Consider the following 57,671-nt stretch of genomic DNA (forward strand, 5'->3'; position numbering starts at 1 on the left):
ATAACAGCCACTATCGATATTACAGCATGATTAAAGACAATCCGTGAATCAAGATGGATCCTGCTTTTATCTATACAGTTACAAAGACAGTCTATTCATATGCTTTTCGTTTTTACCTGGTTCACCCAAGGGGTACTTCTATTCTTTCCCCTTTTTCAAATGTCATTAGCGATGTATAACCAATTCGTTTTGCGAAAGCGACTGCTTGGTCATAATCTGCTCCTACATCATTTGGCTGATGAGCATCTGAGGAAAGGACAATTGGAATGTTTTTATCAAAACACATTTGCAATAGCCTTTCATCTGGGTACAGCTCTCCGACAGGCTTTCTAAGACCTGCGGTACTGATTTCAACAGCTGTTTTACTATTGGATAATGCAGTTGTTGCCCGATCATATTCGTTAAGTAAAAACTCTTCATCAGTTGGTACATATTTGAATATTTTCACAAGGTCCAAATGGCCGACTATATCAAATAAATTGGATTCAGCTAATGTGACTACTTGATCAAAATATTTTTTGTAAACATCATGTAAGTCTCTTTTTTCCCACTCTTGTATGTATTCTTTTAAATCAATACCAAAATCATCAACCCAATGGATGGATCCTATGACATAATCAAAATCATACTGGCTGATAAATGCTTCCATTTCCTTATGTTTACCAGGCGTGTAATCCATTTCAATCGACATTTTTACATCAATATCTTGATCCCATGCTTGGTGAAAGAGTGCTACATAATCAGCCATGTCATAAAACCTTCTTTCATCAACCCATGGATTACTCAATATGTTTTTTGTTTGATAGAAATGGTAAGCATGCTCTGAGATTCCAAAATGCTGAATCCCTTTTTTCTTTGCTTCATTAGTAAATAATTTCAAATAGTCTAAAGTAAGTGTACCTCTTTCAAGATGGTTATGATAATCAGTTAACATGTTTGTGTCCCTCCCAATTTTTGCTCCATTATACCCTTATAGAGAGCCGGACACAATGATTAATTAAAAGATTAAGAAAAATTTAATCTAAGTTATTTTATTAAATTGCTTATTGTTGAACCCTTAAAAAACGCATTAGTGAATTTCCAATTGCCCCTGACTCACCTCACACCTTTCACTCAAGCGATGTCTTAACTCTCAAAGTGATTGACATTGTTGGACTTAACACCTGGTATACCAAAAAATCTTATTGATAGACGGCCAGCTCCTGTCCAGGAAAAATTAATGTTGAAGTTAAATCATTCCAATCTTTTAATACAGCAACCTCTATCTTTTGTTCCTGTGAAATATTCCACAATGTATCTCCTTTTTCCACAATAATTGTTTTTACAGCCTTAGATACTTCTTTATTTGGTTCTTGTTCCTCAATAGTAGATAGATTTGAGTTGTCTTCTTCTTTGATTCTACTGCTTGAAGCAACGCCAGGGGACTCTATTTGCTCTGCAGCTACTAGTAAAAAAGGATTAATGGATTCACTTTTTTCGATATTCCATTTCCCTTGGTGAACTTCAAAGTGTAGATGAGTCCCGCGAGAAACCCCTGTGTTTCCTATGATCCCTAATTTTTCTCCTTTTGACACTTTCTTTCCTTTTTCAGCTAAACGCTTATTTAGATGCGCATAAACAGTCTCAAAGCCATCTGGATGCTTGACAAATACAACGTGACCATATGTCTTTGAATAATAAGATTTTGTAACAACACCTTCATTTACAGACAAAATGGCAGAGCCTGCTTCTGCTGCTATATCAATTCCTTTATGGTGTCCCTCACGGCTTCCATATGTATCTGTAATCGTTCCTTTTACTGGGACTTCCCAATTAGCAGGATATCCATTCTCCTGCCCTTTTGCCATGACTCCGCTAAATATGAAAGTCATACAAAAGATCAACAGGACCACAACCGCAAAATTTTTTATATGATTAATCATTGTTTTCCCCCTATTAATTAATTCATTTTTAAATAAACCTGAAGAAACAGACGGGATTATCCTATGTATGCTTGTCTACAAAAATACCAATTGTATTATTGTGCTAATATATCCATTTTATACATTGGTAAATAAAAAAAGAAAAACCCATAGGTAAGGGTTTCTCCAATTATTCCACTGGATTTGGTGAAAATGGAACTGGGACAGGTTTGGTTAAATCCATTTCACCTATTTGATTCGGCTGAATGTTTTCAAATTTCACTGCTTCAAAGCCAAATTCTTTTGCGGTTAATACAATTCCTTCAAGCATTAAAATATATGGTTCTGTATTTTCTAAAGTAGTTTGATCAGAAAAAGTTACGATGACTTCTTGACCATTTTCTTGAACACTTTGAATTGTTTCACTATCGACAATTGCTGGCTTTAACTTGTCATTGGTTTTCTTTTCCTTCATCGCAAGAATTGCTTCTTTCACATTTTCAAAAGTTTCGGTTGTTGGAGCAAGAAACTTGCTTTTATCAGGACTTTCTTGAAATACATAATATGCTTTTTTCATGCTCGGTTTGATTGGCAATTCGTTCTTTTGGCCACTTGCGCCTGAATCAATGCCTTCTTTGTCATTTAAATATAACGCAGCCTTTTCATAACCCTGCCATCTGAATGTTTCAGTAATAACGTTTTCTAATTCAGCTGTTTCTTTAGGGGAAAACTGTGATAAATTCTTGTTAAATTCTAGTCTTATTGTTCCACCTTGTTCTGATAGTTCTAAATTTACTAATTCATTTGGGGCAAATCCGAGTTTCTCCTCATCTATCTCTTGAAGAATTTCCTCTATTTGCTCTACAGGATCTTCTCCTTTTTCGCTTTTAAAGCTTACAGGTATATAAGTCTTGCCTTCTTTATCTGCAAAGGCGATTGTAACAAAGCTTTTTTCTTCTTCTGGCTGGACAACATATGAATCTTTTTCTTCTTGATTTGCAGGACCCTTGTTTCTGTTTACGGTTGGTTCTTCATTTACTTGATTTATTTCTTCTTTCCCTTTAGGAGCTTCTTTTGAACTGCCGCCATACATCACAGTATTTTCCATAGAGGAATCCTCTGTACCGCTTTGCGTAGGAAAGACTTTGTCAAATAAATAGGGTGAAATAAGAAATAGTATAAGAGCAGCAGCTATCATTGCAAAAGTCGGTGCAACCCAAATTTTTCGAGTCCTTTGTCGTGCCTGTTTCAATAACAGCTGTTGATAGATTTCTTTAGAAGTCCTTCTATCCTTTATAGAGGGCAATTGTTGCAATAAATGTTCAATCCGTTCTTCATTCCATTCGGATTTTTTCATCTTTAACTCCCTCCTTTTCTGTTGTAATTTCCTCCATTTTTTTCTTTAGCGATTTAACAGCACGATGCTGGGTTGTCTTCACTTTACTTTCTGTCCAATCCAAAGCTTGGGCAGCTTCAGAAATGGAAAGACCTTGAATATAGCGAAGAATAACCACACTTCTCTGATCAACCGTACAATAATCTAATGCCTGATAAATTAGCCTAATCTGCTCATTTTGAAGCGCTATCTCTTCCGGCAGTTGACCAGAATCCTTTATTTGATTTTTCTCCCAATCAAACTTATCCAGAATTCGCTGCTTCAATGTTTTTTGTTTACGAAAATAATCGATTGCTACATGCCTTGCAATCGATATTAACCATGTCTTCTCACTGCTTCTTCCTTCAAATTGTTGATGGGACTTCAAAACACGTATATATACTTCCTGGGTTAAATCTTCAGCTTGCTCACGATTCTTCACCATATAAAATAAAAATTGAAAAACATCATGGTGATAATGATCATATAGGTGCTGAAAGGTTTCATCCATCGGAAAACCCTCCGTTCACTAAAATTAGTCGACCAAACTTGCAAAAAGTTACATGACAAATATATTACAAAATAGCTTTACTTTAAGAAATTTCAATTTTCAGAGATAAGTTTAAATAGAACCTTGTTTTATTTTATCCTTTTTTAAGATCAAAAAAAAGAAAAGGAAGCTTTATCCTCCCTTTTCTTATCGACAATATTATGAACCTTTGGTCTTATTCTTAAAAACAATTGCACTCCGTTCATATTCTATGTCCTTTGTATCCAATCGGAAATTAACAACACGGGCTGCAGCAAATAAATAATCTGAGAGACGATTGACATACTGAAGGACATGGGGATTAATTTCACCTTGTTTTTGTAAAGAAACTACACACCGTTCAGCTCTTCTCGCTACTGTCCTCGCAATGTGTAATGATGCAGCAGCAGGTGAGCCTCCAGGTAAAATAAATCGTTCTAATTCAGGTGCTTCGGAAGAATAGACATCGATTCGTTGTTCTAGAAATTTGACCATATCCGCTGTGGTTTTATAAGGTTTTGTTCTTTTTTGCGGCAAAACGGATAAATCACTGCCACAATCAAATAGTTCATGTTGAATTTTCTGAAGCTCAGCTTCAACATCTAGAAATTTTTCTCCATTCAAAAAGGTTAGCGATTGACCAATAAATGCATTGAGTTCATCGATTGTTCCGTAGGCTTCAACTCGTAAATCGTCCTTATCCACTCTTCCTCCGATAATACTTGTTTGTCCTTTATCTCCCGTTCTAGTGTATAAATTCATCAAAATCCCCCTTTGTCATTGGCTCTATCTAGAAGAATCCTACATTAACATTTTGAAGAGCCTTACTTTAATGAATCCGGCATGATGCCGCAAATCTGTTCCCTATGAAACAAGATTATTCGTCATTTTCATGCAATTTCTCTTGTTTCCTCGGTAGGAAAAAAGAAAAAGTTGTTCCCTCATTCAATTTACTATGAACTGTGATTGTCCCATGATGGGCTTCAACAATATTTTTAGCGATTCCAAGACCAAGACCTGTACCTGAGCTTCCATTTATTCTGGTCCTCGCCTTATCTGCTTTGTAAAAACGTTCGAAAACAAATGGCAGGTCTTCCTCCCTGATGCCGCATCCAGAATCCTGAACATCTATTTTCAAACCATTTTCCAGCTCATGTACGTTTAATTTTACCACGCCTCCATCATCTGTATGCCGAATTGCGTTATCAACTAAATTTGTTAAGACTTGCTCAATTTTATCAGGATCAAATGAAAAAACTTTATTTTCTATGTTGTTCTTATGTGTTATATCAATCTTTTTTTCCTTAGCTAGTCCTTGGAACTTCCTATTGATTTTTTCAATAAATTCCGGTACCACAACCTTTTCAACATTTAAGGAAATGTGGCCTGCTTCCATTCTGGCGAGATCCAATAAGTCATTCACTAATCTGCCCATACGCAATGATTCCTCATAGATGACTTGAGCAATTTCTTTCTTTTCTTCCTCAGTGCTTGCAATATCATCAACAATAGCTTCACTATAGCCTTGAAGCATTGCTATTGGAGTTCTTAGTTCATGACTTACATTAGCAATAAAATCTTTCCTCAGCTTATCAAGTCTGCGTTCTTCAGTCATATCGCGCAGAACCGCTACAACCCCGCGTACATATGACTGATTGTATAACGGACTCATTAATAAAACCCATGACCGTCCTTGGATTTTCAACTCAACGATTTGTTCTTTTTCTGTTGAAACAACCCGATGAAACAAGTCCTTCGCTTCAGGAGGAAGTTCATTTTCATCCTTCACCTGCATCTTTTGCTCAAAATACCACGCTTGTAAAAAGCGTTCAGCAGGCGGATTGGTAACGAGAATAGTCCCATCGATATTTATTGTAATGACTCCGTCAGCCATACTGCTTAAAATACTTGATAAATGTTCTTTTTCCTGACTTAAAGCGTTTATATTAAATTTCAATTGTTTCCCCATTTGATTAAATGCAATCGCTAATTCACCAATCTCATCTGTTGTTAAAATAGGAACTTTCGTATTAAATTTTCCCCGTGCTAATTCAAAAGCTACTTCTCTCATTTTTCGAAGCGGATAAGTAATCCTTGTAGAGAGGAAAAACGCAAAAATTGTGGTTAAAATGATTGCAATTCCTGCTGCCAATAAGATATATCTTGTTGTATGTTTAGTTGTCTCATTAACCGCAAGCAAAGATTGGGAAATGTAGACCGCACCTTGTTTTTCCTCAGTAATTTGATAAGGGACGCCAACAATTAAATATTCGTCAGTTAAATTGGTTGAAGAAAAGGTAGTTCGCTTGCTTACCTCTTCGTTCTCAGTTAACACTTCAAGTAAATCTTGATCAGATGTGATCGTCTCGATCGAAAGTGGTGGAGTGTTGGGAAATTTCTTTGGAGAAGACCAATACAAGCTTTCATCTTCGACAATAAGAATATTAGTTAATTCGTCAACTAATTCCCATGAGATTGAACGTGCCAGTTCTTTATCCTCATGTCTTTCCATAATGATGGACACTTTACTTGCAAGCTGGGTTAATTCTTTCTCAGCCACATCTACATGGTAATTTTCAATAAATTCGAGCAGTAATACCGTTAGTATAAATAAAACAAATGAAACTAAAAGTAAAATAGTAAACCAAAGTTTACCTACTACACTCTTCCAAAACATCATTCACTTGAGACCTCAAACTTATAACCTACTCCCCAAACTGTAACAATCATTTTTGCTGCTTCAGGCGAAACCTTGTTTAATTTTTCTCTTAGCCTTTTAACATGTGTATCTACAGTACGTAGATCCCCGAAAAACTCGTATTGCCAAACTTCTTTTAACAATTTTTCACGATCATACACTTTATCTGGGGTTTTTGCCAAGAAATACAGAAGCTCATACTCTTTTGGAGTAAGACTGACTTCTTTTCCATCAGCTGTGACTCGATGGGCATCATGATCTATTGTCAAATGCGAAAACCCAATTACGTCTTTTGAAGAAGGTTCTGTTTTTACAAAAGATGATGATGAAGACCTTCTTAATAACGCCTTTACTCGAAGGACAACTTCACGCGGGCTAAAAGGTTTTACAATGTAGTCATCTGTTCCAACCTCAAACCCTTGGACACGGTTGGTTTCCTCTCCCTTTGCTGTAAGCATAATAATCGGAGTAGTCTTCTTCTCCCTTAATTGCTTACATACTTCAATCCCATCTATTCCAGGCATCATTAAATCAAGAAGAATTAAATCATAATCATTTTGCAAAGCAAGCTCGAGAGCTTCATCTCCATTTTCTGCCTCTTCAATAAGAAAATTTTCACGCTCTAAATACATACGGAGCAAACGGCGAATTCTTGATTCATCATCTACTACAAGTATCTTCATTTCTTTATTTTCTTCCATGGCTTAAACCTCCTATACGTAATAGAAAAGCGGAAGCGCCTTGACCAGCCTAGGGCAAGCTTCACAGAAAGATGTTTTTCCTTTCTGCGAAGCTTGGATTGTGACCTCAGGCGGGCTAGGCGCTGCAGCTAGACAACACCAGCTCTCTTAAACGCATTAACACTTTAATCATTTTATACTTTTTTACACTATAAAAGAAAACCTTCACTGCAAACGAGTGAAGGCCTACAAACAAGCAGCTGTTTCATTTCATATTTAGTTATAAAGTTGTTTTTATAAAGGAATGATTCTTTAAATATAGGCAATCAAGGAAATCGCAAATTGCCTATAGTCTAACCTTATATTTCAGGGTACATATGTTATCTCCAATGGCGAAAGACATAACTGGAGTTAGCAGGCAATGTCTCGCATTATTAGGCATAAGAATGTAGACCTGCTATTACAAGGTTTACAAAAATAAAGTTAAACATAATAATCGCAAACCCAATGACTCCAAGCCAAGCTGATTTTTCACCATGCCACCCTTTCGAAAGTCGAAGGTGCAAATAGGCTGCATAGAATAACCATGTGATAAGGGCCCAAACTTCCTTAGGGTCCCACCCCCAAAAGCGGGTCCAGGCGATTTGTGCCCAAATCATTGCAAAAATTAATGCTCCGAGTGTAAAAATAGGAAACCCGATCGCTACTGACCGATAGCCGATTTCATCGACTAGATCTAAATTCACTTTTTTAGTTAACGGCTGCAGGGCAGCTGAAAGTCGTTTTCTCAATAATAATCTCGCTAACCAATATAAGAGAGTGCCAGCTAATGTTGACCATATAACGGTATTGAGCTTTCTGGCCGAAATAATAGCCGGCAGCTCGGCAAACGGCTCAAATTTCCCCTCTGTCACTAGCTCTCCTTCATTCGGGCCAACTAGAGCAGGTAAATGATATTCCATCTTTACTTGATTACCTTGCTTATCCACCCAATTAAAGACTGCCTCATAATCCATTATTCTAAAAATAGATGTCACCATGATAAACGCTATTGTCGTTACAACTACAAACATAACAAATTCAAGCCAAAATGTCTTTTTTGAACTCTTCGTTTGATCGACAGTTCGAATGAGATAGATTAAACCGGCAATAAAGCTAATGGAGAGGATTGCTTGTCCCAATGCAGCAGTTGTTACATGAATATAAAGCCAATTGCTTTGCAGGGCAGGTATTAAAGGAGAAATCTCCGTTGGAAACATACTTCCATAAGCTATTAGAAGCAAGGCAACCGGGAGAGTAAACAGTCCAATAATAGCTGTTTTATAGATTAAATAGATGATGATAAATCCAAAAACAAGCATCATTCCAAAAGCTGCCGCAAATTCAAACAAATTACTGACTGGCGCATGATTTGATGCGATCCAGCGAGTAATAAAGTATCCAAGCTGAGAAAGAAAGCCAATAACAGTTGTAATGAAGCCAAGCTTTCCCCATTTGCTCGGATTAGATGAGTCAGATCGTTTGTCCCGAATGGATCCTCCGAATATAAAAGTTGATATTAAATAAAAGAAAAATGCTACATACAATAAATTACTGCTTAAAGCTGCCACTGTTTTCCCTCCTAACTACCCGATTTGTCCTCTGCCTCTTTTTGGTCAACCGGCTGCATGATCGATGTATCTGCTACAATTTGATTCATTTCATTTTTTAGTCCATACCAGTTTTTATTAGTATGTCCAGCTAACAGAATGTTTCTACCTTTGGATTGCAGCCAAATGCGGCGATGATTCCAATACATCCCTTGGATGACTCCAATCATAAAAATCGCTCCGCCAATTCCGATTACCCACAGGGTCTTATCCTTGCGAACAGTTAATGCTGTAAGGTTTTTCGTTTCTACACCTTCAAATTTCATCTTATATTGATTATCTTCGTTTGCTTCAATCGTTTTTTGAATAGCTACAAAGCTAGTTTCACCTTTCGGCTTATCAGGTGTAATCATATTGAATACAAAAGCCGGATTGTTAGGTAAGTTGGTTTTCGTATCAGGCTTTCCTTGGCTGTTAAAATAAAAATCAGGCATGTAACTGGATATCTCTACTTTATAGCCATTTCCTAAATCATAGCTTTTCTTTGGTTCAAGCAAATCGATTGTCAGTTCTCCAAAGCTCTCCTCTGTCTCTTTGTCTATCAAACTGAATGTCATTTTGTTCAATTCGTTCAATTTATAACTTTGTTGATAAAGAGCATAATCCTCATGCTTTAATGGTTGGTTTACTTTAATTGCCTTGTTTTTCACTTCTGTTAATTGGGGTTCTGAACCATGGACGATTTCCCCAGACCGTTCATATAATACTGCATTAGTCTGGAAGTTTTTCACAACAGTTCCTTCCCCTACACGTGTAATCGCTTCATCAAATACATCATCTGAGTTTTCTTTGTTGTATACATCCATAATAAATTGTTCACTTTTTAAATAATACTGTCCCCCAGTGCCAGGGATAACAGCTGTCTCCCCTTCTCGAACCCACATGATCTCATCAACATACATTCCTGGCACAAATCGAAGCATGGCCCCAAAGAGAAAGATAATAAGTCCAATGTGGTTTACATAAGGTCCCCACCTTGAAAATCTGCCTTTTTCTGCAAGCAGATTCCCATTTTCCTCACGAATGGTATACCTTTTTGTCTTTAGCCTTTCTTTGATAAGATCTATATCTGCTGAAGATTCTCCTATTGTTTCACTAAACAATCTTTGCCTGTGCATAAAAGTTTCATGTCTTGTGACACCCTGATTTTTCAGGGCGCGATAAAGAGGAATAACCCGGTCCAAACTGCAGATAACTAATGAGATTCCTATTGAAGCGATCAAAATCATAAACCACCAGGAACCATATAAGTTATGAAAACCAAGCTGGTAATATAATTGACCGAGAACCCCATACTCATCCTTATAAAATTGCTCAGGTGTTACTGTCTGAGGTATGTACATTTCTTGAGGAAAAATAGTTCCGACTGCTGAGGCAATAAGGGTAACGACGATTAACCATATTCCAACCTTTACTGATGAAAAGAAATTCCAAATTTTATCTATAACCGTTTTATTGTAGGTTTGTGACCGTCTTGCACTGCCATCATAACGCATATCAAGTAGTTTTTTCTGATTCGATTCATTATTTTCTCCAACTGACTTTCCGCATGATTCACATATAATGGTTCCAATTGGATTGATGTGCCCGCAATCACACTTTACTTCCTTCATGCTGAAAACTCCCCATTTAAGGTTTAATTAATTCCATATAATCCCTTATTGTCCGTTCAGTCATCGAGCCAGTAATCACTTTAATAACTTCCCCGTTTTTATTAATTAAGAAGGTTGTCGGGAGGGGTTTCACTCCGTAGGCATTTAAAACCTGCCTGTCCTTGTCCATTACGACTGGAAAATTCAATTGGTACTGTTCCATAAAATTTGAAACAGCAAGATTTGATTCTCCAACATTTACAGCCAATATTTCCACACCTTGATTTTTATAGTGGTCATATTGACGTGCCATATAAGGCATCTCCCGTTTACATGGTTCACACCAGGTTCCCCAAAAATTCAAGAAAACTCCTTTTCCTTTTAAATCTGATAATTGATGTTTTTCCCCATCTAAATCAGTCAGCACAAAATCAGGTGCTTTACTGCCTTCTTTCACCTTTTCTTTATTTGTAAAAAAGTTCGTATATAAGGTGTATCCCAGGGCAGCAATTAAAACCAACAAGATGATGGTGCGAATGAGCAATCTTCTTTTTTTCATACAAACTCCCCTATCAATAAAGCCTTAAGCTCCCTTGACATATAAATTCATCATACCGCTCCTATGCTGTGTCAAACCCGTCTTGAGTCCTTTTGGAAGTTTTACCTGTCATAATATGATCGTCAGATGCAAAGGAGCTTAAATATAATAGCAAATTAAATGCATTCGTTTTCATTATAGCACTATAAAAACAAATGATTTCTTGATATTTTGAAGGTTATGTGAAATTTAGAAAGCGTTTTTTCCATGTTCAGCCAATGCTCTTAATTGCTTTACTTCATGCGGTGATAATTCTCTTGCGTCTCCAGGCTGAAGACCATGAAGATTTAATAAGGCATATTGCTCCCTCTTTAGCTTTATAACGGGATGGCCAATTGCCTCAAACATTCTCCTAACTTGCCGGTTTCTGCCCTCATGAATTGTTAACTCTACGATACAGGTTTGTTTCTTCTTGTCTAATGATTGCAGCTTTACCTTTGCTGGTGCTGTTTTCCCATCGTCTAATTGAATCCCTCTTTCAAGCTTTTTCAATGATTCTCTCGCAGGAATTCCCTTAAGTTTAGCGACATATGTTTTATGTATTTCGTATTTAGGATGCATTAATGAGTTGGCAAACTCCCCATCATTTGTCAGCAATAGGAGACCTGATGTATCATAATCCAGTCTTCCAACAGGATAGATTCGTTGTTTAATTTCCGGAAAAAAGTCTGTGACCACTTTTCTCCCTTTGTCATCTTTAACCGCTGAAATGACACCTCTTGGTTTATATAATAAGAAATAAACAGGCATTTCTCTTTCAACTGGGATCCCATTCACTTCAATTTTGTCATTTTGAGAGACTTTTGTACCAAGTTCTTTTACTATCTTGCCATTTACTCTTACTTTTCCTTCCGTGATAAATTCCTCTGCTTTTCGGCGAGAAGCTACACCTGCATGTGCTATTACTTTTTGCAATCGTTCCATGTCTTTCACCTCTTCATCATCTTACTTCTTTCGACGAGTTCATACAACTTACTTAGAGTTATCATCGTTTTTTATCAATGCTTTATCTAAAGAATGGCTGCTTTTGAAGTATAAAAAACTTTCAAATAAAGGGAATCAATTATCACTGAATATCTCGAGCCTCTTAATTGCAGCAAAGTTAACGAAAATTATAAAAGCGCCTTTTTTCAGGCGCTATGTGCATCATACCATATTTTTTTGTTTCTACCTACAATGCAATTAACTTAAGGGAGGTAATACGATTAAAATTTTACTGAAACAATAAAGTAACAATAACAATGGATGCAATAATACCAACAAGATCGGCAAGAAGACCGACCTTAAGGGCATCCCCCATTTTCTTTATCCCAACCGCCCCAAAGTAAACAGTCAAAACATAAAGAGTTGTATCAGTACTCCCTTGCATAACAGATGCCAATCTCCCTATAAAGGAGTCCGGTCCATAACTTGCAACTAAATCTGTTGTCATTCCAAGAGCCGCAGTTCCCGAAATAGGCCGAATGAAAGCAAGCGGAAAAACCTCGGGAGGAAAACCAATCAATGTTAAAGCTGGTGTTAATAGGCCCATGAAATATTCCAATGCTCCAGAAGCCCGGAAAACAGTGATCGCAACAAGCATTCCAACTAAAAAGGGCAGGATGGAGAAGGATATTTGAATTCCCTCTTTTCCTCCTTCAACAAAGGCTTCATATGTCGAAACTTTTTTGAAGGTTGCATATAACAGGATAAATATAATCATCACAGGAATTAACCATAATGAGATTAGACTGATAATGGCCATGTTCTCACCCTTTATTCTTTCTTCGCCGGTAGAAATAGCGGTCTATGAATATAGCTCCCACTGCTGATAAGATGGTTGCTAACAAAGTCGGGCCAACAATTTCAGTAGGTGATGCAGAATGATAAGTCATTCTTACAGCAATAACTGTTGTGGGTATCAAGGTAATACTTGAAGTATTTATGGCTAAAAAAGTAATCATCGAACGACTTGCTTCTGCTTTATTTCCATTCAACTTTTTCATCTGTTCCATTGCTTTAATTCCAAGCGGTGTAGCTGCGTTTCCTAATCCGAATAAGTTCGCCATCATATTCGATAAAATATATCCCATCGCCGGGTGGTTTGGAGGTATTTCCGGAAAGAGTCTTTGCACAAATGGTCTAAAAAGGGCAGACAATTTTTCAAGCAGTCCCGCTTTTTCTGCAATTTTCATTATCCCAAGCCAAAAGACTAAAACACTTATTAGCCCAAATGAAATCGTTACAGCATCCTGGGCCCCTTTAAAGACAGCCTCATTTACTTGTGCCATCGTTCCATTGAACATCGCAAATACAACCCCAACAACGGTAAGTAACACCCAAATAATATTAACCATTGCTCACAGATCCAGTTGTGGACCAAAGAACCTTCTTAAAGGTATCCCAGAAGCTGGTTTCCGGGCTTCTTGTTTTATCATTATCAAAGTATATAGGGACCTCCATGATTCGTTCATCTTCTAATAGAACAGACATGCTGCCTACAATGCCAGGAACTTCTTCGGGTTTTTTCCACTTTTTTTTCGGCTCAATCAAATCAATTTGAATGTGAAGCTGCTGCTTTTCCTCTTTGGTTAAAGGATAATTTAAATCTCTGTTAATAAAAACTTTATGATCATAAAAAGGGTTATCTATTCCCTGTACCCATCCTTTTTCTTTAATTCTAATTTGATCATAATCGTTAAAAGCTGTTTCAAATAGGTTCATATGATCATTCCAATCATCTGGAGCATCTATTGTTACGGCTATCAAATTAAGGCTTTCTTTATTTGCAGTTGAAACCAACGTTCTTTTGGCACGTTTTGTATATCCTGTTTTCCCACCTGTTGAATATTCATAAAGCCCTGTTAACAGTTTATTTTTATTTCTCCATACCCTGTCCCACTTTTCATTTGGATTAGGGGCTTTATGAATTTTCGTCCCCGCAACCTTTTTATATTCTTTCAAGCTCATTGCATATTTTGTTAATATTGCCATGTCATAAGCTGTGGAATAATGATTTTCATGATCGTCGAGGCCATGGGGATTTGCAAATTCTGTGTTTAACATCCCTATTTGTTCGGCTTTTTGATTCATTAAATAGACAAACCCTTCTAAGCTTCCGCCAACATGCTCGGCAATGGCCACAGCAGCATCATTACCTGACCGGAGCATTAAACCATATACAAGATCCTCAAGAAGAATCTTTTCCCCTTCATGTAAATAAATCGAGGACCCTTCTGCTTGTGTTGCCTTGCTTGAGACTCTCACTTTTTCTTCTAGTTTCCCGGATTCAATCGCCAGGACTGCAGTCATGATTTTCGTGATACTGGCAATCCTGCGTTTTGTATGCTCATCTTTAGCAAATAATACTCTTCCAGTCTCTTGCTCTATTAAAATAGCGCTTTTAGCGCTGACTCCAACAGCTTTCACATGATTAGGCAAATAAGATAATAAAAGTGATGAAATTAATAGCAGAAAAAACCACCTTCTCCATAGCTGCACTAAGCTCACGTCCCTTATATGTTTTGTACAAGTTTATGCGCTTGTACACTCGTTATGAATGAAAAAATTATATATGGGCAAGAAAAGAGTATGCCGCCTGGCCGGCAAAGACGTCAAGTCCTTATGCCTGCCTACACTAGGACGTTCTGTCCGCCTGCGCTGGACATCGATGACAACTTTAATACGTTAACACTTTAATCATCTTTAACTTTCTGAAACGATAAAAAAAACGACCAAATTGGTCGTTTTTTGGGTTATTTAGATTGAATCATTTTCGTACGGTAATCTGTTTCATAAAATTCAAGCTCTTCCCGGATTATTTGGAATTCACTTTCAAGTGTCGCCATTAACTTTTTTAACGACAGAGGGGTACCTGCTCTAAACTTGATCGCATTTTTTCCAGTATAAGCAGATCGGCTGTCTTCATACCAAACATCATGCTTTGGATTAAAGAATTCCTCTACACAAGTATGGTAAATACGATAAAGTGTTTTTTCTGCTGCTGGCTTTCGGAAAGGAGTACTTTGTAAAATCATTTGACAAGCTTCATACCCTTCTTCACAGTACACAGTTAAGCGGCGTAGATTGCTAAGAAGCTCTTTATAATACTTTTCTTCTCCAGTTTCCTCTGTTTGCAGAGAAGATATTGTTATTTCATTTAAGTATTCAGATAAATATATTACTGCTTTGTTTAAAAAATCTCCTACCTGTATTGTTTGAGATCTTACCATATCATTACCCATTTAAATAATAGACACCCTTTCTTTCAACAAAAGCTCTATTTTTCTTTTAAACTTTATGATTTAATAACATCTTTACTTCTTTCAGATTCATTTCAGTTACATAGGCTAAAAATTCGTCATAATCATTTATGTACAAACGCTTGCGAGTTGTAAATTTTCCATTATTCGCTAATATTGTTAATGCAAATAAATCTTTAAAAGTCCCTTTTTCAGAAAAGTCCTCAATAATAGATTTCTGAAAATCAGGTTTTTCTTCGATTAATTTTTCTTCAAAGTAGCGTAAATATAAAACTGAAAATGTCTTTAATACTTGCTTTTCTTCATAAGTTACCTGTGAAAGATTAAAGAACTCCTCAGGTGAATTAGAACGTTCTTTTACCAGTTCAATCCCTTGGTAATGTTTAACAATCACCAAACCACGCTCCTAGAATCCTTGAAAAGGGATAAAGTCGTTTTTCACTTGTCTTTTCTAAGAGGTTGCTGCTAATAACATAAAAGAGGCCTTTAAATAAGGGCAATCGATATCGATTACTTCAGTTTCACCTCACATTTGTTCAAGAAGAAACTCGAACTCCCGAAATGCTATGCTAATAGTTTGTAAAAAAGCTCTTTCTTCCTAAGGAGAAAAGAACTTAATTACTGATATTTTATCATAAATAAGGCATATTTGCTTGAAGTATTTCATTTCCTCGATCGTTTCACCCGAATTTTTCAAAAAAAAGATCTGCATCTTCTTGAAGATTATCGTCGATCTCTTTGTCCAATAGGGGCGGCAGCTCGCATATAGATTTAAGTCCGAAATGTTCAAGAAATTCCTTTGTGGTCCCGTATAATATTGCACGACCTGTTCCTTCTGCACGACCAACCTCTTTTATCAGCACTTTTGAGACAAGAGTTTGGATTGGTCTTTCTGTCTTTACACCGCGAATTTCTTCAATTTCTGTTCTTGTTATCGGCTGCTTATACGCTACAATAGCTAACGTTTCAAGTGCTGCCTGAGATAGTGAGTTATTCACAGGGGTTTCGACTAATTTTTTTAAGTAGTCGGCATGTTCTTTTTTTGTTGTCAGTTGGTATACGTTTGCTACCTCTATTAACTCAATACCCCGCTCACTTCTTTTATACTCTTGCTTTAGATCACGGAGTATTTGCTCGATATGCTCTTCATTGAGTTCTAATACTGATATGAGCTGCTTCATGGATAGACCTTCATCTCCAGCAGCGAAAAGCAGTGATTCAGTGATCGCCATCCATTCAATTATTTTCATGTTCCTGCTCACTCCCTTTGATGAAAAGGTCGCCAAAGTTATTTTCCTGCTCAATCACAATAGCATTAATTTTTAGTAACTCAAGGATAGCAAGAAAAGTTACGACCAAATATTCCTTCTGGCTGCTCGGAAACAACTCATAAAAATTCTTTTTTGTACGAGTGGTTTTTAAGTTATTAACAATTTCTTCCATTCTTTTTTCGATGGGAATTTCTTGTCTTGAAATTCTAGTTTGTATAGGCTTTTGCAGCTTTTTCCTGTTTAGTACCTTCTGAAAAGCCCCGAGCATATCATAAATGGAGACATTAAGTGTTTGATTGTCTGATTGCTTATCAGTCGCATAATGGCTCAAATCACTTGGAGGCTTTGTGTACACAAGTGCCCGTTCTCCCTCTCGATCTCTAAGAGATTCTGCAGCTTCCTTGTACTTGCGGTATTCAATTAGTTTTCTCATTAGTTCGTCACGGGGATCTTCTTCAGGTTCCTCCATAAACTCGTCATCAAATAATTCTTCTTCTTGCTTTGGTAATAACATTTTGCTTTTAATAGACAATAACGTTGCTGCCATGACTAAATATTCTGAAGCAACATCAAGCTCCAATTCTTGCATTGTATGGATATATATTAAATATTGCTCTGTTATTTCAGATACTGGTATATCGTAAATATCAATTTCCAACCGATTTATTAAATGCAGCAATAGATCTAACGGACCTTCAAATGCAGCAATTTTCACATGATATTCCAAGCTAATCCCACCATTATTAAACGAAAACGTTATGTTCTTATATTTTTTATATTATCGTACTTTTTCACTTTTTTAGCTACCCTTTAGTATAGAACATAAAATGTTTATGTCCAATGATTTTTTGATGATCGACATTACAGCATACCTTGTTTAATTAAAAATTTAGGAATCCGGGACAGACGCCCATACACCTATTCAAAATACACATATTATACAATTGTAGAAATACATGAAGGAGGTTTTTAGGAATGGGAGATAAAGGTTACAATTACGGAAGCGGATTTGCGTTAATCGTCGTATTATTTATTTTGTTGATAATCGTTGGAGCTGCTTGGTTATATTAAAATATTTGAAGTGCTCAGGTCTTGAGCACTTCTTTCATTTTTTAAGACCCTATATATATGATACACTGAAGAAAACTGCAGTTTGAGAGGAGAAGATTAGGTGTTTGATCAAGCATACATAGATTACCTCATTCACTTTCATGCAGACCGTGATTATTTTGAATGCCATGAAGTGCTAGAGGAGCATTGGAAAGAGGATCCTCCTGGTAAAAGAAAAGCCTACTGGGTAGGAATGATCCAAATTGCAGTTTCATTATATCATCAAAGACGCAATAATTTCACAGGTGCGGAAAGAATGATGGAGAGTGCCTTACATATATTGCAGGCAAAACGAGAGGAAATCCGTTTATTAGGACTAGATGACCATGAATTGATCCAGATTTTATCTAAACGATTAAAATCAATACAAAAAAACGAACCTTATGAAAGCATTCATTTACCTATAAATAATAGGGAGCTGATGAACGTTTGTGTGGAGAAAGCAAAGGATAAAAATCTAACTTGGGGAGCAGTCAGTGATTTAACAGACTCCTTTTTAGTCCATAAACATAAGCTTAGAGACAGGAAGGATGTTATAGCAGAGCGAAAAAAAATGAGTATTCTAAAGAATAAAAGCAGAGGGAAGTGAATTTCCCCTCTGCTTTTTTCAATTAAAGGACATAAAATTAATATTAACGGGCTTAAATTCGTTGGTCGGTTTCTTGTTACAGCACCGTGCATTCAAAGTGGCAGCTCAAGGTTTTTCCGCTTTTCTTTAGTCCCGCCCAAGCCTAGCCCAATTTTTAATATGAAGGCGTCTTTCACTCACCTTGACCTCATTATAGCGTATCCGCTTTTCAATTTTTCTTGATTTTAAGCTAGATCGCAATGTGTTAAAAAACCCTCTGTATGTTCATTTGCTACAAGTGTTTTATCTTTATATATTCCTTTTAAAGCATTGACCATCTGCTTTCCTACACCTTGATGACGGTGAGAGGGATTTACAGTAATATGTTGGATTGCAACAGTTGTATCATCCACTTTTCGAACTCCGATTGCTCCAATAAAGTCTTCTTCTACTTTCCATAAAAACAATTGCAGGGTGTCATCAGACTCGTAGCTTTTCATTGTTTGCAGCAATTGTTTTAAGTCTTTTTCAGTTGGCATAAATGAAAGAAGCCCCATTGCAATTTTTTCAAAACTTTTTTTATAGCGAATTAACATAGTTACCCCTCATTAGCGAAATAGCCTTCCGAATAGCGAAAGCAAAATAAAATAGTTGAACGAATATGTGGTTAACTGTTAGCAGATGAAAAACCACTCCTCAAAACATTATAAACACAATTTGAGTGATTTTAAACCATTTTCGCCAAATTAGTCAAAGCTTTTGACTAAATTCGCCATTTCAATCGCTGAAATAGCAGCATCCCACCCTTTATTGCCAGCTTTTGTACCAGCTCGTTCGACTGCTTGTTCAATCGTCTCAGTTGTGACGAGTCCAAAAATAACAGGAACTCCAGATGTTAATGAGGCTTGCGAAATCCCTTTAGCTGTTTCATTACAAACATAGTCATAATGTGTTGTAGACCCACGGATGACCGTACCTAATGTAATAACCGCGTCATACTTTTTAGAATCTGCCATTTTCTTTGCAGCAAATGGAATTTCAAAAGCACCGGGAACCCAGCAAACTTCAATGTCAGCTTCATCAACACCGTGCCTAATTAATCCGTCCTCTGCTCCTCCGAGGAGTTTGCTTGTTATGAACTCATTAAATCTTGAAACAACGATTCCTACTTTAAGTCCTGTCCCAACTAAATGTCCTGCATATGTTTTCATTATTAATGCCTCCGTTTTTTCGTATAAATTTGATATGAGTAGGTTTAGAAATGCAGCATGTGTCCTAATTTATTCATTTTTGTTTTTAAATACATTTCATTATCTTTTTTTGCTTCCATTTGAAGCGGGACCCTTTTTTCAATTTCTAAGCCATAGCCTTCAAGTCCTGCTATTTTTCTTGGATTATTCGTTAGTAAATTCATTTTCGAAATGCCTAGATCTCTCAATATTTGAGCTCCAATTCCATAGTCTCTCAGGTCAGGGGCAAATCCTAGCTCTTCATTAGCTTCTACTGTATCTAGTCCTTGTTCTTGCAATTTATAGGCCTTCATTTTATTAAGCAAGCCGATGCCTCGTCCTTCCTGACGCATATAAAGGAGAACCCCGTTACCTGCTTGTTCGATCTGTGAAAGTGCAGCATGCAGCTGGGGTCCACAATCGCACCGCTTAGAACCGAATACATCTCCTGTTAAACATTCAGAGTGAACTCTAACAAGAGTGGCTTCATCCTGTTTGATCTCCCCTTTTACTAAAGCAACATGTTCCTTCCCATCTATTGCATTTGAGTACCCAATGGCACGGAACGTACCAAAATCAGTAGGAAGGTTAATTTCGACTTCTTTTTTCACCAATTTATCTCTTCTATTACGATAATGGATTAAATCTTTAATTGTAATAAGCTTTAGATTATGTTCTTTTGCAAATACAACCAAATCTGGAACTCTAGCCATTTCTCCGTCTTCTTTAATCATTTCGCAAATTACACCAGCAGGCTCTGAACCGCATAGCTTTGCTAAATCTACAGCAGCTTCCGTATGACCTGATCTTCTTAAAACGCCCCCTTCCTTGGCTATCAGCGGGAAGATATGACCAGGACGTTTAAAGTCAGAAGGTTTACTTGTTTCATTTAAAATCGCTCGAATGGTTTCTGAACGCTCAAATGCACTGATCCCTGTAGTTGTTGTTTTATAATCCACACTAACAGTGAAGGCTGTTCCATGCGGGTCGGTGTTTTGGTCAACCATTGGGTTTAATGCCAGCTTTTCAGCGTACTCTTCTGTGATCGGTACACAGACAAGCCCTCTCCCATGCTTAATCATAAAATTGATTACTTCAGGAGTTGCTTTGTCAGCAAGAGCAATTAGATCACCTTCGTTTTCACGATCCTCATCATCGACGGCGATGACTACTTTTCCAGCCTTTAAATCCACCAACGCTTCTTCTATAGAATGAAACATATAAAAAACCTCCTTTTCAAAAGCCATTTTGTTTTAAAAAGTCTTCTGTTAGTGTACTTTCATTTGTATCATTAGTCGCGGTAACAAATTTTTTTATATACTTGCCAATCATGTCACATTCTATATTGACAATATCTCCAATTCCTTTTATACCTAATACCGTTTCTGAATGAGTATGAGGGATAATCGAGATGGTTACTTTATTCTTCTCTAAACCAAAAATAGTTAAACTTATTCCATCAACAGCAATGGAGCCCTTCATAATAAGAGAGCTTGTTAGCTCATCGGAAAGTTCCAAAGTATAATAAACTGCGTTGGCCTTTTGTTCTTTTTTTATAATCTTGGAAATTCCATCAACATGACCTGATACAAAATGACCGCCAAATCTTCCGTTAGCAGACATAGCCCTTTCAAGATTGACTAGGGATGCTTTAGCCAATGATTGAAGAGAAGTGGATTTCATCGTTTCAGGCATAACATCTACAGTAAAGGTGTCTTTTTTGAAAGAGGTGACTGTCAAACATACTCCATTTACTGAAATACTATCCCCAAGCTTTACATCTTCTAGGATATTTTTTGCCTTTATTTCCAATATCATGGCTTCAGATGTTGATTTGATAGAAGTAATGCGACCTATTTCTTCAATAATTCCTGTAAACACTATATCACCTTCATTCTTTTGGAACTGCGATTATTTTGATATCTTCACCTATTTGGGAAACAGATTTTATTGTTAGGTTGGGGACTTCTTTCATCGATTGAAAACCTTGACCGGAGATAATAGTGGGAGCATCTTTCCCTCCGATTAGTTTAGGGGCAAAATAAAAAACGACTTCATTAAATGCTTTTGCAGCTAAAAAACTGCTGTGGACAGTCGAGCCGCCCTCTACAAAAACCGAACTGATTCCTTGTTCTCCTAAAAACTTTAAAATATTAGGGATCCTGATGGTTTCTTCGTCAGATTCAATAACACGAACCCCTTTTTCTCTGATTTTTGCTGATTTTTCCTTACCAGCTGCTTTTGTCGTAAAAATCCACGTCTCTGCAGCTTGATCATTCAAAATTTTGGAATTTTCAGGAGTTTTCAGATAGGAATCAAGAATGATTCTGATTGGCTGCTTTTTAGGGCTTTCAAGCCTGCAGGTTAAGCTGGGATCATCCATTAAAACGGTTTGAACACCTACTAAAATGGCATCATGCTGCTCGCGATAGTGGTGAACGTCTATCCTTGCTTCTTCACCAGTAATCCATTTGCTATCACCTGTTTTTGTAGCGGTCTTTCCATCCAAGCTTGAAGCAGCCTTTAAAGTAACAAAAGGTCTATTTGTTTTAACATAATGAAAAAAAATCTTATTTAACTTTTTTGCCTCTTGTTCTAATACACCTAAAGATACTTCAATTCCACTGTCTTCCATGATCCTGATACCATTTCCTGCCACAAGAGGATTTGGGTCAACTGCAGCTACAACACAGCGCTTAATTCCAGCATTGATCAGGAGCTCAGCACAAGGCGGGGTACGTCCATAATGACTGCAAGGTTCTAATGTTACATAAATTGTTGCGTTTCTTGCTTTTTCACCTGCCATCTTTATGGCATGTACCTCAGCATGGGGTTCCCCTGCTTTTAAGTGGGCGCCCATCCCTACAATTTGGCCATCTTTTACAACAACTGCTCCAACCATCGGATTTGGGCTCGTTTGTCCAGAAGCCTGCTCCGCCAAGTGAACAGCCATTCTCATATACTGATCATCTCTCATTTTCCAACCCCCTCTCTTTCTAAAATTACACTAAAAATGCCCCGGTAAAGAATACCGGGGCATGGAGATTGTGTAAATTTTTACCATAGCAAAATAAGAGTACCTATTTACTATTTTCAGAATGGTTTTTTTCTATGAGATTGATGCTGTTTATACATAAAAAGACGATGAAATAAAGGCAATCGGTGAATCGCCGATGACTCTAGTCTCACATCTGACCTCTCACTTCAAGAAACAAAACCGTTCAAATAATGCATGGAAATGATATTAACGAAAACAGCATTCTGAAAATAAGACTCATTTGCTATTGATCCTTCTCCCATCCAGACTTTCACTGTCGGCCCCGGAATCTCACCAGATCCACCGTTTAAAAAAACGGGTCACGGACTAAGAAACGTTTTACGCTTCATCACCGCCGGTCGGGAGTTTCACCCAGCCCCGAAGGATTCTTATCGATATTTTATTGTCCTTTGATGTCCCAAATTGTCAAAAGTGCTTTATAATTGCGGTTTAGGTCGGCGTATTCTATTAGCAGGTATCCTTTAATTATCTTGAAAAAACTCAGGTTGTTATTAGATTTCCTACCAAAAACCTACCAAGCACTTACCGGAATTTTCACTTTTGATTGAAAAGAATATTACCATTGAAAATAAAAAAAAGCAAGGAATTAAAATCCTCGTTTCCCACCAAACCAAGTATTGTTTATCATCTTATTAGGAAAAGTCAATGCCCAACAATTTATTTCCCTTAATTTTTTCTATTCGTCACTCCTACAGTATTTCTTCTGCTTTTTCTCGGTGATGATCAGATTTATAACTATTGAACCTTTTAACTACTAAAATAAGTAGAGATGAATTAGATTCCATAAAAGTTATTGATGATTTTTGCAAAGTTTTTAAATTGTGAAGTTGAAGATGTCATAGTACATATTAAAGATGCAAACAACGAACTCACTAAAAAATGATCAATGGTTTTTTAATATTCATTTGCTTTTCCAAATATTATCTGTTATTCTGAAGTAGAATTATTTTTGTTCGGTCTGTAAGGAAAGAATAAGTGTTTAAACTTTTCGCCTTTGATATCTACTTGAGCAAGGATAGTAATAAATCGTGGTATACCCACACAGGAGGCAACAAACATGCAACAAGGTACAGTAAAATGGTTTAACGCAGAAAAAGGTTTCGGATTCATCGAAGTTGAAGGTGGAGACGATGTATTCGTACATTTCTCAGCTATCCAAGGCGAAGGCTTTAAATCTTTAGATGAAGGCCAAAAAGTGACTTTTGACACTGAGCAAGGTCAACGTGGACTTCAAGCAGTTAACGTAAACAAAGCATAATTAATGAGGACTCTATACTAGAGTCCTTTTTTATTTGGATAAAAAGAAAAAACGACATAAAAATCCCCACTCAAGAATGAATGGGGGAGGTAACATGAAAAAAGGTATTAAATGGTTAGATAAAGCATACCACACAATTTGTAGAATACCTAATAAATTAAAGACATATCTTTTAACTTATTTCAAACAATTTGAAAAAAGCAAGGTGTCTTTACCTACCTGGAATGAGCCCAAGACGAGAATAGAACGAATTAAGCGGAGTTTTGATGTGAGAAAAGCTGTATGATCCTATTACTCTCTTACGAGCCAGGTCACGGAATTTGGTGTCGAGTCCTGACACATATATTAAAAAACACCTGGCAATATGATTAACCAGGTGTCAAGCACTTTATTCAGCTTCAAATACTTTAACTTCTTTCATTGTATCGCCATTTTTCATTTTTAGAGCAGCATCCAAATTGTTTGTCACTTTGCCAAACACAGTATGAACTCCGTTTAAATGAGGCTGCGGCTCATGAACGATGAAGAATTGGCTGCCGCCTGTGTCTTTTCCAGCATGAGCCATTGACAAGGATCCAGCTTCATGTTTATGAGGATTACCTTCTGTCTCACATTTAATTGTATAACCAGGCCCGCCGGCACCTGTTCCCGTCGGATCGCCTCCTTGAGATACAAATCCAGGAATCACACGATGGAAGGTTACACCGTCATAAAAACCCTCGTTGGCCAATTTTTCAAAATTTTCCACTGTTCCTGGTGCTTCATTTGGATATAATTCAAATTCAATTTTTTCTCCATTTTCCATTAAGAAATAGCCTTTTTTAGACATATGTACATCTCCTCCTAGTTTCAACAGGCTAACAAAACATCTGGGTAAGGATGTCATGCTATAACTCCTTCTAATATTATATAGGAAAGCTTTAAAAAAACAAAAGAATTAGTGCTAGTTCCTAACTAAAGGAAGGGTACAGCAGCGAAATGAGCCGCCTGATTTAATAATCTCTGATATATCAACCTCAATTATCTCATACCCTAAAGACCGAAGCTTTTTGTTAACTTCCTTGTTTTGCGGCAAGCTGATGATCTTTTTATCTCCAATCGACAATGTATTTGTACCCAATGTAAATTGTTCTTCCTCTGAAACTTCAATCAACTTGTATCGGCTCGAAAGTATATCAATGTCATCCTTCGTTAAAGCAGGTGAATAGATTAGAGCTTCCTCTGAAGAAATTGGATTGAACACACAATCCAAATGCAGAATGTTTGATGCTAATGGTAATGAAATGATTTCATAGTCAGGTAGTATATGCTGCAAATGTGAGGTTACACCTTCTTCGGTTCTATCACTTACTCCTACATAAACTGTGTTTTGATCAACGATTACATCCCCTCCCTCTACACTATGTTCTTTTAAATTGAAATAAGGGATTTGCTGCTCGTCCAGCCAATTGATTAGTATTTTCTCTTCTCCTTGCCTCAGCTTCATCCCCATTTGTGATACAAACAGTTTTTCCCCAATTGTAAACCCGATATCCCTTGTAAAAACTTGTTCTGGATATCGTTCTATAGGGGGAAGTAAAATTGTTTCTATATTTCGCATACGAAGCTCGCCTAAAAATCGGTGATGTTGCTTTTGGGCTAATTTAGTATTAATGTTATCTTTTTTATATCTCCGCTGTGTTTCATTAATAATTTCACTGATTCTCATATATTTAGGTTCACATAAGATTACTTTATGTAAAGGGAAATACTCGCTTTGACAATTAACCTTCGTTTCATTATTAATACTCATTTCCATATTCATTCTCCTCTGATCAGTTAGGCTTATTGAAATTTTGCCACAAAAACGTTGTTTCTAAACTTCATTTTAATAGCAAGAAGCTATATAATTGAAACCAATTTTATTCTATTACGTCTAATTTATGATGCAACATTTTTCACACCACATGTTTTTACAACAAAAATTATGGGCACTATTTCAAAAAAGATTTATAATAGGGCTTGTAAACATGGTTAATTCCATGTTCAAGAAGGAGGAAAATCGCTTGAGAAAATTATCATTGCTAATGCTCGTTACATTCCTTTTTGCTTTTCCGCAATTAAGTTTCGCTGATGCGGCAGAAGGGGACGTGATCATTACACTCGGAGAAGATTTATCAGATGAACAAAAACAAGCATTGCTTGATGAGATGAAAGCTCCAGAAAACGCTCAAACCATTACAGTTTCAAATGAAGAAGAACATAAATATTTAGGAAAATACGTACCGAAAGCTCAAATCGGAACAAGAGCTCTCTCCTCTTCGACTATAACGATCGAGAAATCGGGTTCCGGTCTTGAAGTGGAGACAAATAAAATAACCTGGGTAACTGATGAGATGTATTTAAATGCGTTAATGACAGCTGGTGTCAAGGATGCTACTGTATACGTCACGGCGCCGTCTGAAGTTTCTGGCACTGCAGCTCTTACCGGCTTGATTAAAGCGTATGAGCTTTCATCTGATGAAGCCATCCCAGAAGATGTAAAACAAGTTGCAAATGAAGAGTTGGTTAAAACGGCTGAGCTTGGGGAAGAAATCGGCCAAGAAGATGCATCAGCTCTAATGGCAAAAATCAAAGAGGAAGTCGCCAAAAACGGCGTTCCTGAAAATGAAGAGGATCTTCGAACAATGATTGAAAATGCAGCAAATGATCTCGGGATTACTCTTACGGAAGAACAAATGAACAGCCTAATTGAATTATTTAATAAGATGAAAAACATTGACATTGATTGGAATCAGGTTGGCGACCAGTTGGATAAAGCAAGAGACCAGATTTCCAAGTATTTAGATAGTGAGGAAGGTCAAAACTTTTTACAGCAAGTAAAGGAATTCTTCATTGCTCTATGGAATGCGGTCGTTTCGTTCTTCTCTAATAGCGGAAACGAAACTGCTGAAGGACTTTAGGAAATTCATAAACTAAGCTAAAAAAGCTGGCTAATGCCAGCTTTTTTACTTGATTCAAGACAAATGGTTTGTTATTTATTTCATGCGCCTGGTTACTATTATGAATTAAAATTCATAGGCAGGCTTTTCAAGGCTCTTCCGCTTTTATTCAAGAGTTCATCACTTTCGATTTATATGGTAAGTCTAAGCGCACGATATCTTCCAATGTCTCTCTTTTAATGACAAGCCCAGCTTCTCCATTTTCTACAAATACAACTGCAGGTCTTGGAATACGGTTATAGTTGTTTGACATTGAATAGCCATAGGCACCTGTACAGAAAACTGCCAAAAGGTCTCCTGGCTGCGCTTCTGGAAGCGGGACATCCCATATTAACATATCCCCGCTTTCACAGCATTTTCCTGCAATTGACACTTTGTTTTCGTGCTTAACATTCATTTTGTTGGCAAGCGCTGCTTCATATTTCGCTTGATACAAGGAAGGTCTGATATTGTCACTCATCCCACCGTCTATTGCTAAATATTTACGAATATCAGGAATTTCTTTCTGTGAACCTACTGTATATAATGTCGTTCCTGCATCCCCTACTAATGAACGCCCAGGTTCAATCCATATTTCCGGCATATTCATGTTTAAGTCAGTGATCTTGTTTTTTACCGTTTCAATAATTTTTTCGACATATACATGCGGTTCTAGAGGTTCGTCCTCTTCTGTATATCGGATCCCAAATCCTCCACCCAAATTTATGACTTCAGGAACAAAAGAGAATTGACTTTTCCATTCCTTTAGTTTTTCAAAGATTTTATCTGCCGCCAATACAAAACCGGTTGTTTCAAAAATTTGCGATCCAATATGGCAATGAAAACCTAATAGTTCAAAAGAATTTAATTCTAATACCTGGTCAATCGCTTTTTCGACTTGCCCATTATGCAAATCAAATCCAAATTTAGAATCCTCTTGCCCAGTCGTAATGTAATCATGTGTATGCGCCTCAACTCCCGGGGTGACTCTTAAGAGAATTTTAGCCTTAGCCTCTAGCTCACGACAGATAGAGTTTAATAATTCAATTTCATAAAAATTATCAACCACAATACAGCCAATATTATGTTCAAGTGCCATTCTTAATTCTTCCTGGCTTTTATTATTACCATGAAAATGAATTCTTGAAGCTGGAAAACCCGCTGCAAGTGCTGTATATAACTCACCGCCTGAGACAACATCCAATGACAGCCCTTCTTCATGGGCCACTTGAATAATTGCCACTGATGAAAAGGCTTTACTTGCATAAGCAACCTGTGCTTTTACGTTTGCTTTGTCAAAAGCTGATTTAAACCCTCTTGCTCTATTGCGGATTAATTCGACATCATAGACGTATAACGGAGTCCCGTACTTATTTGCTAATTCGAGTGTATCAACACCACCTATTTCAAGATGGCCGTTTTGATTGATTTTGCTAGATCCATGTAAATACAATTAAATCCCTCTTTTCTATCTGCCGCTATACTAGATATGAGAAATCGAGGTTAGATCAGATGTTATTGGTTACCATCTTTTCCCCATATCTAAAATGTTAGAAGCTTGATTTTATGTAAAGGCTCAGGTTCTAAGAGACCTTTTATAATATACCGAAAACTGAAAAAAGGACACAGCTAAAATTCCATTTGCCTTTAGTCCTTCCCTAATTTCCCACTCCAGTGAATACCTTAACTATCAATGTAGACTTTGTTTCAAGATTACCTCAGGTCAAGCGCCTAACTCTATCAGCCAATCCTCCTAAAAACGGTGCCTCCTTAATAACAGGCACTTCCGTTCTTCTTTTCAGAAACAAACTTTATGAAAAAACAGTCTAAGTAAAAAGACAGTTAACAACCTGAAGTTATCAACTGTCTGCTTCTTTAATCCTTCACATGGTTAAAAATACAATATCACAATTTTATCACAGATTCAATTCCCTTATGAGCCAGTTCCTTTTGGCTGTCTTCTTATATTTTGCGGGTGGACAATACTAGGCCGGACATTTGCCCCAGGTACTGATGTTCTTATTAGTACATGCCAAAACGCTTTGGCATTAAAGGGAAGGAATGGCCATAAATATGGTGTATTGAGTGAACGGATACTCGCCAAAAATAGAAGATATAATGTTATCCCAATGACAAACCCTTCAGCTTTAAATATGGTAACGGCTACCATTAACAATAAGCGCATGATTTTATTTGCTAAGCTTAATTCATAACTCGGTGTTGTATAACCACCGATGGCAGCGAGTGAAACATAAAGGATTACTTCAGGTACAAATAAACCAACATCTATTGCGATTTGACCTATCAATACGGCAGCAATCAAGCCCATGGCTGTAGATAAAGCAGTTGGGGTATGGATGGCTGCCATCCTAAGAAACTCAACTCCAAAATCAGCTAAGTAAATTTGTACTGCGATTGGAATATTGGTTTGCTCGTTCGGGCCAATAAAAGCAATTTGTTTTGGTAATAGAGAAGGTTCCAATACAAACAAAAGCCATAACGGTGCTATGAAAGTAGAAGACAAAATTCCAAGAAACCTTACCCACCTTAGAAATGTTCCTACTGCTGGAGCTTGCCGGTATTCTTCAGCGTGTTGCACATGATGAAATAATGTAGTTGGTGTAATGATTACACTTGGTGAGGTATCTACAATTATAATGACATGTCCTTCAAGAAGATGATTTGCAGCTACATCTGCCCTTTCTGTATACCGAACCAAAGGGTAAGGGTTAATTCCCTGTTTGACAAGAAATTCTTCTACTGACTTATCAGACATCGTTAACCCATCAATATCAATAGATTTTAACTCTTTTTTTACTACATCAATAAGATCCGGATCAGCAACATCTTCAATGTATGCTATACAAATATCAGTTTTTGATCTTTCGCCAACCTTCATCATTTTGTAACGAAGCCGTTCATCTCTTATTCGTCTTCTGATAAGGGCTGTATTCACAATAATATTTTCAACAAATCCATCCCGTGCACCACGGACGACCTTCTCTGTATCAGGCTCTTCTGGTGAACGGCCTGGATAGCTGCGGACATCTACGATGAAGGCAAAGTCACAGCCATCTATTATGATCGCTATTAACCCTGATAAAACTTGATCTACAGCTTCATCAATTGTTGAAACCTTTTCTACCTGCTGATTGACGATGCGGTTTTCAACAATCTGTTTGATTTTGGTTTCATCTTTTTCATTGTCATTGATCGTTATTAATTGCTTCAAAACATGAATCACATATTGTGTATCACAAAGACCATTTACAAAGTAAAGATGAATTTCTTTGCCGAAAACATGAAATTTCCGTACTCCTAAATCAAAGCTTGTCCCCAACCCTACATTCTGTTTGAAAAACTTTTCATTTTCAGTGACTTTTGAAAAAATCGGTGTTTTTGACTTTTCTTTACTCAACGTATCCACTCCTTTCCAAGACGAGATTGACTGCTTTCATCGTTATCGGTGCTCCATACAGAACACTGTCCATTCTTGCCATTTTGCCAATATCTCCTATACCAACAATAATTGGAACGTTCAATTCATCTAAACAATAAACAGTGTCACCGCTCATTCTGCCTACTTCAAATTCTTTTATCCCGTTTTTATCTACCCCATACTCAGTAAGCTCACCATAGCGATCAATACTAATATCAACTCTAGTCCATTCGGTTTGATGGGTTTTTGATGCAACTGCAATAATGCCTAAGACGATTATATTTGGATGAGTTGCTACATATTTGAGAGCTTTTTCACCCATGCCTTCCCCTAATAAACCACAATCATCAAACATGACAAAAACTGGATCATATGGAGTTTCCAAAATGAGTTCGACCATTTCTTCACCAGACAGGGTAGTGGGATTCCCTTGAGATCTCGAGATGCACCGGCCTCCAATTTGGGCTGCAACATATTCAATTGTTTTTACAGCATATACATCTCCATCCGTAACAAGAATGACCCGTCTGACTTCTTCCATGTTGATTATCCTTTCGGTTTAAAGACTAATGCCACTAAAAAGGCAAACAAAAGGGCAGCTGAGATTCCAGCGGAAGTTAACTCGAACATCCCAATTCCGATTCCCAAAAATCCGTGCTTATCTGCCTGATGCATTGCACCATGAAGTAAATTATGCCCAAAGCTGGTTATTGGAACGGTAGCACCAGCCCCTGCAAATTTAACAAAGTTGTCATATAAATCGAATCCATCCAAAATAGCGCCTATTACAACAAATGAACTCATAACGTGAGCAGGAGTCAATTTAAAGTAATCAAGCAATATCTGCCCAACTACACAAATAGCTCCTCCGACTGCAAACGCAATTAAGTATTCTATCATTATTGATTCACACTCCCTGCTGCTCTTTCAAACACAACTCCATGGGCAATTGTTGGGATCGTTTCTTTTTGTTGAATCATAGTTGGACTCAGCAACGCACCAGTTGCTACAACAAAAACTTTTTGAATATTTCCTTTTCGAAGCTCATCAAATATATGGCTGTATGTGACGACTGCTGAACATGCACAGCCACTCCCGCCAGCAAATACATTCTGATCTGGCCGATATATTAAAAGACCGCAATCATTATGATTTTCGTGAACATCGATCCCTTCTTCCTTAAGCAAGTCCTTTAAAATTGGACTTCCTACGCCTGATAAATCTCCTGTTAAAATTAGATCGTATTCATCGGCAGATACCTGCAGATCTTCTAAATGTTTTTGGATGGTATCTGCAGCAGCAGGCGCCATGGCAGAACCCATATCAAATGGATCTTTAATGCCAAGATCCATAACTCGCCCAATTGAAGCAGACGTTATTCTTATATCTGTTGGCTCCTTACTTACAATGACGGCTCCCGCCCCAGAAACTGTCGAAGTGGCTGTATCAGGCTTTTGTCCGCCGTATTCAGTAGGATATCTAAACTGTCTTTCTGCTGTTGCATTATGGCTGCTTGTAGCCGCCATAATTCGATTTGCAAATCCGCCGTCTACTAAGGCAGCCCCGACAGCAAGCGTCTCCATTGATGTCGAGCATGCACCAAACATACAAAGAAAGGGAGTCATGATATGTCTCGCCACATAGTTTGCTGTTACATTTTGGTTTAAAAGGTCTCCTGCCAAAAAGAAATCAATATCGTCAATTTTTAGGTTCCCTTTATTAAGACTTTGATCCACTGCTTGCTGCATAAGTCTTCGTTCAGCTAGTTCCCAGTTGTCTTCATTGCAGTGCAGCTCGTCATATGTAACATCAAATCCCGTGCCGAGCGGCCCGTCTTTCTCCTTTGGACCAACTGCTGTTCCGCTTGATTGCACATATATTCCATTATCAAACTTCCATGTTTGCTTTCCAACCAATTTCATTTCAATCACTCCTTCTTATGACGGGAATACACTGTTAAAGAAAAACCTAATCATCCCAACTATATAAGCTGCGACAACCCCAAAAACGATTACACTCCCAGCAAGTTTGAACATATTAGTTGCTACCCCAAGAACTAATCCTTCGCTTCGATGTTCAAGAGCGGCGCTTGTCATTGAGTTAGCAAAACCTGTTACAGGGACAGCAGACCCTGCTCCTGCAAATTGGCCGATTCGATCATATATGCCAAAGCCAGTTAAAAGCGCTGAAATTAAAATCAGTGTTGCTACTGTTGGATTTCCAGCTGTTTTCTCATCAAAATTAAAACAATACATATAAAAGTTTTGAATCCCTTGCCCGATTGTACAAATGATTCCACCAACGACAAATGCCTTTAAACAATTGAGAAAATAGGGGACTTTCGGCTGATAATCCTTTATTTTATTTGAATAATTTTCTTTCAACTTTTCCATTTCTTTTATCACTCCTTATTGTTAGAGATCTACAAAATAGATCCAATGAAACAATGAACCAAAAACCTTCCCAAAAACGAATGCCATTAACAGGATGACGATCTTATCAGCTATCCCTATTCTTTTTGCAAGAATAGGAAATACATTTAAAACTTCTGTTAAGGCTGCAGCTAACATTCCAAAAAAAATTCCATCCAGCAGTCCGATTGGGATTAAGAAAAGTTGTGATAGATTGAGAATCGTATTTCTAAGGCTGGCCCATCCCCCTGACACGGCTCCCAAAATAACACCCAATTCGTATAAATGGATTGCACCTGTTGTTTTGGTAAGTTGAGTGAGCCTTGGGATAATGCCCAATACGGTCAGAAAGGCTACAAACCCTGAACCTACTGCAATTCCTCCTGCAAATCCAATAAATAGGACGAGTATGATGTTAATGATCATCAAGTTTTTTCATGCTTTCCTTGTTTTCATTCATGGCAACATATTGATCCAAATCAAGCTGATAATTAAACATTTCTACTTCCATTGGACTAGGTTCTTCATTAATTCTTTTCTTAAACAAGTGATTAAAGAACAAAATCATCCCCAGACCAAGACCTATTGAGTATGGAATTTGCAGCAGTAAAGGCTTTTCTGAGCTGTGACCAGTAATAATTTTGTAAACCCTTTGATGAACAGCTTGCATGCTAACATCTTCATGGAAGTTCATAATCGCAAGTGCTGCCCCTACAAACAATAGCAACCAAACCAGAATCAGCATAACCGGTGAGAAGTTGTATTTTTTATACATAATTTCGACGATCGTCTGTGATGAACCGACTGTTTGAACATCAATTTCTGGATCGTAATGATGAATCTCTGCAAGCATCTGCATTACATCGATAATGACAATATTTTTATCACTCATGTTGACTCTATGAACGACAAGCTCCTTTATTGGATTAATCAATTCCTGATTCCCTACTACCTGAGCAAGCTTTTCAATCGTAATAATTTCATTTGGAAGGACTTGAAGACGGTGTCTCGGTCTGATATAGATTATTTTTTCCATCACAATCACTTCCTGGTTTCATAATAAAGTGAGACTTCCATCCGTCTTGAAGAGAAGCTTATCTATGGATGGTAAAAAACTTAGGTAAAGCACTTTCAATAGGACTTTTTGCAGAGCAGAAATTTCTCTTGTATATGTTAGTATGACTTCAAGGAATTTTAATCATTCAGCTTGACAATAAGTCTAAAATTTACCAATAAAAAAGACCTATCTAACTTTTGGTTAGATGGGCCTCTTTTATAAACTCCTTTTACCTATTCATTCATTTGTTCTTTAATTTGCAAGAGTATTTTTTTCTCTAAGCGAGAAACCTGGACTTGTGAGATCCCAAGCCTTTCTGCCACTTCAGATTGTGTCTGATCCTTGTAATATCTTAGGTAAACAATTAACTTTTCCCGTTCCTCCAGATCTCGTATGGCTTCTTTTAAAACAATTTTGTCGAACCATTTTGATTCTGAGTGATCGGCAATTTGATCAAGTAATGTAATAGGGTCTCCATCGTTTTCAAAAACTGTTTCATGGATGGATGATGGGGCCCTGACAGCCTCTTGAGCAAGAACTACGTCTTCAGGTGAAATTTCCAAGTAATCTGCAATTTCAGTGACAGTAGGCACCTTACCAAGCCTTTTTGATAACTCGTCTTTTGCACGGCGAATTTTATTTCCAAGTTCTTTAAGTGAACGACTTACTTTAACAGTGCCATCATCTCTGATAAATCTCTGAATTTCACCGATAATCATTGGAACTGCATACGTTGAAAACTTTACATCATAAGATAAATCGAATTTATCAACTGATTTTAAGAGACCGATACATCCGATTTGAAACAAGTCGTCAGGTTCATACCCCCTGTTTAGGAAGCGTTGGACCACTGACCAGACGAGCCTCATATTTCGTTCAACAATCAAATCTCTTGCTTGCTGTTCACCTTGCTGACTTCGCATAATGAGATCTTTCACTTCATGGTCTTTTAACTGCTTTTTTTCGTTCTTGATCTCAACATCCATAGCAGATCTCCCTTAATTACATAAAGCTTTACTTTTAGTTAAGTGCTTAGTTAATTTAACACTAGTTCCTGTTTCATGAGAAGACTCAATAGAGACCTCATCCATGAAATTTTCCATAATTGTAAATCCCATTCCTGAACGCTCTAATTCAGGCTTTGTAGTGTATAAAGGCTGACGGGCCTCATCAATATCTTGGATTCCTGCCCCTTTGTCCTTTATTGTCATATGAACGATCCCATCATCAAGAATGACAGAAATATATACAATGCCATTTGGATCGTTGTCATAACCATGGATAATTGCATTCGTAACTGCTTCTGAGACAACGGTTTTAATTTCGGTTAATTCATCCATTGTCGGATCAAGTTGAGCGATAAAAGCAGCAACTGTGACCCTTGCAAAAGATTCATTCTGGCTTAAAGAAGAAAACTGAAGGTTCATCTCGTTTTTCACGATGCCACCCCCAATGTTTCCAACGCCTTTTTCTCTGTTTTCTCTAAACGGATGATTTTAAATAAACCCGACATATCAAATAACCGCTTAACAGCAGGGGAAATTGAACATACAACCATTTCGCCGCCCATCTGTTTGATCTGTTTATATCTGCCTAAAATGACTCCTAAACCTGAGCTATCCATAAATGATAATTGTTCTAGGTTCAAAACAATATGTTGAATGCGATTTTCCTCTAAAGTCTTTGTGACTTTTTCTCGTAATTCCTCAGCAGCATGGTGATCCAATTCTCCAGACAACCGAATACATAGCACAGATTTCTTCACATTGAGTTCTACCGCTAGACTCATCCATCTTCCTCCTTCAATTGTGGATAGAGAGTCATTTCGATATACACCTGAAGAACTCCTTCATGAATGACAAAACTAGTGTTCCTTCGTCAGAATTAGCCAGCTTTTGTAAAGTCTGCGAATACTCGTTTGAATAAGCTCCACCAGTTTGCTGAAGCAACATCTTTCTCTGTAACAAGCGGACTCTCAACAACAACTTTATTGTCCTTTTTCAATATCAGCTTCCCAATTTCGTCCCCTTGCTTAAGAGGCGCAAGAAGATTTTGCTTCATAACCACCTCTTGTTTGATATTTTTAATATCTTCACCCTTTTTCGTTAAAATTGAAATCGGTTCAGAAGTGACAAGATTAATTTCTTTTTCTCTTCCCTTACTGATTTTCATTTTGCTTACGACTTCATTTCGCTTGAAAAGAGGGTGTGTTTCATATTGACTAAATGCATAATCAAGCATTTTACTGATTTGTGCATTTCGGTCTTTCGGTGTGGAAGCACCGAATACAACGGCAATTACACGCATATTTCCCTTTTTGGCAGTTGCAGTTAAGCAATATTTTGCTTCATTAGTAAACCCAGTTTTAACTCCGTCAACTCCTGGGTAAAACTTTACTAGACGATTCGTATTTACGAGCCAGAATTTCTTATCTGAATCTTCTCTTAGATAATCCTCATATGTTCCTGTGAACTTAGTGATTCCTTCATATTTTAAAAGCTCCTTGGACATGATCGACATATCATGGGCTGTACTGACATGATCTTTTTCAGGTAAACCAGTCGGATTTTGAAACCTCGTATTTTTTAATCCTAGTTCCTTCGCTTTTTCATTCATCCTATTAACAAAGTCTTCTTCAGAACCTGCAATGTGTTCAGCCATCGCCATAGAAGCATCATTTCCTGAAGCAATAGCAATTCCTTTTAACATTTCCTCAACAGTCATTTCCTCTCCAACCTCTAAGAAGATTTGAGAGCCGCCCATTGAAGCAGCATATTCACTTGTTCTTACCTTTTCATCCATTTTAATTTGACCTTTATCAAGCGCTTCCATAATAAGTAGCATTGTCATGATTTTTGTCATACTTGCAGGGGGAAGTTTTTCATTACTGTTTTTCTCATACAAAATCTTTCCTGTATCACGTTCGATTAGAATCGCTGATTTAGCGTTATCTGCAAGCTGCGTTGTTCTCTCCTTAGCGAATACAGATGGTGTAATTGTTATTAACATAATTAATGCTGTTAATCCTGTCAGAATACGTTTCATGTCCATACCCTCCCAAACTTTATACATTCCATTTTTTCCAATGAAAGGTAGAATATACGCAAATGCTTGTAAATATTTGTGAAAAAGGGTTGATTTCTGACCTTTTCACGTTTTCCTATCCATGTGTTTTGTTCCTTTTTGTATTCGTTGTAATCATATTTTTTCAAATTACCATTCGGAACGAAATTTTCTCTATATTAAAAATAATTGGAAAAATTTAATTAATGGAACTTTATGCTAATATAAACATGGAAAGAAATATCGCAGGAAGGTATTTAAATATAGATGGGGACTTTACTCACTCACTAGAGAGGACTGTAATGCTTAAAAATAATTTTGTATTTGAAAATCTTGTCTGCTTAATTTTATTTACATCTATTGTAATAGTCCTCCAAATTCATCACGTTTACTTATTGATCATTTGGAGTTTATTTTCTGCTTTTTGTTTAATGACTTTTTCTATGAACAGAAAATTATTTATAGTTACTACGTTCTTTTTTGGTATTGGATATTATTTATATTTAACAATTGGCACATCAAGCATTATTCAACGAATGGAAATGAAGGCGATTCTCGATAGAATTCTGCTTGTTTTTATTTTAATTCCACTGTTAATTATCCCTTTTATCCGAAGGACTCCTTTTATTCTTTATTGGCATAAACCCGACTGGAATAATACCATATATTTTCCTGGGATATGGTCGGGCTTTCATCAAATTAAAATAAAATATTTCCTGTTCATTGCTATAACGATTAACTTTCTTGGACTGTTGCCGTTTTACACTGAAAATAATCTCTCCACTATTGGAAATATTATTTTAATTGCAGTATTGTTTTCGATTATAAATGCAGTATTGGAAGAGTTGATTTGGAGGGGCTTTTTATTAAGTCAGTTTTCTGAGTTTTTAGGGGACAAATGGGCAGTCACTGTTACAAGTTTAGGGTTCGGCTTCCAGCATTATTCACTTGGGTTTTCTTGGCCCACCTGTTTATTTTTTTCGATAGGTGGTTTTTTTTACGGGGGCTTAACCATTAAATCTAAAAGTATAATACCCGCGATAATATGGCATTTCGTGCTAAATATCCTCATGGTATTGAGTGGGATAATCACTTTTGATTGAAGGAAAACCTACCAATAACATGCACTTTAAAAAAACGCTTGGAAGACTTTAATCAAGCGTTTTGTGATGTTATTAAATATGAATAACCTTTTTTCTGGCTAATAATTTCAATTCATTCATCCGTTATCTTTTTGTAATTGCGCTGTGTACAAGCGGAGGCGCTTTGACAGCTTTTTTACTTAGTTTAATGCTTTCATATAGCTTTTGTTTGACTTCTTCAACGTCACTTTGGTTTGCATAAATCGTTACAAGTGACTCCCCTTTTTTCACTGAATCGCCAATCTTTTTATTCAGAAGTAAGCCTACGGCAAGATCAATGGATGATTCTTTTGTTGCTCGTCCTGCCCCCAGCCACATTGCTGCTGTACCAATAGCATCTGCTACAATTTCAGCTACGTAACCATCTTCCTTTGCATCTAATTCGAATGTATAAGCAGCCTGGGGGAGATTTTCCGGATGATCTACTACGGAGTCGTCCCCTCCCTGGGCTTTTAAAAATGTTTTTAGTTTTTCGACTGCCTGACCATTCTTTATTACATCTACAAGCAGCTGCCTTGCTTCTTCAAGTGAGCTCGCTTTTTCTGCTAAATAGACCATGTAGCTGCCTAATGTTAAGCATAGCTCTTCTAAATCCTTAGGACCTTGCCCGCGGAGTGTATCAATTGCTTCTTTTACCTCTAACGCATTTCCAATGGCGTACCCAAGAGGCTGGCTCATATCCGAAATAACGGCCATTGTTTTCCGATTCACATTGTTCCCTATGTTCACCATTGCCTGAGCAAGCTCTTTCGCATCATCAAGATTTTTCATAAAGGCACCTGCCCCTGTCTTAACATCTAAGACAATGCTATCCGCACCGGCGGCAATTTTTTTACTCATAATCGAGCTGGCAATAAGGGGTATGCTGTTGACGGTAGCTGTTACATCCCTTAGAGCGTAAAGTTTTTTATCAGCAGGGGTTAAATTTCCACTTTGACCTATAACCGCAATCTTGTTTTCATTCACTAATCGAATAAATTCTTCATTTTCTATTTCTACATGAAAGCCTGGAACAGCTTCCAGTTTATCAATCGTTCCACCGGTATGGCCAAGCCCTCTGCCCGACATTTTTGCTATCGGAACACCTACAGATGCAACAAGAGGTCCAAGCACCAAAGTCGTGGTATCTCCTACTCCTCCTGTGCTATGTTTGTCTACCTTAATACCTTGGATCTTACTTAGATCTATAGTATCCCCAGAGTTAACCATAGCCATTGTAAGCTCAGCACGCTCATTTTCGGTCATATCTTGAAAAAAAATTGCCATAGCAAGGGAGCTCATTTGGTAATCCGGAATTGTCTCTTCGGTATATCCTTTAATGACAAATTGAATTTCATCTTTTGTTAATTCTTTTCCGTCACGTTTTTTTTCAATAATATCAACCATTCTCATTGTACTCACCTTCTCAAACAGTTAATGTTAGTCTTGAATCTCACTATTAAGGGGAATAAACCCTGTCTCACTGAGGGAAGTTTCACTTTATTTGCTGAACAATTTCTTTTACAAGGTTTAAAAAGTTTGATTTCACTTTTTCAGTTGTCTCCATTACTTCATCATGAGATAGAGGCTGATCAAGAATGCCAGCTGCCATGTTTGAAATACAAGAAATCCCTAACACTCTCATATTAGAGTGTCTCGCAACAATTACTTCTGGGACAGTAGACATCCCTACTGCATCTGCTCCCATTGTCCTTAAATAGCGTATTTCTGCTGGTGTTTCATATGATGGCCCAGTATTAGCTACATAAACACCTTCTCTCACACGGATGTTCATTTTTTCTGCGGCTTTTTTTGCAAGTGCTCTGAGCTCTTTATCATAGGCTTGAGACATGTCAGGAAAACGGACACCAAGTTCTGAATCATTTGGCCCAATGAGAGGATTTGTCCCTAAATTATTAATATGATCTGTAATAATCATTAAGTCACCTGCATCGAAATTTTCGTTCACGCCGCCCGCAGCATTGGTCACGATCATCGTTTCAACTCCCATTTCCTTCATAACACGGACAGGTGATGTAACCTTTTGCAGGTCATATCCTTCATAAAAATGAAAACGACCTTGCATTGCCACAACGTTTACACCAAATAATGTACCGAAGACAAACTGACCGGCATGGCCCTCAACAGTTGAGACAGGAAAATTAGGGATTTCTTGATAAGAAACTTTGACCGCATCTTCAATTTCGTCTGCTAAAACCCCAAGGCCTGAGCCAAGAATTAACCCAATCTTCGGGCCGCGAGGATATTTCTTTTTTAAATATTGTGCAGCATCTACTATCTCTTGCTTTTTCATGTTTATTCCCCCTGTTTTATCTCTTTTAAAAAGCTTTTACCATACTTAGGCATTTGAACGGAAAAATTATCGGCGATCGTTGCGCCAATATCTGCAAAAGTATCCCTGATTGACAGAGGTTTTCCCTTTGAGATTTTTGGAGTATATGCTAATAATGGGACATATTCTCTTGTGTGATCAGTACCATGGTGAACCGGATCATTCCCATGATCAGCTGTTATCAATAACAAATCGTCTTCTCCCAATTTTTCAAAAACTTCAGGTAACCGCTCATCAAATTCTTCAAGTGCCTTTCCATAACCTTCAGGATCCCGTCTATGTCCAAAATGGGCATCGAAATCTACTAGATTTAAAAAGCTGATTCCAGTAAAATCTTGTTCTAACGTTTGAACAAGCCGATCCATCCCATCCATATTCGATTTAGTTCTTAATGCTTGTGTAATTCCTTCGCCATCATAGATATCTGAAATTTTCCCAATTGCAATGACATCATATTTTGCATCCTCTAATTCATTCATTACAGTCCGATCAAACGGCTTTAGAGCATAATCATGGCGATTTGATGTTCTTGTGTAATGACCTGGCTCACCTAAAAAAGGACGAGCGATGACACGGCCCACCATATATTTCTCATCTAATGTTAATTCTCGCGCAATTTCACAAATTTTATAAAGCTCATCAATTGGAACAATTTCTTCATGTGCAGCGATTTGCAATACTGAATCAGCAGAGGTATACACTATGAGGTCACCCGTTTCAATATGCTGCTTCCCAAGCTCATCCAAAATTTCTGTTCCAGATGCCGGCTTGTTTCCAATAATTTTCCGCCCTGTTTTTTCTTCCAGCTCATTTATTAACTCTGGAGGGAATCCATCTGGAAAAACTTTGAACGGTTTTTCAATAAAGAGCCCCATTATCTCCCAATGCCCTGTCATTGTATCCTTACCGCTCGAAGCTTCCTTCATCTTTGTGTAGAAAGCAAGAGGGCTTGCTTGCTTTTTTATTCCCTTTATTTCACGGATATTGCTTAAACCGAGTTTCTCCAAATTGGGCATATGAAGACCGTTCCGATGTTCAGCGATATGTCCTAGTGTATCAGCACCAACATCATTGAATCTTTCCGCATCTGGTGCTTCCCCAATTCCAACTGAATCCATCACAATTAAAAAAATGCGCTTATATGTATATTTGGACATTTTTCTGCCTCCTTTTCTACCCTACTAACCTTCCCATTTCGAAACCATCCCATAAAAAAGACAAATAAGTCAGAAGTCTGACATCTATAGTATAAACCGTTTTCAATCCTTATGACAACAACGGTACAAGTTGTTTAAAAACTCTGTTTATTTTCTTCTTCCTCTTGATCTTACTCATTAAACCAAAAAAGCTTTTTTTTAGTCAACAACGGTACCAGGTACCTGTGGTACCTGTACCGCCAAAATTGTGAGTACCGACATTTCGACAATTAATAAAGCAATCGTTGTCTGAGCCGATTGCTTCTAGTCTCACTTTTCGTCTCGCTCCTCAGGACCTGCCTTAAATCTTTAAAGTGATAGACTCTGTTACAGGGAGAAACAAAAAATCCACGAAAAACAGTTATTAAAGATCAGCAGTTAGGCACGGGGATGAAATTGTTTGTATACATCCTTTAACCTTGTTTTTGTCACATGGGTATAAATTTGAGTTGTGGAGATATCAGCATGTCCGAGCATTTCCTGGACCGCTCGCAAATCAGCACCATTTTCCAGCAGGTGTGTTGCAAACGAATGTCTCAACGTATGGGGTGTCAGTTCCTTTTGAATACCGGCTTCCAATGCAATTTTTTTAAGATTTTTCCAATAACCCTGTCTTGTCATTCGATTGCCGTGATGATTTAAAAACAAAGCATCAGTTGAATTCTTTACTTTTGCAAGCTTTCCCCTTGCTTGATTTAAGTAAACTTCAATCGCATTTTCAGCTGCTTGTCCGATTGGGACAATTCTTTCTTTATTCCCTTTTCCATAGCAGCGAATAAATCCCATCGAAAGGTGCACATCAGACAGATTCAGGGCGATCATTTCACTTACACGAATACCTGTTGCATATAAAAGTTCAAGCATCGCTTTATCACGGTATCCGTATGGGCTTGTTAAATTCGGTGTATCAAGCAGAATTTCTACTTCCTTCAAGGAGAGTACTTTTGGCAAAGTACGTTCAATTTGTGGAGATTCAATATGAACAGATGGATCTTGATCAACTGCTTTTTCACGCAATAAAAACTGATGAAAAGAGCGAATGGATGCTGTATGCCTTGCAATTGTTTTACTTGATTTTCCTTCATCTTTTAATGCCTTTAAAAATTGAATGATATGAATTCTTGTTATGCCGTTAAGTGAAGATAGTTGTTGATTTATTAAAAATTTTGTATAACTAGTTAAATCTCTTTCATATGAAACAATTGTGTTTCGGGAAAGACCTCTTTCTACTATTAAATAATGAATAAAATCTTGAATTTGATCCTTCAAGCTCCTCTACTCCCCATTAAAATAAAAGAACATCAGGCGCTCAGCCCAGCTCTTATCTTCTTCGTGTATCATATTCGTTACCTTTAATGCAGCTCCTTCAGGCTCATCATAACGATGATAATCCTGATACTCTAAGTTAATCCAAATGATAGCATAATAGAAAAGGATCGTAAATCCGGAAAAGAGGATAAATACCTTAAACATATCAACGAAAGTTTTCATTAATCTAGTCACGTATGTTCACCAAACCTTTTTATGTTTCTTGTTACCAACATATGCCCAAAAGGACAAACATTATACATGAAGAAAACAGAAATATTAAAATACTTTAGAAATTTTTTTGAGGTTTGGTAGTAGGGGTGTAGCAAGTACCAGCGGCAATCCACTAATTAAGGATCAGTCAGGATAATAAAATATAGTTGTTGACTGGCATATTAGCAACTTTTTCATCCGCTTCACAGCAATCAACTATTTCTTTTCCATCCTAGATGCTAGAGATAATAGACTTATCGGTTAATTATTTTTCTTTATATACCTAATTTGTCTTTCTTTCTCCTCAAAAAAACCTTTCCCATTTTTTAGGAAAGGTTTTTTTGTCTTTAATTTTCTGAATCTGTCTCGTCAGGATGACAACGATGACAAATCCCGTGAAAAGTAAGACGGTGGTCTTTAATTTTAAATTTCCAATCTCTTTCAACGATTTGTTCAACATCTTCCAATAAGTCCTCAACGATTTCATCGACTGAACCACATTCAATACACACCAGATGATGGTGAAAGTGTGCAGCGCCTTCTTTCCGTAAGTCATAACGCGAAACTCCGTCACCAAAGTTTATTTTATCGACGATTTTTAATTCTGTTAAAAGTTCAAGTGTTCGATAAACAGTTGCAAGTCCGATTTCCGGAGATTTTTCCTTAACGAGGAGGTAAACATCTTCGGCACTTAAATGATCCTCTTCATGTTCTAATAGGACCCGCACAGTTGATTCACGCTGAGGAGTCAACTTGTAGCTTGAAGAATGTAACTGTTTTTTAATTCGTTCAATTCGGTTTTCCATAAGTGAACCCTCCCTCGCTACATTACACTCATTCATTATATCAAAAGAGAGTTCCATAAAGCCACCCTAAAATAATTATAAATTGAGAACCAAAATGTTTATTATCTAATAATTATTCTAATAACCCTCCAACTATTCCCTTCATTATAATTGGAGAAGCGTATGCTTCAAAACCAGAGGCTACAAGAGTAATTAGGGAAATAAAGATTAAGACGATCGCATACCGAGTAAAAAATTGAAAAGGAGATTGGTGAACATTCCCTTTCTTAATAAACAGCTGCCTGATCATCTTTAGTGAAAATGAAACAGCTACCGCACTCATAATGATAAAGGCGGGGATCAGCAATAAATTTTGCGGCAAAACAGAGACAAAAGACAGTATAAAACCTTGCCAGCCCATTTGGTTCACTAAAAATCCAACAGTAAAGCCTACGACAATTCCTTTAATAAACAGCATAATTAAAATGATTGGCAAACCAATAATGGAGACTCCTAATACCCACATTAGTCCAAGATATTTCAAATTATGGAAAAAGCTTTGCTGAAACATATCAAAAGACTCGGCAACCTTTCCTTCTGCCATTTGTCCAAAAAATCTGTTCAAATAAAAGTAGAGATCTTCCTTTTGGGTAAAGTTCATACTGTTAACGATAATAGCACCAAAAATTACTCCCATTAAAAATAGGACAATTACAAATAAATAGATTGAAGATTGATCTTTAACATGATCCATGATTCTTTTTTTGATTGGATGTGTTTGCATTTTTTGATCCTCCCACTAATCTCTTACTAGATTCTATGAGAAGAAAAAAAGTGTATGACAAGTTTATAAAAGACTCTTGCACAATTCTATTAATCCCTTATAATATGGAGAAAATTGAATAAAGGAGCAAAACTATGAATCCTATTCTGCTAGATTTTCCAGATTCTTTTACGACTAACCGTCTATTCATTCGATCTCCCCGATTCGGTGACGGAAAAGAAGTGAATGAAGCGATTGCCTATTCCATAAATGAGCTTCGGCCTTGGATGCCTTTTGCACAGAGTATACCTGAGCTTGAAGAAACCGAAGCAAATATCCGTCAATCTTGTGCAGATTTTCTGACTAGGAAAGATTTGCGGCTGCATATTTATGATAAAGAAAAAGGACACTTTATTGGAAGTACAGGTCTTCATCGTATGAATTGGAAAGCAAGAAGGTTTGAAATTGGTTATTGGTGTCATTCAAAATATAGTGGAATAGGATATATTACGGAAGCTGTAGAAGGACTTATTAAGTTTGCAGTCAAAGAGCTAAAAGCAAACCGTATCGAGATTTGTGCAGATTCAAAAAACATGAAAAGCCGTCGAATACCAGAAAATCTTGGGTTTACGCTAGAAGCTATCCTGCAAAAAGACGATATCTCTACAGATGGATCCACTCTTCGGGATACATGCCTATACTCAAAAACATTTTAGTCATAGTGCAAGGCCTCACAGAAAAAACCAATGAAGCCTTCCATATTTAATCAATTGAAAAGAATAAATTTCCCGCTATCTCCCGTATTTCATTCTCAAATATAGATTTATAGGTAACAATAAAACAAGTAGAAGGGCCTGAAGATTTTACTAGTGAAATGTCACTATGGTGCTCTTCTATTTTTCTATTGGGGAATAACAGATTGGTTTCAAATAAGATGCCTTTAGAGCCTACAGGGACACATTCATATACACCTGCATAGCCAATTAGCTTAAGAAATAAAGTTAGAGGAGCAATCATCGATTCCTCTCTTAGGACCTCCACACCGACAAGCGGTTTGCCAATAACTGCTATCTTTGAATCAGGGGGTGTCTTCCCAATTTTCAGCTTTCTTTTTTGAACTTTCCCAACTACTGTAATTCCAATATTCGATTGCAGCAAATCAAAATTTGTTTCAGAGCTTCCTGATATTTCTATATTTTCATAATGTAATTCCGCTAAAAGCTTTTCACAGCCCCTAACAAAAAGATCCCACGCCTTTTCACCTGAAAAATTGTGCAGGATAATGGAAATTGGCTCCGCACCTGTTGAAAGGCATTCCATTATCGCAACGCGTAAGGTCATCCTAGCAAGAGTTTCATAATCGGTTTTTACAAGATCTTCCGCCTTCTCCCCAATTCCTCCTGCATTATCTGAGGAAATAATTAACAGCTCCTCTTCGTTTAATGGAATGATTGTAACATCTCTTCGCATGATTTAATTACAAATCTCCCTTCAAACTTGTTGGAATGCCATACCAAATCACATCCACCTTGTCTGCTTTTGAAGCCAGCAGCTGATAGAAGCGGCCGACATCATCTCTCCAGTTGCGATTTTCCTGCTGCAGAGGGACGATCCCTTTGGACACGTCAGTTCCTATAATCACAAGCTTCCGATCAGCTGATTTTTCCTCCCACTTCAACCATTCATCCAGCATAACAGTCATTTCGAAATTATTAGAGTAGTTCCTAATAAATAATTCCATCCCTTCGATAATGGTCGTATTTTTAAATTGGTCTGTGCCCTCAAATTGCTGCTCATTTTCCTGTTCATAAGCACTTATCCACGTATAATTTAGGGTCACACTCCCAATCTGGTAATGATTTATTACCCATTTCCGCTTACCGTTAAAGGCACCTCCTGTAACGAAATGCATCTTTTTCCCCTCCTAAGCTGTTCTTTGTTCCAATATAACCTGACCCCTTCGCCAGGCTTAACAGTCCACTCCCAGAAATCTTTTGCTAAAGGAGCATATTTTGTTAAGACATATTTGATTGGTCCTCCATGTGTAACAATGACAGCATGATGTTTTCTCTGTATATCCAAAGCCTTTCTGACACGTTCGAAGCCCTTATCCACCCTTTTAGAAAATTCATGAAAACTTTCCCCGTTGGGTGGGGATACATGAAAGAAATGATCAAGCCAATTTTGATAAGATCGATCATTTTTCAGCATATCATAGGACTTTTCTTCCCAATCGCCAAAATGAATTTCCCGCCACTCTTTTGATAAAATAGGTTCATGATTAGGAAACAAAAGCTTACTAGATTGCCGGCATCTATGTAAATCACTTGAAAATAGAAGATCAGGGTCAGGATAGTGTCCTGACTGATGCCCTAAACCGGATATCCCCTCTTCTGACAAAGGAATATCGGTCCAGCCGCAGTACAATCCTTTTTTGTTGCTCTCTGTCAGCCCATGACGGAATAATGTAATAACCACACGATCATCCATAAGAAAGCTTCTCCTCCTTCAACGGTTGCGCCTAATACGTCCCCGGTTATCCCGCCATAGTTTCTCTTAGCAAACCGTTTTGCCCAGAATGTATAAAGAACAGCAGAACTTACAAGAAGGAAAACGTATCCAATCATAACAGGATGGATCCATAAACTGAACAGGATGATACATAGAAGAATCAGAAAGTAAGTCAAATATACCTTGTTTTTCGCTAAACCCTTTTGAAAAAAATAAGCAAGGCCTTCTTTTTTAGCTGATCGGGTACTTGCCAACATATATCCCAATGACATTCTTGAAAGAATCGGAATGAGCAAAAAATAAAAGTAATCAAAAGCTGAAAACATGATGATGCTTTCGTAAACAAATAAGAAGCGGGTACCTAATAAAAGCATCACTGCTAATACACCGAAAGCTCCTGTTCTTGGATCCTTCATAATTTCTAAACGCTTTTCTATGCTTTGGTAAGAAAAATAGGCATCATTACAATCCATCCAGCCGTCTAAATGAATGCCTCCTGTAAGAAAAATACCTATTAAGAAAAAAAAGAATGAGATAGCTAAAACAGAAAAATTGCTGAATTCCTGCAAAACATATAATACGGCAGAGCCTATCAATCCAAGTACTAACCCAATGAAAGGGAAGGATTGCACAGCCGTTTGCAGCTGTTTTTTTTCCATTGCCAGCTCTTTTTTTATCGGCAGAATCGTGAAAAACTGAAAGGAGAGCAGCACCCCTTCCAAATATTCGTTTCTCCTTCTATTCATTTTTTTCAGTTTTCCATTCGTTGATTATCGATAGAAGTGCTTCAATATTTACATGTTTTTTCACGTGTTCTGCCAGCATGTCATATTTTTCACTTTTCGTTTTTTCTATAGGTTTGATTGTTTTTGAAGTCAAACCTTTTTGAATTCTAATCCGGTTTAACCATTCACACCGCCATTCATCATTATGGAATAAATGATGAAAATAAGTGCCGATAATCCGGCCATTTTCAACTGCCCAGCCGTCAACTTCTTCATATTGGTCTTCTGAAAGTAAAAATGAGCTTCCGGGCGCATTTGGTTCGTTACTTGTTTTACCAAGATGAATTTCAAATCCAGATAATCTTATAGGAGGGAATCCTGATTTGTTGTTGACGATGGCTTTTCTTCTTATTGTTGTTTTCTCTCTTTCAAAAATAGTATGAACCGGTAATATTCCGAGCCCTTTTTCTAATAGACCCTTATGATCTGTGTCACTTCCACTCTCATCTAACAGTGTTATAGAAAGCATTTGATACCCTCCGCACAACCCGACAATCACCCCACCTGTTTTTGCATAGTTGATGACCTTCTCTGCTAACCCAGACTCTTTAATGCTTTGCAAGTCTCTAATCGTACTGCGCGTCCCTGGTATAATGAGGGCATCGGGATGACCAAAACTTTCTGCTTGATCTATTATTCTAACAGATACATCATCCTCATAAAGAAAAGGTTCAATATCTGTATAATTTGATAAGTAAGACAGTTTTATAACTCCAATGTCAATCGGCTTTGCGTCTTTCCATTGCAATCTTTGCCTTAGTGATAAGGAGTCCTCTCCTTCGATTTGATGCTCCACATATGGAATGACTCCGAGAACCTTTATACCAGTCCGGCACTCCAACCACTCGACTCCATCCTGAAATAACGACAAATCCCCTCTGAATTTGTTAATGATTATTCCCTTTACCCTGCTCTTTTCGGATTCTGATAATAGCTCCAGCGTTCCGATAATACTGGCAAAGACTCCGCCTCTTTCAATATCTGCGATTAAAACAACTGGGACATTCGCAAGCTCGGCTATCTTCATATTGACAAGCTCCCGGTCATTTAAATTGATTTCAACAGGGCTCCCAGCTCCTTCAATCACAATCAGATCACAGGATTCTGCTAATTTTTCGAGTGACAGACCAATCGCAGAAAGACCTTTTTCATAATAGCCTTCCCGGTATTCCCTGCCGTTTAACGATCCATCACTTTTTCCAAATAACACAACTTCTGACTGCATATCACTTCTCGGTTTTAGGAGGATTGGATTCATATATACACTTGCTTCAATGTTTGCCGCTTCCGCCTGCAACCCTTGTGCTCTGCCAATCTCTCTGCCGTCTTTTGTCACATAGGAATTGTTGGACATATTTTGGGACTTAAACGGCGCTGTTCGATAACCAAGCTGAAAAAAGATTCGGCATAATGCTGTTGCAAGCAGACTTTTTCCTACATCTGATGATGTACCCTGGAGCATGATCCCTTTCATATACAACTCCCCTTTTTTACAATTGGTACTCCATATTCAACAGAAAAAGCTGCATCAGATGATTCTACAAGGTGCTGATGCAGCTTTCCTAACAGCTTTGTGTATAAGAATACCCCTCTGTCCGTCGAAACTTTTTCATGAAAAACTTCATTCGTGACAATAATAAGAGTGTGACTTGCCATTTTAAGTTTTTCTATCTCCCTGACAATTTTTAAAAAGAGCTTATTTGAAAATTCATTTGAGAATTCCTGTCTTGATGCGTGAAACATTTCATTACTTAGTAAAATCGTTAGACAGTCCAATAAGATTACATCCTTTTTACTAAACCGTTCTGCCAGCATTCCCACATCTTTAGACTTTTCACATGTTCCCCATGGAAGCTGATGATTGCTTCGATTTGCTTGATGGCGCTTAATTCGTTCATCCATTTCCTGATCTGTCCGAAGACTTGTCGCTATATAATACAGTGATTTGTTGTCCCTTTTGGCAATTTTCATCGCAAGACTTTCCGCAAATTGACTTTTCCCGCTGCGGACACCGCCTGTTACGAATGCTAACATTCACCTCGCCACTCTTTCATCTGCTCCAGCATTCTATCATTTTCTTCCCGAGTTTTTACAGCCATTCTAAGGTGACTTCCTTCCAATCCTTTGAAGTTGCGCGTATGTCTTGTAACAATTCCTTTTGATAATAAAAACTGGTACAACTGATCCGTACGGTGTTGGTGCAGATCTTTTACTAGAAAAAAATTAACATTACTTTTTAATACGCTGTAAGAAAGAGAGTGTAAGCTTGATTGAACCCTTTCGCGTTCTGCTTTTATGAATTGCTGTGTTTTTCTTACATGGTTAGCCTCGTGTAAGCATCGTATACCGAGCTGTTGTGCAAGGCTGTTGACACTCCAATGGGGTTTTCTATCTTCTAATTTATGAATGAGGTCTCGATTTCCTAAAACATAGCCGAGCCGAACACCAGCGATTGCATACATTTTCGTAAGAGATCTTAAAATAATTAAATTCTGGTAATTTGGAAGCTCTGCTGCAAGAGTAGGAGAGTTTTCAGCAAAATCGTAAAAAGCCTCATCAATCATTACCAAAGTTTTTTGATCCTTTGCATAAGAGATGACCTCGAGTATATGATTTTTATCATACATGATGCCAGTCGGATTGTTAGGATTGCAAATAACAACGAGATCTTTTCCTTTCAATGCTTTCAGCAAAACAGGAGGGTCCAATTGCCAACCGTTCTTTTCCTCTAAAATATATTCTTCTACTTCACAGCCATAAGACAATAGAGCTTGCTCATATTCTGAAAATGCAGGACTGACGATAAGGGCTTTCTTACCATGAAAAAGACTTGCAACTAGAAAAATGAGTTCTGCCGCACCGTTACCGCTTAATACTTGATCAATATTCAAGCCTTCTTTGTCTGCTATGACAGACCTTAATTCTGAAGCAAGCGGGTCAGGGTAATCTGTAACAAGCTCAAATAGGGCACCCCATTGATCCTTTAAAAAATCTGGCGGGCCAAGCGGATTAGTGTTCACACTAAAATCGACGATTTTATCCGGTTGTTTTAGCTTTAATGCCTCATATACATATTGAGGATTAGATCCGTGAGATGGTAAATTCAATGAGTAAACCTCCTATCCAGCAAGCAATCAGAAAGACGGCAGCCGTTACTTTCATCAAATCGCATGCACTGCCGATATGTTCTGCTCTTAGGGGCTGAAGGTGATTGCCCATTTTAGCACGATCAGACCGAATGCCTTTATAATAATTTGTCCCTCCAAGCTGAACTCCCAATAAAGCGGCCATAGCTGCTTCACCCCAGCCGCTGTTTGGACTAGGATGTTTTTTAGCATCCCTAACTAAAATTCTTAAACAGCTCCAAAGCGATTGAACTCCTTTGCCTGATAACACCATGATGAATCCTGTCAGCCTTGCGGGAATCCAATTTAAAAGGTCATCAAGTCTTGCTGACGCCCAGCCAAACTGGTTATACCTTTCATTCCGATAGCCGACCATTGAATCCAACGTGTTAACGAGCCGATACAATATAGCAAGCGGAGCTCCCCCGACAAATGCCCAGAAAAGCGGTGCGGTTATCCCGTCATTCGTATTTTCTGCGACCGTTTCAACTGCACCACGTGTAATTTCTTCTTCCTGCAAATGCTCAGTATCTCTGCCGACAATAAAAGACAGGGCCTCTCTTGATGCTTTTAAATCCTTTTTTACTAAAGGATAATAGACTTCCATTGCAGCTTCTTTTAAACTCTTCTGAGCAATGGTCGTAAAAATAACAAGTGCTTCAAACAATATGCCAAGATAAATATGAATGGAATAAAAGAATAGCTGCAGGAGAATTGTTACTGTACATACGATGAATATAAGAAGGACAACAAGGATTACTCCGTTTCTTTTTCTTTTTTCCCCTATATTTAATTTCTTTTCCAGAAATACAATGCTGGTCCCAAACCATTTTACAGGATGGGGCATGTTCTTTGGATCTCCTATAAGCAAATCAAGCAAGAAAGCAATAGTAATGGCGGTTAAATGCACTGTCATTTTGTCTTCATTCTCTTTTCACTCTTCTTTATTGAATTAACTGTACATTCATAGACACCTTTTCCTATCGCTTTCCCAAGAGCAGTCGCACTGCCTGCAAAAGGAAAGCTCGAGCCAGTCTGTGTACAAGCAACAAGAGTGCTGTCTGTCGAAGTACCGGTTGCTATTGTGTTTGAAAGCTCGTCTTTTATATTGTGATCGACCAATGCTTTTACCTTTGCTTCTGTGGCGGTCATGATTGCCTGCACGAATGCTTCATCGGTTAAGCGCCCATTAATGATAAGCCAGATATTGATGGTTCCCATGGTTACATGATTCGATGTCAGCTTTCTGTCTGAAGTTACATCTACAGCATTCCCTGTTCCAGCTGTTACAATAATAAACAGTGAAAGGCCATCCTTTTCTATAAAGGTCCAGGACGCATCATTTAAAATGACAGCGGTCATCATCCCGACAGTAGTTTCTGGATTAAAACCTTTCTCTGCTATATAGGATGTTAGCTCTTCTTGAAAATCATCACAGTTATAGCTTTTTTCCACATGTCTGTTAACAAAGGTCGAATACCATCCAAAACCCGCATTAATGACACCTGAGGATAATGTTTTTAGAGGGATTGGTGAGTGAAAACTAATAAAATCCTTTTGAACAGACAGGCATTCAAGTGAAACCTTCGTTGATTTTTCTGTCAATTTACTTGGTTTTAACACAATTTGCGGGCTTGGCTGAGTAGGATGGAACTGCTTGTCAACCTCGGTTTCGTAAATCGCTTGGATTTTCTTCTCATACACAACCTCTTCGGTTTTCCCAATACCTTCCACCTGACCATCCTTCATTAACATCATCCTATCGCAATATAAGCTTGCTAGATTTACATCATGAAAAACAGACAGAATGGTTAAATCCTCCTCAATAGCCCACCTTTTCAACGTATCTAACAATTGTTTTTGAAAAGCCAGGTCTAAATGGTTTGTTGGTTCATCCAAAATAAGAAGCCTTGGCTGCTGGGCTAATGCTTGGGCAAGAAAGACACGCTGTTGCTCTCCTCCGCTCAGTGTTTGAACTGATTTGTCCTGAAAAGAAAGGATATTTGTTTCAATCATTACCTTCTCAATGATTTCGTAATCTTTCTTCGTCAAAAGCGAAAGAAACCCTTTTTGATAAGGATACCGACCAAGTGCAACCATTTCTTTTACTTGATAATCAAATGAAAGACGATTTAGCTGCGGCAATACGGCAATCATTCTAGCTAATTCCTTTGGGTGATAGTGATGAATTGGCTTTTCTCCGATGATAATGCTGCCACCCTGCAATGGCAAAATACCTGTTAGCATTTTAAGCAAGGTTGATTTTCCGCTCCCATTCGGTCCAAGGATCCCAAAGAACTCTCCCGTTTCAACCGTAAATGACACACCTTTAATTGAAAAAGATGAATTGTATCCTCCTGTAACGTGATTCGCTTTTAACATGCTATCCTCTTCTTTCACGTCGTTGTTTCATTAAAATAAAGGCAAACACAGGTCCGCCGATTAATGCTGTGATGACTCCGATTGGAAGCTCAGTTGGAGAAATGATCGTCCTTGCAACTAAATCTGCGAGCATTAAAAATCCTGCTCCTATCAGCATATTTAATGGAAGCAAGTGGCGGTGATCATTCCCGGAAATGATACGTGTGAGATGCGGGATAACTAGTCCGACAAAGCCGATCGTGCCGGAAACGGCTACAGCAGCTCCCGTCAATATGGAAGCACCTATGAGGATGAAATATTTTTTCTGTTTCACCTTTACTCCCATATATTGAGCCCGTTCTTCTCCAAAAGAAAGAACATTCAATTCTTTACTATTTATCAGCAAAAAGATGCTTCCTGCTATGAAAAAGGGAAGGATCATCCAAATATATTTCCAGCCTCTCATCGAGACACTTCCTAAAAGCCAGTTAATAATCTGCCTAAGCTCATCACCCGTTAAGGCAATGATTAAGGAAATGAAGGAACCTAGAAAAGAACTAAAAATAATCCCTGCCAAGATAATTGTTTCTATTTTAACATTACGATCTACTAAATAAGCAAAACCTAAAACAGCTAAAATGGTTATGTATCCAAATGAAATACTTAAAACAGGCAGCGTATAAGTAGAGAAGAAAGAAAGACCTAAATACAGAACTAAAACCGCTCCAACAGAAGCTCCTGATGAAACTCCTAATGTATAAGGATCTGCGAGCGGATTCCGGAGCAACCCTTGAAATGCTGACCCAGCAAGGGCTAAGGAAGCTCCAACAAGTCCTGCTAGAATGACTCGCGGCAGCCGAATGTCCCAAACAATACTTACCATCATCGGATCTATTTCTGCAAGGTCTTTTGAAAAAGGACTTCCTGCCATAATCTTCAAGATCATGACAGGAGATATTGAAACAGTACCAATACCAATTCCTAATAAGATAGAAAAGAAGAGAAATAACAAAGCTCCAATATATTGCAGAGCCCGATTATTCCTTAAAATAGTCTGGATAGATTGCTTTTGCAAGCTGCTCTACTCCTTCTACCAGTCTCGGACCTGTTCTTGAAACCAAATCAGAATGAATATCATAAATTTGCCCATCGCGGACAGCTGTAACGCTATCCCAGCCTTCTCTTGATTTTATTTGTTCGACTGGATTTTCACTATAGTATCCATAGGTCGTTACAATCACATCTGGATTCAGTTCAATAATGGCTTCTTCTGTTATTTTAACCCATCCTTCTTGATCAGCAGCAGCATTTTTTGCACCTACCAGGGTTAATAGCTCATTCATAAAAGTATTTTTACCTGCTGTATAGATTTCAGGGGCAGGCTGTACTTCTAAAAATACACTTTTTTGCTTATCTTCCGGAATCTCACTCGCTGTTTTTTGTATGTTTTCAAACTTTGTCTTCATTTCAGAAATCATTTCTTCTGCTTTTTCCTCTGTTCCCGATGCTTTTCCAATCATTGTAATCGATTCATAGACTTGATCTAAATTTTGAGCATCATTTACGACAAGAACAGAGATACCTGCGTCCCTTAACTGTTGCAAACCTTCAGCAGAATTATGAGCACCTGAAGCATGTGCTAAAACTAATTCCGGCTTAAGCGAAAGTATTTTTTCAACATTAAAATCCATTCCGCCTATCTTTTCCTTTTTGCTTACTTCTTCAGGATAATTGTCAAAGTCAGATACACCGACAATTTTTTCTCCTAGTCCAAGGGCAAATGCTACTTCTGTATTACTCGGGATCAATGAGACAATTTTCGTCGGTTCTTTCTCAATGACTACTTTTTCATCGACTCCATCTTGAATCGTAACAGGAAACGGATTGCTTCCTTCTTCCTGCGTATTTGTCTGTTCATTGGATTGTGCAGGCTTTTGCTCATTATTTTTCTCTGCTGAGCTGTTGCACCCTGCCATTAATCCTAAAGTTAAAAAGACGGATAACAATGTCAATAAATATTTTTTCATCAATTTCTTTCCCCCTATTTTTCTATTTAACAACATTCAAAGCGTAATTATCTGTAGAGTAAAAAAACACCTCCTATAAAATAATGGAGGTGTCGATCTTCACATACGGTTTCCAAAGTTTTATGTAACAATACTTTATGGGTCAATGTGAACACCTTCCTATCCTCGCAGGTTTGGTGAAGAAGTATACAGGCAGGTCTCCTGGCTCATGGTCATTGCATCCTAACCCTTCCCATACAAAAGAAAATGTACAGTGGGATATTTAGGTTACTACCATTTACAGTGGCGGGACCGCGTTGGATTACACCAACTTCCCTATTAAGCCGAATTACATCGGCACCAGTTACTTAGTCAATATGAAATTTCCTACAAAAATCATTATACACAAGACCAGTTAGCTTGTGTTAATGAAACTTATGAAAATTCGTTAATTTTGCGTTTGAGGATTTTTCTTTGTGACCAATGGTTGATACAGGCTAAAAACCTCATCCCAATTCCAATGCTCATAATACCAGGTTCCCAAATCAATGCTCTTAATCAAAAACCTGAAATTCATTTTCTTTGTTCCCTTTACTATATGCGATCCAGCTGCCATCAAAAGACCATTTAGGAAATCTTAAAAGTTCACCATTGGTTATTCTCTTTTCTTTATCTCCGACCTTAACCCATAAATCATCATTTTTATAAATCCTGTTTTCAATTTAGAATTTGGTTGTGCCGAAGCAAAGGAAACATGTTGCATGCTGAAAATAATGACCAGACATGTTAGAATCTTTTTCATTCTCTGATATGCCGTCTCCTTTTCAATTTCCTCTTTACTATTCTATGCCTTTATTCTTCCCTTTCTTCGAATTATTACTATTTAAAAAACAGCGATCCAACTGCTGTTAGCTTGGTGATTCACCATAAATAGATAAAACAAGTCTGCATACTCCTCGTTCTTATCATTTATTATCCTCAGGATAACGACGTCATTATGTATACGATCCGAATTTTTGATACAAACTAAATCGAAAAAGGGAGGTGTTTAGTTATGAAAACGGCGGGTATATTACTTATGAAATTTGTGGCCTGCATCATTGCATTTACGATTGGACTTGATTTATTTTTTGATGCGACAGTTGTTGATATTGTGACGTTTAGTTTGTTTATTACCATTGTATCCTATATTGTTGGAGACCGGCTTATCCTGTCCCGTTTAGGCAGAAGGGCAGCCATTGTAGCTGATTTTCTACTTGTTTATATAAGTGTATGGATTTTCGGAAGTGTTCTATTAGAAAGCTATATTCAAATTGGTTGGGGCAGCATTCTGTCTGCAATTGTTATCACAGCAGCAGAAGTTTTTGTTCACAGCTATTTACTTCGGCATTTCTTTACAAACCAATCCGAGAGACAAAAGTCCGCTTTTAATCCAAGATTGGCATATGGAACAGAATTTGCAGAAGAACAAGATGTGTTCGATAAGAAAAATCCAGAAAAGGAAAAATAGACAAAAAGGAAAAGAAACTTCAAGATTCTTTTCCTTTTAAATCGATCCAATAACCAATTAATGGACAAGCTCCTAGGCAAGATTCATAAAGAAGTGACAGGATCCTTCGATCATTTCTAAAACTAGACTCTTTATGCAGCCATATCATTCCTCACTCTAGTAATGTCAGAAAAAAGATTTTCTTCCCAATCAGAATCTCCGTGGACTATAAGGCCAGGGCACATGACTTTCTTTAACAATTCTTCCTGATCTACTTCCTCAAAATCAAACAGGATTGGTTGGCACTACGATTGGTTTGTTGTTAGTGGCTAAGTGTTTTCAATCATTTTTTAAGTGAATAAAATGCCAAAAACCCATTTCACTGCTTCTACTAAGAGGCTCTGAGCACTTATACCCGAGTTCCTTCTCGTTCAATTCGTGAAATGGGTTTTTCTTATGAGTTTATAAGCCTAGCGAAACGTACTTAACTTCAAGATACTCTTCCATCCCATGATGTCCGCCTTCACGGCCCAGACCGCTTTCTTTCCAGCCTCCGAATGGAGCTTGGGGTACAGAAGGCATACCGTCGTTTAAGCCAATGATTCCGTATTCTAATTTTTCACTAATTTGAATCGCTTGAGTGATATTTTGTGTAAACGCATAGGCTGCAAGCCCGAATGGCGTATCATTCGCTCTGTTTATCGCCTCTTCAATCGTTTTAAATGTTGCAACAGGAGCTACAGGTCCGAACGTTTCCTCTTGCATACAAAGCATATCATCTGTCGCTTTTCCAATTACGGTTGGTTGGTAATAATAGCCTGATAGCTCATTGGAGTAGGACCCTCCTGAAATGATTTGACCGCCTTTTCCGATTGCATCTGCCACATGTTCTTTTACTTTACCTACAGCGGAATCATCGATTAACGGACCAATTGTGACGTTTTCCTCCAGTCCATTGCCGACCTTTA

Annotated in this window: 64 protein-coding genes and 2 riboswitches (2 of these 66 cut by a window edge); of the genes, 8 read left to right on the top strand and 56 right to left on the bottom strand. The window is 37.6% G+C overall.

The annotated features are described in order from the left end of the window. Positions 1-30, top strand: the end of a protein-coding gene (locus IC621_RS00280) for a CatA-like O-acetyltransferase (RefSeq protein WP_191154616.1). It extends 87 nt beyond the left edge of the window; 30 of the gene's 117 nt are visible here — the last part of the coding sequence; its start codon lies beyond the left edge, outside the window; the stop codon is at positions 28-30. A gap of 91 nt (positions 31-121) precedes the next feature. Here the strand turns inward: IC621_RS00280 and IC621_RS00285 are convergent, their stop codons facing one another. From IC621_RS00285 to IC621_RS00370, 18 genes are all read right to left on the bottom strand, one after another. Next, positions 122-934, bottom strand: coding sequence for a histidinol-phosphatase (locus IC621_RS00285; RefSeq protein WP_191154617.1), 813 nt, complete (start codon positions 932-934; stop codon positions 122-124). A 247-nt stretch (positions 935-1,181) separates the two neighbouring features. Beyond that, positions 1,182-1,922: a M23 family metallopeptidase gene (locus IC621_RS00290; RefSeq protein WP_191154618.1), complete on the bottom strand. Its 741-nt coding sequence runs from the start codon at positions 1,920-1,922 to the stop codon at positions 1,182-1,184. A 169-nt stretch (positions 1,923-2,091) separates the two neighbouring features. After that, positions 2,092-3,258 carry a hypothetical protein gene (locus IC621_RS00295; RefSeq protein WP_191154619.1) on the bottom strand — a complete coding sequence of 389 codons (1,167 nt, stop codon included), beginning with the start codon at positions 3,256-3,258 and terminating at the stop codon, positions 2,092-2,094. Then, complete coding sequence (gene sigX / locus IC621_RS00300; RefSeq protein WP_191154620.1) at positions 3,236-3,787, bottom strand: RNA polymerase sigma factor SigX; 552 nt, start codon at positions 3,785-3,787, stop codon at positions 3,236-3,238. The genes IC621_RS00295 and sigX overlap by 23 nt, the downstream gene beginning before the upstream one ends. A gap of 198 nt (positions 3,788-3,985) precedes the next feature. Then, positions 3,986-4,567, bottom strand: coding sequence for a cob(I)yrinic acid a,c-diamide adenosyltransferase (locus IC621_RS00305; RefSeq protein ID WP_191154621.1), 582 nt, complete (start codon positions 4,565-4,567; stop codon positions 3,986-3,988). A gap of 115 nt (positions 4,568-4,682) precedes the next feature. Continuing rightward, entirely contained in the window at positions 4,683-6,485 is a 1,803-nt protein-coding gene (locus IC621_RS00310; protein ID WP_224752227.1) for an ATP-binding protein, read from the bottom strand. Further along, complete coding sequence (locus IC621_RS00315; RefSeq protein ID WP_191154622.1) at positions 6,482-7,204, bottom strand: response regulator transcription factor; 723 nt, start codon at positions 7,202-7,204, stop codon at positions 6,482-6,484. The genes IC621_RS00310 and IC621_RS00315 overlap by 4 nt, the downstream gene beginning before the upstream one ends. A gap of 413 nt (positions 7,205-7,617) precedes the next feature. Continuing rightward, positions 7,618-8,793, bottom strand: a complete 1,176-nt coding sequence (gene ccsB / locus IC621_RS00320; RefSeq protein WP_191154623.1) for a c-type cytochrome biogenesis protein CcsB — start codon at positions 8,791-8,793, stop codon at positions 7,618-7,620. 11 nt (positions 8,794-8,804) lie between these two features. Further along, positions 8,805-10,445 carry a cytochrome c biogenesis protein ResB gene (gene resB, locus IC621_RS00325; RefSeq protein WP_191154624.1) on the bottom strand — a complete coding sequence of 547 codons (1,641 nt, stop codon included), beginning with the start codon at positions 10,443-10,445 and terminating at the stop codon, positions 8,805-8,807. Between the two features lie 16 nt (positions 10,446-10,461). Beyond that, positions 10,462-10,983: a thiol-disulfide oxidoreductase ResA gene (resA, locus tag IC621_RS00330; protein WP_191154626.1), complete on the bottom strand. Its 522-nt coding sequence runs from the start codon at positions 10,981-10,983 to the stop codon at positions 10,462-10,464. A 228-nt stretch (positions 10,984-11,211) separates the two neighbouring features. Next, positions 11,212-11,946, bottom strand: coding sequence for a 23S rRNA pseudouridine(2605) synthase RluB (gene rluB, locus IC621_RS00335; protein ID WP_191154628.1), 735 nt, complete (start codon positions 11,944-11,946; stop codon positions 11,212-11,214). A 289-nt stretch (positions 11,947-12,235) separates the two neighbouring features. Then, the gene (locus IC621_RS00340; RefSeq protein ID WP_191154630.1) at positions 12,236-12,766 is read right to left on the bottom strand and encodes a spore maturation protein; all 531 of its coding nucleotides are present in this window, start codon (positions 12,764-12,766) and stop codon (positions 12,236-12,238) included. Positions 12,767-12,770: 4 nt separating this feature from the next. Continuing rightward, on the bottom strand, positions 12,771-13,358 hold the full coding sequence (locus IC621_RS00345; RefSeq protein WP_191154632.1) for a nucleoside recognition domain-containing protein: 588 nt from the start codon (positions 13,356-13,358) through the stop codon (positions 12,771-12,773). Further along, the gene (locus tag IC621_RS00350) at positions 13,351-14,502 is read right to left on the bottom strand and encodes a D-alanyl-D-alanine carboxypeptidase family protein (RefSeq protein WP_191154634.1); all 1,152 of its coding nucleotides are present in this window, start codon (positions 14,500-14,502) and stop codon (positions 13,351-13,353) included. Before IC621_RS00350 ends, IC621_RS00345 begins: the two co-directional genes overlap by 8 nt. Before the next feature lie 254 nt (positions 14,503-14,756). After that, positions 14,757-15,245, bottom strand: a complete 489-nt coding sequence (locus IC621_RS00355; protein ID WP_191154636.1) for a YpuI family protein — start codon at positions 15,243-15,245, stop codon at positions 14,757-14,759. A gap of 46 nt (positions 15,246-15,291) precedes the next feature. Further along, the gene (locus IC621_RS00360; protein ID WP_191154638.1) at positions 15,292-15,657 is read right to left on the bottom strand and encodes a hypothetical protein; all 366 of its coding nucleotides are present in this window, start codon (positions 15,655-15,657) and stop codon (positions 15,292-15,294) included. Positions 15,658-15,943: 286 nt separating this feature from the next. Then, the gene (gene scpB, locus IC621_RS00365) at positions 15,944-16,513 is read right to left on the bottom strand and encodes an SMC-Scp complex subunit ScpB (protein WP_191154640.1); all 570 of its coding nucleotides are present in this window, start codon (positions 16,511-16,513) and stop codon (positions 15,944-15,946) included. After that, positions 16,500-17,261, bottom strand: coding sequence for a segregation/condensation protein A (locus IC621_RS00370; protein WP_191154642.1), 762 nt, complete (start codon positions 17,259-17,261; stop codon positions 16,500-16,502). The genes scpB and IC621_RS00370 overlap by 14 nt, the downstream gene beginning before the upstream one ends. Positions 17,262-17,509: 248 nt before the next feature. Here IC621_RS00370 and IC621_RS00375 point away from each other — a divergent pair, with 248 nt between their 5' ends. Together IC621_RS00375 and IC621_RS00380 are read left to right on the top strand one after the other, a co-directional pair. Then, complete coding sequence (locus tag IC621_RS00375; RefSeq protein WP_191154644.1) at positions 17,510-17,605, top strand: YjcZ family sporulation protein; 96 nt, start codon at positions 17,510-17,512, stop codon at positions 17,603-17,605. A 100-nt stretch (positions 17,606-17,705) separates the two neighbouring features. Beyond that, a complete protein-coding gene (locus tag IC621_RS00380; RefSeq protein ID WP_191154646.1) occupies positions 17,706-18,233 on the top strand; it encodes a DUF309 domain-containing protein in 528 nt (175 codons plus the stop codon). 224 nt (positions 18,234-18,457) lie between these two features. On the opposite strand, the gene IC621_RS00385 is transcribed toward IC621_RS00380, so the two are convergent. From IC621_RS00385 to ribD, 5 genes are all read right to left on the bottom strand, one after another. Continuing rightward, positions 18,458-18,808 carry a GNAT family N-acetyltransferase gene (locus tag IC621_RS00385; protein ID WP_191154648.1) on the bottom strand — a complete coding sequence of 117 codons (351 nt, stop codon included), beginning with the start codon at positions 18,806-18,808 and terminating at the stop codon, positions 18,458-18,460. Positions 18,809-18,958: 150 nt separating this feature from the next. Beyond that, positions 18,959-19,423: a 6,7-dimethyl-8-ribityllumazine synthase gene (ribH, locus tag IC621_RS00390; protein ID WP_191154650.1), complete on the bottom strand. Its 465-nt coding sequence runs from the start codon at positions 19,421-19,423 to the stop codon at positions 18,959-18,961. 44 nt (positions 19,424-19,467) lie between these two features. Beyond that, on the bottom strand, positions 19,468-20,661 hold the full coding sequence (locus IC621_RS00395; RefSeq protein ID WP_191154651.1) for a bifunctional 3,4-dihydroxy-2-butanone-4-phosphate synthase/GTP cyclohydrolase II: 1,194 nt from the start codon (positions 20,659-20,661) through the stop codon (positions 19,468-19,470). Between the two features lie 16 nt (positions 20,662-20,677). Continuing rightward, a complete protein-coding gene (ribE, locus tag IC621_RS00400) occupies positions 20,678-21,322 on the bottom strand; it encodes a riboflavin synthase (protein WP_191154652.1) in 645 nt (214 codons plus the stop codon). 10 nt (positions 21,323-21,332) lie between these two features. Further along, positions 21,333-22,418, bottom strand: a complete 1,086-nt coding sequence (gene ribD / locus IC621_RS00405; protein ID WP_191154653.1) for a bifunctional diaminohydroxyphosphoribosylaminopyrimidine deaminase/5-amino-6-(5-phosphoribosylamino)uracil reductase RibD — start codon at positions 22,416-22,418, stop codon at positions 21,333-21,335. Positions 22,419-22,725: 307 nt separating this feature from the next. Beyond that, a riboswitch (FMN riboswitch) is annotated at positions 22,726-22,868 on the bottom strand. Positions 22,869-23,556: 688 nt separating this feature from the next. Here ribD and IC621_RS00410 point away from each other — a divergent pair. Continuing rightward, the gene (locus IC621_RS00410; protein WP_071310659.1) at positions 23,557-23,757 is read left to right on the top strand and encodes a cold-shock protein; all 201 of its coding nucleotides are present in this window, start codon (positions 23,557-23,559) and stop codon (positions 23,755-23,757) included. Between the two features lie 388 nt (positions 23,758-24,145). On the opposite strand, the gene IC621_RS00415 is transcribed toward IC621_RS00410, so the two are convergent. Both IC621_RS00415 and IC621_RS00420 read right to left on the bottom strand, forming a co-directional pair. Next, positions 24,146-24,586, bottom strand: coding sequence for a peptidylprolyl isomerase (locus IC621_RS00415; RefSeq protein WP_191154654.1), 441 nt, complete (start codon positions 24,584-24,586; stop codon positions 24,146-24,148). A 114-nt stretch (positions 24,587-24,700) separates the two neighbouring features. Continuing rightward, positions 24,701-25,555, bottom strand: a complete 855-nt coding sequence (locus IC621_RS00420; protein WP_191154655.1) for a dimethylarginine dimethylaminohydrolase family protein — start codon at positions 25,553-25,555, stop codon at positions 24,701-24,703. A 268-nt stretch (positions 25,556-25,823) separates the two neighbouring features. Between IC621_RS00420 and IC621_RS00425 the strand changes: the two genes are divergently transcribed. Beyond that, the gene (locus tag IC621_RS00425) at positions 25,824-26,699 is read left to right on the top strand and encodes a DUF1002 domain-containing protein (RefSeq protein WP_224752248.1); all 876 of its coding nucleotides are present in this window, start codon (positions 25,824-25,826) and stop codon (positions 26,697-26,699) included. Positions 26,700-26,847: 148 nt separating this feature from the next. Here IC621_RS00425 and lysA read toward each other — a convergent pair whose 3' ends face one another. The 12 genes from lysA to IC621_RS00485 form a co-directional block, all read right to left on the bottom strand. After that, positions 26,848-28,170, bottom strand: coding sequence for a diaminopimelate decarboxylase (lysA, locus tag IC621_RS00430; RefSeq protein WP_191154656.1), 1,323 nt, complete (start codon positions 28,168-28,170; stop codon positions 26,848-26,850). 480 nt (positions 28,171-28,650) lie between these two features. Further along, positions 28,651-30,135: a spore germination protein gene (locus tag IC621_RS00435; RefSeq protein ID WP_191154658.1), complete on the bottom strand. Its 1,485-nt coding sequence runs from the start codon at positions 30,133-30,135 to the stop codon at positions 28,651-28,653. Then, entirely contained in the window at positions 30,128-30,697 is a 570-nt protein-coding gene (locus IC621_RS00440; RefSeq protein WP_191154660.1) for a stage V sporulation protein AE, read from the bottom strand. The genes IC621_RS00435 and IC621_RS00440 overlap by 8 nt, the downstream gene beginning before the upstream one ends. Positions 30,698-30,702: 5 nt before the next feature. Next, positions 30,703-31,053, bottom strand: coding sequence for a stage V sporulation protein AE (gene spoVAE / locus IC621_RS00445; RefSeq protein ID WP_191155034.1), 351 nt, complete (start codon positions 31,051-31,053; stop codon positions 30,703-30,705). 2 nt (positions 31,054-31,055) lie between these two features. Next, the gene (gene spoVAD / locus IC621_RS00450; protein WP_191154662.1) at positions 31,056-32,078 is read right to left on the bottom strand and encodes a stage V sporulation protein AD; all 1,023 of its coding nucleotides are present in this window, start codon (positions 32,076-32,078) and stop codon (positions 31,056-31,058) included. Positions 32,079-32,093: 15 nt separating this feature from the next. Next, the gene (spoVAC, locus tag IC621_RS00455) at positions 32,094-32,549 is read right to left on the bottom strand and encodes a stage V sporulation protein AC (protein WP_191154664.1); all 456 of its coding nucleotides are present in this window, start codon (positions 32,547-32,549) and stop codon (positions 32,094-32,096) included. Between the two features lie 21 nt (positions 32,550-32,570). Continuing rightward, the gene (locus tag IC621_RS00460) at positions 32,571-32,993 is read right to left on the bottom strand and encodes a stage V sporulation protein AB (protein WP_191155036.1); all 423 of its coding nucleotides are present in this window, start codon (positions 32,991-32,993) and stop codon (positions 32,571-32,573) included. Continuing rightward, positions 32,983-33,603, bottom strand: coding sequence for a stage V sporulation protein AA (locus tag IC621_RS00465; protein ID WP_224752229.1), 621 nt, complete (start codon positions 33,601-33,603; stop codon positions 32,983-32,985). Before IC621_RS00465 ends, IC621_RS00460 begins: the two co-directional genes overlap by 11 nt. A gap of 254 nt (positions 33,604-33,857) precedes the next feature. After that, positions 33,858-34,610 (bottom strand): RNA polymerase sporulation sigma factor SigF, encoded by a 753-nt coding sequence (gene sigF, locus IC621_RS00470; RefSeq protein ID WP_191154665.1) that lies wholly within the window; start codon positions 34,608-34,610, stop codon positions 33,858-33,860. A 12-nt stretch (positions 34,611-34,622) separates the two neighbouring features. Next, a complete protein-coding gene (gene spoIIAB / locus IC621_RS00475; protein ID WP_191154667.1) occupies positions 34,623-35,063 on the bottom strand; it encodes an anti-sigma F factor in 441 nt (146 codons plus the stop codon). Then, positions 35,060-35,413 carry an anti-sigma F factor antagonist gene (gene spoIIAA, locus IC621_RS00480; protein ID WP_191154669.1) on the bottom strand — a complete coding sequence of 118 codons (354 nt, stop codon included), beginning with the start codon at positions 35,411-35,413 and terminating at the stop codon, positions 35,060-35,062. The genes spoIIAB and spoIIAA overlap by 4 nt, the downstream gene beginning before the upstream one ends. 95 nt (positions 35,414-35,508) lie before the next feature. Continuing rightward, entirely contained in the window at positions 35,509-36,669 is a 1,161-nt protein-coding gene (locus IC621_RS00485) for a D-alanyl-D-alanine carboxypeptidase family protein (RefSeq protein WP_191154671.1), read from the bottom strand. A gap of 320 nt (positions 36,670-36,989) precedes the next feature. Between IC621_RS00485 and IC621_RS00490 the strand changes: the two genes are divergently transcribed. Then, positions 36,990-37,790, top strand: a complete 801-nt coding sequence (locus tag IC621_RS00490; RefSeq protein WP_191154673.1) for a CPBP family intramembrane glutamic endopeptidase — start codon at positions 36,990-36,992, stop codon at positions 37,788-37,790. A gap of 123 nt (positions 37,791-37,913) precedes the next feature. On the opposite strand, the gene IC621_RS00495 is transcribed toward IC621_RS00490, so the two are convergent. The 7 genes from IC621_RS00495 to spoIIM all read right to left on the bottom strand — a co-directional run bounded on the left by IC621_RS00495 (position 37,914) and on the right by spoIIM (position 44,447). Next, entirely contained in the window at positions 37,914-39,221 is a 1,308-nt protein-coding gene (locus IC621_RS00495; RefSeq protein ID WP_191154675.1) for a pyrimidine-nucleoside phosphorylase, read from the bottom strand. 82 nt (positions 39,222-39,303) lie between these two features. Beyond that, on the bottom strand, positions 39,304-40,122 hold the full coding sequence (locus IC621_RS00500; RefSeq protein ID WP_191154677.1) for a purine-nucleoside phosphorylase: 819 nt from the start codon (positions 40,120-40,122) through the stop codon (positions 39,304-39,306). A 2-nt stretch (positions 40,123-40,124) separates the two neighbouring features. Then, entirely contained in the window at positions 40,125-41,318 is a 1,194-nt protein-coding gene (gene deoB / locus IC621_RS00505) for a phosphopentomutase (protein WP_191154679.1), read from the bottom strand. A gap of 417 nt (positions 41,319-41,735) precedes the next feature. After that, positions 41,736-42,626: a site-specific tyrosine recombinase XerD gene (gene xerD / locus IC621_RS00510; protein WP_191154681.1), complete on the bottom strand. Its 891-nt coding sequence runs from the start codon at positions 42,624-42,626 to the stop codon at positions 41,736-41,738. Positions 42,627-42,632: 6 nt separating this feature from the next. After that, a complete protein-coding gene (locus tag IC621_RS00515) occupies positions 42,633-42,860 on the bottom strand; it encodes a YqzK family protein (RefSeq protein ID WP_318152988.1) in 228 nt (75 codons plus the stop codon). A gap of 365 nt (positions 42,861-43,225) precedes the next feature. Continuing rightward, a complete protein-coding gene (gene fur / locus IC621_RS00520; RefSeq protein WP_191154683.1) occupies positions 43,226-43,684 on the bottom strand; it encodes a ferric iron uptake transcriptional regulator in 459 nt (152 codons plus the stop codon). A 112-nt stretch (positions 43,685-43,796) separates the two neighbouring features. Continuing rightward, positions 43,797-44,447, bottom strand: coding sequence for a stage II sporulation protein M (gene spoIIM, locus IC621_RS00525; protein ID WP_191154685.1), 651 nt, complete (start codon positions 44,445-44,447; stop codon positions 43,797-43,799). Positions 44,448-44,581: 134 nt separating this feature from the next. Between spoIIM and IC621_RS00530 the strand changes: the two genes are divergently transcribed. After that, complete coding sequence (locus IC621_RS00530; protein ID WP_191154687.1) at positions 44,582-45,142, top strand: GNAT family N-acetyltransferase; 561 nt, start codon at positions 44,582-44,584, stop codon at positions 45,140-45,142. 46 nt (positions 45,143-45,188) lie between these two features. Here IC621_RS00530 and IC621_RS00535 read toward each other — a convergent pair whose 3' ends face one another. The 11 genes from IC621_RS00535 to IC621_RS00585 are packed head-to-tail and all read right to left on the bottom strand — an operon-like array spanning position 45,189 to position 55,235. Next, positions 45,189-45,896 carry an ATP-binding protein gene (locus tag IC621_RS00535; protein WP_191154689.1) on the bottom strand — a complete coding sequence of 236 codons (708 nt, stop codon included), beginning with the start codon at positions 45,894-45,896 and terminating at the stop codon, positions 45,189-45,191. 7 nt (positions 45,897-45,903) lie between these two features. Then, entirely contained in the window at positions 45,904-46,338 is a 435-nt protein-coding gene (locus IC621_RS00540) for a bifunctional adenosylcobinamide kinase/adenosylcobinamide-phosphate guanylyltransferase (RefSeq protein WP_191154691.1), read from the bottom strand. After that, positions 46,290-46,916 (bottom strand): histidine phosphatase family protein, encoded by a 627-nt coding sequence (locus tag IC621_RS00545; RefSeq protein WP_191154693.1) that lies wholly within the window; start codon positions 46,914-46,916, stop codon positions 46,290-46,292. The genes IC621_RS00540 and IC621_RS00545 overlap by 49 nt, the downstream gene beginning before the upstream one ends. Then, the gene (gene cobS, locus IC621_RS00550) at positions 46,874-47,650 is read right to left on the bottom strand and encodes an adenosylcobinamide-GDP ribazoletransferase (protein ID WP_318152992.1); all 777 of its coding nucleotides are present in this window, start codon (positions 47,648-47,650) and stop codon (positions 46,874-46,876) included. The genes IC621_RS00545 and cobS overlap by 43 nt, the downstream gene beginning before the upstream one ends. Positions 47,651-47,675: 25 nt before the next feature. After that, the gene (locus tag IC621_RS00555; protein WP_191154697.1) at positions 47,676-49,196 is read right to left on the bottom strand and encodes a cobyric acid synthase; all 1,521 of its coding nucleotides are present in this window, start codon (positions 49,194-49,196) and stop codon (positions 47,676-47,678) included. Beyond that, a complete protein-coding gene (locus tag IC621_RS00560; RefSeq protein WP_191154699.1) occupies positions 49,193-49,756 on the bottom strand; it encodes a bifunctional adenosylcobinamide kinase/adenosylcobinamide-phosphate guanylyltransferase in 564 nt (187 codons plus the stop codon). Before IC621_RS00560 ends, IC621_RS00555 begins: the two co-directional genes overlap by 4 nt. Continuing rightward, positions 49,750-50,829, bottom strand: coding sequence for a threonine-phosphate decarboxylase CobD (gene cobD, locus IC621_RS00565; RefSeq protein ID WP_191154700.1), 1,080 nt, complete (start codon positions 50,827-50,829; stop codon positions 49,750-49,752). Before cobD ends, IC621_RS00560 begins: the two co-directional genes overlap by 7 nt. Further along, positions 50,804-51,763: an adenosylcobinamide-phosphate synthase CbiB gene (gene cbiB, locus IC621_RS00570; RefSeq protein WP_191154702.1), complete on the bottom strand. Its 960-nt coding sequence runs from the start codon at positions 51,761-51,763 to the stop codon at positions 50,804-50,806. The genes cobD and cbiB overlap by 26 nt, the downstream gene beginning before the upstream one ends. Then, the gene (locus IC621_RS00575; RefSeq protein WP_191154704.1) at positions 51,760-53,229 is read right to left on the bottom strand and encodes an adenosylcobinamide amidohydrolase; all 1,470 of its coding nucleotides are present in this window, start codon (positions 53,227-53,229) and stop codon (positions 51,760-51,762) included. The genes cbiB and IC621_RS00575 overlap by 4 nt, the downstream gene beginning before the upstream one ends. A 1-nt stretch (position 53,230) precedes the next feature. Next, complete coding sequence (locus IC621_RS00580; RefSeq protein WP_191154706.1) at positions 53,231-54,283, bottom strand: FecCD family ABC transporter permease; 1,053 nt, start codon at positions 54,281-54,283, stop codon at positions 53,231-53,233. Then, entirely contained in the window at positions 54,246-55,235 is a 990-nt protein-coding gene (locus IC621_RS00585) for an ABC transporter substrate-binding protein (protein WP_191155042.1), read from the bottom strand. The genes IC621_RS00580 and IC621_RS00585 overlap by 38 nt, the downstream gene beginning before the upstream one ends. Before the next feature lie 174 nt (positions 55,236-55,409). After that, positions 55,410-55,594: riboswitch (cobalamin riboswitch) on the bottom strand. 674 nt (positions 55,595-56,268) lie between these two features. On the opposite strand from IC621_RS00585, the gene IC621_RS00590 reads away from it, so the two are divergent. Further along, complete coding sequence (locus IC621_RS00590) at positions 56,269-56,724, top strand: YndM family protein (protein ID WP_191154708.1); 456 nt, start codon at positions 56,269-56,271, stop codon at positions 56,722-56,724. A 441-nt stretch (positions 56,725-57,165) separates the two neighbouring features. Here the strand turns inward: IC621_RS00590 and IC621_RS00595 are convergent, their stop codons facing one another. Further along, a protein-coding gene (locus IC621_RS00595; RefSeq protein ID WP_191155044.1) for an NAD-dependent succinate-semialdehyde dehydrogenase crosses the window boundary here: on the bottom strand, positions 57,166-57,671 show its 3' end. It continues 904 nt past the right edge of the window; 506 of the gene's 1,410 nt are visible here — the last part of the coding sequence; its start codon lies off the right edge, out of view — the gene reads right to left on this strand; it ends in the stop codon at positions 57,166-57,168.

It is taken from the genome of Metabacillus arenae (genome assembly GCF_014773385.1).
Taxonomy (GTDB): Bacteria; Bacillota; Bacilli; order Bacillales; family Bacillaceae; genus Metabacillus_D; species Metabacillus_D arenae.

Coding starts and splice junctions, on each gene's coding strand:
- IC621_RS00485 (WP_191154671.1), bottom strand. CDS start 36,669: ATGAAACGTATTCTGACAGGATTAACAGCATTAATTATGTTAATAACA.
- spoIIAA (WP_191154669.1), bottom strand. CDS start 35,413: ATGAGTCTAGCGGTAGAACTCAATGTGAAGAAATCTGTGCTATGTATT.
- IC621_RS00535 (WP_191154689.1), bottom strand. CDS start 45,896: ATGCGAAGAGATGTTACAATCATTCCATTAAACGAAGAGGAGCTGTTA.
- IC621_RS00590 (WP_191154708.1), top strand. CDS start 56,269: ATGAAAACGGCGGGTATATTACTTATGAAATTTGTGGCCTGCATCATT.
- ribH (WP_191154650.1), bottom strand. CDS start 19,423: ATGAAAACATATGCAGGACATTTAGTTGGGACAGGACTTAAAGTAGGA.
- IC621_RS00355 (WP_191154636.1), bottom strand. CDS start 15,245: ATGGGTAATGATATGGTAAGATCTCAAACAATACAGGTAGGAGATTTT.
- IC621_RS00545 (WP_191154693.1), bottom strand. CDS start 46,916: ATGGATGATCGTGTGGTTATTACATTATTCCGTCATGGGCTGACAGAG.
- IC621_RS00345 (WP_191154632.1), bottom strand. CDS start 13,358: ATGGTTAATATTATTTGGGTGTTACTTACCGTTGTTGGGGTTGTATTT.
- IC621_RS00540 (WP_191154691.1), bottom strand. CDS start 46,338: ATGCATTTCGTTACAGGAGGTGCCTTTAACGGTAAGCGGAAATGGGTA.
- IC621_RS00500 (WP_191154677.1), bottom strand. CDS start 40,122: ATGAAAAAGCAAGAGATAGTAGATGCTGCACAATATTTAAAAAAGAAA.
- spoVAD (WP_191154662.1), bottom strand. CDS start 32,078: ATGAAATTGGTTGGAAAGCAAACATGGAAGTTTGATAATGGAATATAT.
- IC621_RS00290 (WP_191154618.1), bottom strand. CDS start 1,922: ATGATTAATCATATAAAAAATTTTGCGGTTGTGGTCCTGTTGATCTTT.
- IC621_RS00460 (WP_191155036.1), bottom strand. CDS start 32,993: ATGATCATTAACATCATACTCGTCCTATTTATTGGATTTGCAGGAGGA.
- IC621_RS00420 (WP_191154655.1), bottom strand. CDS start 25,555: ATGGAAATGAGTATTAATAATGAAACGAAGGTTAATTGTCAAAGCGAG.
- rluB (WP_191154628.1), bottom strand. CDS start 11,946: ATGGAACGATTGCAAAAAGTAATAGCACATGCAGGTGTAGCTTCTCGC.
- fur (WP_191154683.1), bottom strand. CDS start 43,684: ATGGAAAACCGAATTGAACGAATTAAAAAACAGTTACATTCTTCAAGC.
- cbiB (WP_191154702.1), bottom strand. CDS start 51,763: ATGACAGTGCATTTAACCGCCATTACTATTGCTTTCTTGCTTGATTTG.
- IC621_RS00465 (WP_224752229.1), bottom strand. CDS start 33,603: ATGGAAAAAATAATCTATATCAGACCGAGACACCGTCTTCAAGTCCTT.
- IC621_RS00315 (WP_191154622.1), bottom strand. CDS start 7,204: ATGGAAGAAAATAAAGAAATGAAGATACTTGTAGTAGATGATGAATCA.
- IC621_RS00395 (WP_191154651.1), bottom strand. CDS start 20,661: ATGTTTCATTCTATAGAAGAAGCGTTGGTGGATTTAAAGGCTGGAAAA.
- IC621_RS00295 (WP_191154619.1), bottom strand. CDS start 3,258: ATGAAAAAATCCGAATGGAATGAAGAACGGATTGAACATTTATTGCAA.
- IC621_RS00575 (WP_191154704.1), bottom strand. CDS start 53,229: ATGTTAAAAGCGAATCACGTTACAGGAGGATACAATTCATCTTTTTCA.
- scpB (WP_191154640.1), bottom strand. CDS start 16,513: ATGAAAATAATTGAATGGATGGCGATCACTGAATCACTGCTTTTCGCT.
- IC621_RS00555 (WP_191154697.1), bottom strand. CDS start 49,196: ATGAAAGGGATCATGCTCCAGGGTACATCATCAGATGTAGGAAAAAGT.
- IC621_RS00585 (WP_191155042.1), bottom strand. CDS start 55,235: ATGAAAAAATATTTATTGACATTGTTATCCGTCTTTTTAACTTTAGGA.
- IC621_RS00560 (WP_191154699.1), bottom strand. CDS start 49,756: ATGTTAGCATTCGTAACAGGCGGTGTCCGCAGCGGGAAAAGTCAATTT.
- IC621_RS00285 (WP_191154617.1), bottom strand. CDS start 934: ATGTTAACTGATTATCATAACCATCTTGAAAGAGGTACACTTACTTTA.
- IC621_RS00425 (WP_224752248.1), top strand. CDS start 25,824: ATGCTCGTTACATTCCTTTTTGCTTTTCCGCAATTAAGTTTCGCTGAT.
- resA (WP_191154626.1), bottom strand. CDS start 10,983: ATGAAAAAAAGAAGATTGCTCATTCGCACCATCATCTTGTTGGTTTTA.
- spoIIM (WP_191154685.1), bottom strand. CDS start 44,447: ATGCAAACACATCCAATCAAAAAAAGAATCATGGATCATGTTAAAGAT.
- IC621_RS00415 (WP_191154654.1), bottom strand. CDS start 24,586: ATGTCTAAAAAAGGCTATTTCTTAATGGAAAATGGAGAAAAAATTGAA.
- sigX (WP_191154620.1), bottom strand. CDS start 3,787: ATGGATGAAACCTTTCAGCACCTATATGATCATTATCACCATGATGTT.
- IC621_RS00530 (WP_191154687.1), top strand. CDS start 44,582: ATGAATCCTATTCTGCTAGATTTTCCAGATTCTTTTACGACTAACCGT.
- IC621_RS00440 (WP_191154660.1), bottom strand. CDS start 30,697: ATGGAAGAAGTCAGACGGGTCATTCTTGTTACGGATGGAGATGTATAT.
- sigF (WP_191154665.1), bottom strand. CDS start 34,610: ATGGATGTTGAGATCAAGAACGAAAAAAAGCAGTTAAAAGACCATGAA.
- IC621_RS00340 (WP_191154630.1), bottom strand. CDS start 12,766: ATGGCCATTATCAGTCTAATCTCATTATGGTTAATTCCTGTGATGATT.
- IC621_RS00310 (WP_224752227.1), bottom strand. CDS start 6,485: ATGATGTTTTGGAAGAGTGTAGTAGGTAAACTTTGGTTTACTATTTTA.
- deoB (WP_191154679.1), bottom strand. CDS start 41,318: ATGTCCAAATATACATATAAGCGCATTTTTTTAATTGTGATGGATTCA.
- IC621_RS00495 (WP_191154675.1), bottom strand. CDS start 39,221: ATGAGAATGGTTGATATTATTGAAAAAAAACGTGACGGAAAAGAATTA.
- spoVAC (WP_191154664.1), bottom strand. CDS start 32,549: ATGGAAAAGTTGAAAGAAAATTATTCAAATAAAATAAAGGATTATCAG.
- IC621_RS00410 (WP_071310659.1), top strand. CDS start 23,557: ATGCAACAAGGTACAGTAAAATGGTTTAACGCAGAAAAAGGTTTCGGA.
- IC621_RS00375 (WP_191154644.1), top strand. CDS start 17,510: ATGGGAGATAAAGGTTACAATTACGGAAGCGGATTTGCGTTAATCGTC.
- resB (WP_191154624.1), bottom strand. CDS start 10,445: ATGAAGGAAGTAAAGTGTGATTGCGGGCACATCAATCCAATTGGAACC.
- IC621_RS00490 (WP_191154673.1), top strand. CDS start 36,990: ATGCTTAAAAATAATTTTGTATTTGAAAATCTTGTCTGCTTAATTTTA.
- IC621_RS00305 (WP_191154621.1), bottom strand. CDS start 4,567: ATGAATTTATACACTAGAACGGGAGATAAAGGACAAACAAGTATTATC.
- IC621_RS00385 (WP_191154648.1), bottom strand. CDS start 18,808: ATGTTAATTCGCTATAAAAAAAGTTTTGAAAAAATTGCAATGGGGCTT.
- ribD (WP_191154653.1), bottom strand. CDS start 22,418: ATGAGAGATGATCAGTATATGAGAATGGCTGTTCACTTGGCGGAGCAG.